We start from the raw sequence: 57319 nt of genomic DNA, 5'->3' as shown, positions 1-57319 counted from the left end.
CGGCCGGTATGCTCCGCGCCCGTGCCGGCCAGGGAGTGTGAGAGAGATGGCACAGCTGAAGATCACTCAGGTCAAGGGCACCATCGGTACCAAGAAGAACCAGCGTGACAGCCTGCGGACGCTGGGCCTCAGAGGCATCCGCAAGTCGGTCACCCGCGAGGACACCCCGATCAACCGCGGTCTGATCAACGTGGTTTCCCACCTCGTGACAGTCGAAGAGGTTAAGTCATGACCATCAAGCTCCACCATCTTCGCCCCGCTCCGGGCGCGAAGACCGAAAAGACCCGTGTGGGTCGCGGCGAGGGTTCCAAGGGTAAGACCGCTGGCCGCGGCACCAAGGGCACCAAAGCACGCAAGAACGTGCCCGCCGCCTTCGAGGGTGGCCAGATGCCGATCCACATGCGGCTGCCGAAGCTCAAGGGCTTCACCAACCGCAACCGGATCGAGTACCAGGTCGTCAACGTCGGAGACATCGCCCGTCTGTTCCCGCAGGGCGGCACCATCGGCGTCGACGAGCTCGTCGCCGCCGGAGCCGTCCGCAAGAACAAGCTCGTCAAGGTCCTCGGCGACGGTGAACTCGGTGTGGCGGTCAATGTGACCGCCGACAAATTCACCGCATCGGCCAAGGAGAAGATCGCCGCTGCCGGTGGCAGCGTGACCGAGCAGTAAGAAAGAATGCAGGTAGCCGAGGTCCGTAGCGGATGCGACACCGCGTCGCCGCCGCTGCGGACCTCGGCGTCGGGGCACCCGGCCGTCCACGACGTCTATTGTGGTGACCGGCGCCTGGGGGGATGACGTCCGAGCGTCGGCCGCCACCGGAATGCGGCGGCCGCAACGGCCGCGCCGGCCCGTGCCAGGTCACACCAGACGTTGGACGGCCGGGCGCGAGCGGCTGTTAGAGTTTCACCGTTGTTGCCCCGCAACCACTGATCAATGTCGATTGCCGAGCACGCGAGCCGGACATCCGGTGCGAGATGACGCGTGGTCGTTCTAGGAGGAATTAGTGCTCTCCCCCCTCATCGCGGCCTTCAGGACGCCCGATCTGAGGAAGAAGATCCTCTTCGTCATCGGCATCATCGTGCTGTATCGGCTGGGGGCGACGGTTCCCTCACCAGGCGTGAACTACGTCCAGGTGCACAAGTGCATCGACACCATTAACAGTGGTGGCGGTAATCAGGTCTATTCGCTGATCAACTTGTTCTCCGGCGGCGCACTGCTGCAGCTGTCGGTGTTCGCGATCGGCATCATGCCCTACATCACGGCCAGCATCATCGTGCAGTTGCTGACGGTGGTCATCCCGCGCTTCGAGCAGCTCCGCAAGGAGGGCCAGTCGGGTCAGGCCAAGATGACTCAGTACACCCGCTACCTGACGGTCGCGCTGGCGTTGCTGCAGTCCACCGGCATCGTCGCACTAGCCGTGCGCGGCAACCTGCTGCCCGCGAGTTGCGGCGACAACATCCTCAACGACAAGTCGATCCTGGGTCTGACGATCATCGTCCTGGTGATGACCGCGGGCGCGTGCCTGGTGATGTGGTTCGGTGAGCTGATCACCGAACGCGGCATCGGCAATGGCATGTCGCTGCTGATCTTCGCGGGCATCGCCGCCCGCATCCCGGCCGAGGGTCGCACGATTCTCACCAGCCGAGGTGGGCTGGTCTTCGGGCTCGTCGTGGTCGCGGTCCTCATCATCGTCGCCGGTGTGGTCTTCATCGAGCAGGGCCAGCGGCGCATCCCGGTGCAGTACGCCAAGCGCATGGTGGGCCGCAAGATGTATGGCGGGTCGTCGACCTATCTGCCGCTCAAAGTCAACCAGGCCGGCGTCATCCCGGTCATCTTCGCCTCGTCACTGCTGTATCTGCCGCAGCTCATCGTGCAGCTCACCCAAAGCTCGTCGGGCGCGCCGTCGGGTTGGCAGCGGTGGGTCAGCACATATCTCGCCGACCAGAGCAACTACGTCTACATCATCGTGTACTTCCTGATGATCATCTTCTTCACGTACTTTTACGTGGCGGTGACCTTCAATCCTGAGGAACGTGCCGATGACATGAAGAAGTACGGCGGCTTCATCCCGGGCATCCGCCCGGGGCAACCGACCGCGGACTACCTCGGTTATGTGCTCAGCCGCATCACCCTGCCGGGTTCGATCTACCTGGGTATCATCGCGGTACTGCCGAACCTGTTCCTGGAGATCGGGAACAGTGGTGGTGTTCAGAACCTGCCATTTGGGGGCACGGCCGTGCTGATCATGGTCGGCGTGGGATTGGACACGATGAAGCAGGTCAACAGTCAATTGATGCAACGTAAGTACGAAGGATTCCTGAAGTGAGACTTGTCATTCTCGGCCCCCCCGGAGCAGGCAAAGGTACCCAGGCGGAACTGTTGAGCGAATCACTCGGCATCCCGCATATCTCCACCGGTGATCTGTTCCGTGCCAACATTTCACAGGGCACTGCCGTGGGCGTCGAGGCCAAGCGGTATCTCGACGCCGGTGACCTCGTGCCGTCGGAGATCACCGTCGACATGGTGCGCGCCCGGGTCGGCGAGCCTGATGCGTCGAAGGGATTCATCCTCGACGGATTCCCCCGGTCGACCGAGCAGGCCGACGCTCTCGCCGAGATCCTCGACGGTCTCGGGTCCTCGCTGGATGCGGTGCTGTCGTTCGTGGTCGACCCCGACGTCGTCGTCGAACGCATGCTGGCCCGTGGCCGTGCCGATGACACCGAAGAGGTCATCCGTAACCGGATGTCGGTGTATCAGAATGAGACCGCGCCGCTGCTCGACTACTACGGCGATCAGGTGAAGACGATCGACGCGGTCGGCGACATTCAGGATGTGCACCAGCGGGTGCTGAGCGCGCTCGGTGCCGGCGTGTCCTGACGTCCACCGGCACAGGTATTTTCCGGCGCCGGGCCACACCGCACTATCGGTGTGGCCCGGCGCCTTGTCTTCCAGCCGAGATGATCGGATGAGGAGTGGTGATGGGATTCCGTAAACGCAAGCGCGTGCCGTTCCGCAGCGCCGGGGAACTCGACGCGATGGAAGCCGCCGGTGCCGTCGTGGGCGCCGCGCTCGTCGCCGTCCGCGCGGCGGCGGCACCCGGGGTGAGCACCCTCGAACTCGACGAGGTCGCCGAGACCGTGATCCGTCAGTCCGGGGCGGTGCCGTCGTTCAAGGGCTACCACGGATTCTCGGGATCGATCTGCTCGTCGGTCAACGACGTTGTGGTGCACGGAATCCCTTCGAGCACTGTCATTCTCGCCGAGGGTGATTTGGTCTCGATCGACTGCGGTGCCATTCTCGACGGCTGGCACGGGGATTCGGCCTGGACCTTCGGGATCGGTGCACTATCGAAGGCCGATGCCGAACTCTCCGAGGCGACTCGGCTGTCGATGGAGGCCGGGATTGCCGCCATGATCGACGGCGCACGCCTCACCGACATCTCGCACGCCATCGAGACCGGTACCCATGACGCCGAGCGAAAGTTCGATCGTGCCTTTGGGATCGTCGACGGCTATGGCGGTCACGGTATCGGCCGTGAGATGCACATGGAACCTTTCCTGGCCAACGAGGGTGCGCCCGGCTCGGGCCCGCTGCTCGTCGTCGGGTCGACCCTCGCGATCGAGCCGATGCTCACCCTGGGCACCACCGAGACCAGCGTTCTCGACGACGACTGGACGGTCGTCACCGACGACGGCTCGCGCGCCGCGCACTGGGAGCACACCGTGGCCGTCACCGCCGACGGCCCACGCATCCTCACCAACCGACCGTCCTGACCTTCCGGACGAGCTGACCGCAGTCGCACGCCGCATCCGATTCAGTCAGCGACACTTACCGGACACGTATCGCTCACCGGCGCTCAACGCCGCCGTTCGCATCCGGTCAGGTGTCGGCTGAATACTCGGCGCGTGCCATCGGCGAACGAACATGTGCTGCCCCACGCGGGCCGGCGTCGGCCGTGGAAGTCCTATGCCCTGTTCCTTGCCGTCGTGGGCCCCAATCTCGTGCTGCTGGCGGTGTTCACCTACCGGCCGCTGATCGAGAACATTCGGATGTCGTTCTACGACTGGAACATCTCCTCGCCTGGGTCGACGTTCATCGGCGCGGCCAACTATCGCGAGTGGTTCACCCGTGAGGACACCGCGACCATCGTCGTGAACACGGTTGTCTTCACTGTCGTCGCGGTCGCCGGCAGCATGGCCCTCGGTCTGGCGCTGGCGTTGCTCCTCGATCGGGCGCTCAAGGGCCGAAACCTGGTGCGGTCGGTGGTCTTTGCTCCATTCGTGCTGTCCGGCGCGGCGGTCGGCATCGCTTTCCAGTTCGTGTTCGACCCGAATTTCGGTCTGATCAACGACTTGATGCATAGGCTCGGCCTGGGGTCGGCGCCGGACTTCTATCAGCAACCACACTGGGCGCTGTTCATGATCACCGTGACCTACGTCTGGAAGAACCTGGGATACGCGTTCGTGATCTATCTCGCTGCGCTACAGGGTAAACGGGCAGATCTCGACGAGGCGGCCGCGGTCGACGGTGCCTCGGGGTGGACCCATTTCCGCAAGGTGCTCCTGCCGCAGCTGCGTCCGACGACCTTCTTTCTGTCGATTACTGTGTTGCTCAATTCATTACAGGTTTTCGACATCATCAACGTAATGACCCGCGGTGGTCCCCTCGGTAACGGCACGACGACAATGGTCTACCAGGTCTACGAGGAGACCTTCCGCAACTTCCGCGCCGGGTACGGTGCGACCGTTGCCACCATCATGTTCCTGATCCTGCTCGTGGTCACCGTCGCCCAGGTACGTCTGATGGATCGAGGCGGACGATGACCTCGACCACGAACACACCAGTCCCAGATGCGCACCGACGCGGTGAGGTGATCGTATCCGACGAGCGCGAACGGATCGCCGTGCGTGCGCGCAGGCGCCGGCGAACGGTGCAGGTACTTGGCTATCTCGCGATGCTCGTCGCGTTGGTCGTCGTGGTGGTGCCCCTGGCGTGGATCGTGTTGACTTCCTTCAAGGATCGATCCGAGATCTACGTCCAGCCGGCGGTGTGGTGGCCCTCGACGTGGCATCCCGAGAACTATCGGGAGGCCACCACGGCGGTGCCGTTCTGGCAGTTCCTGCGCAACTCACTGATCGTCACGCTGATCCTCGGTGTCATCAAGTTCGTGCTCGGCGTGCTCAGTGCCTACGGTCTGGTCTTCCTGCGATTCCCCGGCAAGAACCTCGTGTTCCTGGTGATCATCGCGGCGCTGATGGTGCCCAATCAGATCACCGTCATCACCAACTACTCGCTGGTCGCCCAACTCGGTTTCCGCAACACCTTCGCCGGGATCATCGTGCCGCTGGCCGGGGTCGCGTTCGGAACCTTCTTGATGCGCAACCACTTTCTGTCGATCCCACCGGAGATCATCGAGGCCGCCCGGATGGACGGCGCCGGGCACATCCGGTTGCTCGTGCGTGTGGTGTTGCCGTTGTCGATTCCGACGATGGTGGCGTTCGCCCTCATCACCCTCGTCAACGAATGGAATGAGTACCTGTGGCCGTTCTTGATGGCCGACGACTACAGCGTGGCGACACTGCCGGTGGGACTGACGCAGCTGCAGAACAACGACGGCGTCACCAACTGGGGGCCGGTGATGGCCGCGACGGTCCTGGCGATGCTGCCGATGCTGATCGTCTTTCTCGCACTCCAACGCCACATGATCAAGGGCCTGACCTCCGGTGCGGTCAAGGGGTGATCGCGCACGCCGTTGTAGCCCCACCTGTTTGACCATCCCGACCCAGTCTCATCACTCAGCACACATCCAGGAGAATGCGCATGACCGACCTGACCCGCCGTGGCTTCCTCGGTGCCGGACTGACTGTGGCCGCTGCGGCCGCCCTCGCTGCATGTGCCGGCTCGGGTGGCGGCTCGAGCAACAACGGTGATCCCAACAACCTGACCTTCTGGTCGAACCATCCCGGCAAGTCGACCGATGTCGAGAAGGAACTGATCAAGCGGTTCGAGGCGGCCAACCCGGGCATCAAGGTGCAGTTGATCGATGCGGGTAAGAACTACGAGGAGGCGGCGCAGAAGTTCAACGCCGCACTGTCGGGAGGCGCGCTGCCCGACATCATCATTCTCAGCGATGTGTGGTGGTTCAATTTCGCCCTGATCGGTGCGATCGCACCGCTCGACGACCTCTTCGGCAAGGCCGGCGTCGATCCGTCGGGGTACGTCGATTCCCTTGTCGGCGACTACAAGTGGAACAACAAGACGTGGGCCCTGCCGTACGCGCGGTCGACCCCGCTGTTCTACTACAACGCCGATGTGTGGAGCCAGGCCGGGCTGCCCGCCCGTGGTCCCGCGTCCTGGCAGGAGTTCGCCGAGTGGGGTCCGCGCATCCAGTCGGTGGTGGGCTCGGGCAAATCGGCGCACGGATGGGGCAACGCCGTGGACTACCTGGGCTGGACCTTCCAAGGACCGACCTGGACCTTCGGCGGCGCCTACTCCGACGACTGGACGATGACGTTCACCGACCCGAAAACCGTTGCTGCTGGCCAGTATCTGAGCGACACAATCAACAAGGGCCGCTACGCGAAGATCTCCAACGACATCGCCGGTGATTTCAGCGCGGGACTCCTCGCCTCCACGGTCGCCTCCACCGGTGACCTCTCGGGTATCACCTCGGATGCGAAATTCCGGTTCTCGACGGCGTTCCTACCGGCCCCGGACGGCACGATTGGTTGCCCGACCGGTGGTGCGGGACTGGCCATCCCGGCCCGCAATTCCGACGAGCGCAAGGTCAACGCGCTGAAGTTCATCGACTTCATCACCAACACCGACAACACCGCCTACTTCTCGCAGAACGTCGGTTACATGCCGGTGCGCAAGGCCGCGGTGACCGCGCCGTCGATGACCGCCTTCCTGGACAAGAACCCGAACTTCCGGACAGCGATCGAACAACTGCCGAAGACCAAGCCGCAGAACTACGCTCGGGTGTTCATTCCCGGTGGGGACAAGATCATCGGCACCGGTTTCGAGAAGATCGGTCTGCAGAACGCCGACGTCACCGCGACGATGGCCGATATGCAGAAGCAGATCGAGCAGATCTACACCACCCAGATCCAGCCGAAGCTGCCCAAGTAATGGCCTCAGTCACCTACGCCAAGGTCACCAAGCGATTCGGCGACGGCTCGCCGGCCGTCGATGCCCTCGACCTCGAGATCGCCGACGGCGAGTTCATGGTGCTCGTCGGTCCGTCGGGTTGTGGCAAGTCGACGAGTCTGCGGATGGTCGCCGGCCTCGAGTCTGTGGAATCGGGAACGATTCTCATCGACGACGTCGATGTCGTCGGTCTGCCGCCGAAGTCACGGGATGTGGCGATGGTGTTCCAGAATTACGCGCTGTACCCGAACATGACGGTCGCCGAGAATATGGGATTCGCGCTGCGCAACGCCGGGATGAGTAAGGCCGACGCCGCCGCCCGGGTCAACGGGGTGGCGGCGATGCTCGAACTCGACGAGCTGCTTGACCGAAAACCCGCGAAACTGTCTGGTGGGCAACGTCAACGGGTGGCAATGGGGCGGGCGATCGTTCGGGATCCCAAGGTGTTCTGCATGGACGAGCCGCTGTCGAATCTTGACGCGAAGCTGCGTGTGAGCACGCGTGCACAGATCGCTGCGCTGCAGCGCAGGCTGGAGACCACCACGCTCTACGTCACCCATGATCAGGTCGAGGCGATGACCATGGGCGATCGGGTGGCAGTCCTCGATCGCGGTGTGCTGCAACAGGTCGGAACGCCGCGGGAGATCTATCGGCACCCGGCCAACGTTTTCGTCGCCGGATTCATGGGCACTCCGCAGATGTGTCTGATCGACGTTGAGGTTTCCGACGGGCACGTCGATCTCGGTGGCGCCGACCTGCCGGCGCCGCGGGCGGTGCCGGGAAAGGCGGTGGCGGGGATGCGCGCCGAATCCTGGCAGTTGGTCATGGCCGGGGCGCCGGGGTCGGTGACTGCACGGGTCGAACTGGTCGAGGAACTCGGTGCCGAGCAATTCGTCTACAGTGCAACCGATCTGCCGGTGCGCGACGGACGAGTGGTGGTGCGTGCCGATCACCGGCAGATGTTCACCGTCGGAGACGAGATCGGTCTGATGCCCGTCGCCGACGAGGTCCAATGGTTCGACGGGCAGACGGGGAAGCGGGTGTGACAGCGGCGGTGGCGCAGGTGGAGTCGCCGATGGCTCACCGGGCCGGTGTGCCCAGGACTCGGTCGGGCCGGCTGTAGAGCACCAGGGAGTCGCCGCGCACGAAACCCGCCAGTGTCATCCCCTGCTGTTCGGCGAGATCCGCGGCAAGGGAGGATGGCGCGGACACCGCCGAGAGCATCGGAATGCCGGCCATCGCCGCCTTTTGCACCAGCTCGAAGCTGGCCCGCCCCGACACTTGGAGCACGGTGCAGCGCAGGGGAAGTCGATCCTGGGCCAGAGCCCAGCCCACGACCTTGTCGACGGCGTTGTGGCGGCCGACGTCTTCTCGGATCACCAGTGTCTCCCCGGTGGTGCCGTCGAACAGGCCTGCGGCGTGGATGCCGCCGGTCCGGTCGAAGGCCTTCTGCCCCTCACGAAGACGGTCGGGGAGTGCGAGAACGGTGCCGGCGTCGAGGGCCAGCGGGTCGTCGTTGACAAGGAAGCGCGACGCCGTGGTCACCGCGTCGATGCTGTCCTTGCCGCATACCCCGCAGGCACTGTTAATCGTGAACCGCCTGCCGGGCGCGGCTCCGGGCGCACCGATTCCGTCGGCCAGGGCGACGTCGAGAATGTTGTAGCTGTTGGGTTCGCCGGGGGCCCGCGCGCCCGCACAGTAGCGGGCCGAGATCACGTCCTCGGCGCGGGCGATCAGCCCCTCTGACACCAGGAAGCCGGTCGCGAGCTCGACGTCGTGGCCGGGCGTGCGCATGGTGACGACCAGTGCCCGCCCACCGATTCGGATCTCCAGTGGTTCCTCGACGGCCAGCACGTCGGCTCGGGCGGAGGATTCGCCATGCCGTACGCGGATCACCCGGCGACGTGCGGTGATACGTCCCATGACCTCGAAGCTACCGGTGTCAGGTCTCCAGAGCGATCGTGACCGGGCCGTCGTTGACCAGGCGCACGCTCATGTGCGCGCCGAACCGCCCGGTGGCCACCGTCGCCCCGGCCGCTCGCAGGGCCTCGATGACCGACTCGACGAGTGGTTCGGCGACCGCTTTGGGCGCCGCCGCGTTCCATGACGGGCGTCGGCCCTTGTCGGTGGTGGCGTACAGCGTGAACTGGCTGATCACCAGAATCGGTGCATCGATGTCGGCAGCCGACACCTCTGCCGGTGATCCACCGGTGGCCTCGCCGTCGAGGATCCGCAGACGCCAGATCTTGTCGGCCAACGTGGTGGCGTCGGCCTCGGTGTCGGCGTGGGTGACCCCGATCAGGGCCACCAGACCGTGGCCGCCGGGTGTGATGTCGAGTTCTCCCACGACGTCCCCGTCGACGACGACCGAGGCCTCGGTGACCCGCTGTATGACTGCACGCATGGGATCAGCCTGCCATCGCCGATGTTCCCCGGTTGACTGTTCCCCGGCCAACACCGCGCCACCAGAACCTGACGACGCCCACCGCTTGCCAGTACGCTGCCCGTGATGGGTAAGCGATCACGAGGCAAGAAGGATCCCAAGCGCAGGCATCTGCAGCCGGTGCGATCGGCGACGGGCGGCGGCGGTGGACCGAGGCCAGGGGCGGACGAGCAGCCGCTCATCCAGAGCATCCGGCTCGCGCTGCGGACCGGTGAACCGATCGACCTGTTGGTCACGATTGGCGGCCTGCTGGAGGCCACCGATCCCGAACCGCATCCGCTCGCCGATCACGAGAATCGGGCCACGCGCGAGTCACTGATCGAGTCGTTCGTGGAGACGTCCTTCGCCGAGACGACGGCCGCACTGACGATTTTCCGGGAACTACTTGCCGATGACCTCAAGGCCGACGAGCTCCTCGCGGCGCGCATCACTCGCACGCTGGCCGGTCGTCGCCAGCCCATGCCGGCGTGGCTCGACACATTCGGCGAGGCGCGAGTGGTCTCTGAGGTCCATGTCCTCGGCGACGAACTGAGTGACGGCGAATCGTACCTCTTCACGATCGGGTGGCCGCCGGCGCATGAGCTCTCATTCCTGGTGTACGTCGACCACAACCTGGGCTCGATTGTGAAGGATGCCTTTGTCGTTCCGGCGCCGGTGGAGGACTTACTCGCGCACTTCCGGGAGAGTGCATCCTCGTCGAGGACCACGGTGGTGTCCGATCGCGTCGACGCGAGTACCGCTCGCGCGACCATCGAGGCGGCGATGAAGATGGGCCGGATGACCTTTCCGCCGGTCGAATCCGACTCGTGGCCGATGTGCCGCCCGCTGGTCGAGTGGGCGCTGCGGCTCTTACCCGAGGCCGGTGCGGCGCCGTCACCGCGGGAGTGGACCGACGCCGAGTATTCCCAGCTTGCCGACGCGTTCTTCGCCTCGCCCCACGGTCGGCCACTCGACGATGCTGAGCACCGCAGCGCTCTCGAACCGTTGATGTGGATGGCTGCGCCCGATCCCATGCGGTGGAGTCCGGTGGTCGTCGAGATCATGTTGCTCGATCGGATTCCGCGCAAGATCATCGACGATGTCGAATCGCTTCAGCGGTACCCGGAGCTAATGCGCCGCTTCGTCCGTTACTGTCACGGTGAGCGTGGGATCAGCAGGGCCGCCACCGCCGACACCCTCGCCGCGATCGACGAATGGGAAGCAAAGTTCCGGGAGGAGATCCGGCGTGACCGTCCGTCCAACGCCGTACTGCTGGCGCAGCTCGCGCGGGCGACGGCGCTCGGGGAGGACGCCTCGATTCTCGACGGGTTGTCCGATTATCCGCCGGGTTTCGATTCTCGGGGGTCATCCCTCGAAGAGTTCATTCTGCGGGAGTTGGACCAACGGGTCGGCGGACGCCCGACGCTGCTGAGCCTCGACGCCGAGCCGCTGCCCGACGAACAGTTTGATGTCACGGGGATTGCCGAGGACATCCTGCCCGTGGTCGAGGTGATCCGGCAGCGCTGCGATGCGAGCGCAGAGGTCTTCTTCGACGTCGAACACCGCACGGCCATGCGGCGATTGCTGGCCCGGGCGGCGCGCCGCGATCCTGCGATCTTTCGTCGGAAAGCGTCGACCGATCGGGCAGCGGCCGCCATCGGTTGGATCGTCGGGCGCGCCAACGACACCCTGGGGGGGGGCCTCATGACGACGACCGTTGCCGAGTTTCTCGACTGGTTCGGCGTGAAAGGCAGTGTGTCGCAACGGGCCGAGCCGTTCCTCCGGGCCAACGGCGTGAATCCGCACGACAGCGGCCACATGATGGCACTGGGCACCCCGACGCTGCTGACCTCTCAGATGCGGGCGTCGATCATCAAGCGGCGCGACAACGCGCTCATCGGCACGTAGCAACTCCTCTGCCGGTGCGCAGATCTCGCCGAGGCACCACCCAGTCCACGATCTGCGATTCGATGAGCCGTTCGATTGACTCGACGCCGAGGAACGCGCCGGATATGTCGCAGCATGCGAGCGGATCGAACCGGGCTGGCCGCGGTCGTGTCATCGCACGCCGCAACGTTTCTGGCTGGTCGGTGGAGTCGAGGATCCGCAGCACGTCGCGCCGCTCGATCGTCGTCGGGTCGCGTCGTGGGGTCGGGTCGTCGGGTCGCTCTGTTGCGCCAGTTCTGCTGTGCCACTACCGGAGTCGGGCGCAATGACCAGTGGAAGAGTCGAGTCGTCTAAGAGCGCGGTGCGCAATGTGTCGTCGGGGGAGTCGCGCGGTGCACTCGTGCGGCGAGCCGTCTCGACGACCATCGCCTCCGGATCGATGGCCTGATCGACGCGCACCGCCGCACCGAACCACTGGTCCGGGCTCGTCTGCAGGGAACCCGGAAAACGGCTGGGTGCCTGGTATTCGCCGACGCGATGGCGTGCGATGGCGTGCGATGGCGTGCGATGTCGACGATGGGCTGATAGACCACTCGCGGTGCGCTGCATCCAGCTCGTCGACCGGTTCGCTCCTGGCAGGGTGGTGCATCCCACCACTCGCTTTCGGCGTCCGCTGGTCTGTCCGCGTCGCCCGATCACTCGGAGACGTCGGAGATCCACCGGTGGACCCGGTCGACGGTGACGGCCGGCAGGTGGTCGGCCACGTGCCTGGGCACGTCGTTTTCGTCTCTGCCGATGAACCGCGCATCGCAGTCGGCAATGACGGCCCCACACCAGAAGCTCTTCACCAGGGAACTCGTTTCTAATGAGTACGCGGATCGTAACTCGCCGCGGATGCCAGGCGCGGAAGCCGGAATAGGCACTCGCCGCTTCCTGTTGGCCAGGACATGACTGACTCGGCGAAGGCGGCACACATCCAGCGATTCGGACGGTACGGGGTGTGGGGGTGGTTCGGACGGTTCTCGCCCGAGGAGTCCCGGCAGATCGAGGAACTCGGGTACGGCACTATCTGGCTCGGTGGTTCGCCCCGCCATCTCGGTCCGATCCGCAAGGTTCTCGACGCGACCGAGAACATCACGGTGGCCACCGGCATCGTCAACATCTGGAACACCGACGCCGCCGCGATCGCCGACGAATTTCACGAACTCGACCAAGACTTCCCGGGCCGCTTCTATCTCGGTATTGGTGCCGGCCACCCGGAGGCGACAGCCGAATACACGAAGCCGTACGAGGCGGTCGGGCAGTATCTCGACGTCCTCGACGAGAAGGAGGTGCCCCGCGAGCGGCGTGTGCTGGCTGCCCTGGGGCCGAAGATGTTGCGCCTGTCCGCCGACCGCGCGCTGGGTGCGCACCCGTATCTGACGACTCCCGCGCACACCGCGATCGCCCGCGACACCCTGGGTGAGGGTGTGTTGCTGGCTCCGGAGCACAAGGTGGTTCTCGGCACCGATGCAGAGGCAGCGCGAGCCGTCGGACGCCCGCCGGTCGATCAGCCTTACCTGCACCTGCGCAACTACACGTCGAATCTGAAGCGACTCGGGTGGACCGACGACGACATTGCCAACGGCGGCTCCGACGCGTTGATCGACGCGCTGGTCGTCCACGGCGATGCCGCCTCGATCCGCGAGCGGGTCGAGGCGCACCGCACCGCCGGTGCCGACCACGTCGCCATCCAGGTGCTCGGCGATGGTTCGCCGATCGACCAGTTGGCGGCGATCATCTCTGCCGGGGTCTGACGTCGCTCAGGGGCGACCCTGAGAGGCAACTGCCACGCGATGCGTCACGCATCGGTAGTGCACCGAGGGTGACGGCCGACACAGCCCGCTGCTTCGATTCATCGAACGGGCTCCTTGAGCACCATTGAGATCAGCCAGCTCACCACCGAGATGACGAGTGCGCCGAATACCGCCGACCAGAAGAAGTGATTTACCTGCAGGCCCCACGTGGTGGCGTTGTGGGTGAACCATGAGGTGAGTTCGAGCATGAACGCGTTGATCACGATATGGATCAGGCCGAGGGTGAGGATGTAGAGCGGGATCGCAAAGATCTGCACGATCGGTTTGATGAACGCGTTGATCACACCGAAGACGAGCGCGACCAACACGACGATTCCCACTTTGACGGCGAAGCCCGCGTTGTCGGGGAACATGAAGTCCAGGCCGGGAACGATCAGTGTCGCCACCCACAGGGCCACGCCGCTCAGAGCGCTCTGGATCAAGAAGGCACGCATGGCAGATAGTGTGCCATCGTCGGCGAATGATGCCGGATGTCGTGCGGTCGTGGTGCCGGGTTTCTCGACGGTTTGGAGTGTTCTTGCAGTTCGCGTAGCATAGGACGGCGGTGCGCACAGCGTGCCGGCATTAGTGTGTCCACCGTCGGATCCCCGCAGGTGTGCGCGGGCCGGGGCGTGAGTATCGAGTTCCGGTCAGCACCGGAACGGGCACCTGGTGACGATGCTCCAGGGTGCCCACACAGTAACGGATCGGAACGAATTCAACCGGGTTACGCGCCTGATGAGGGTGCGCGACAGGATCGCGGAGGACATGGCGAAGAAGGACGGGGCCATCGAGGTCGAGGGTCGGGTGATCGAACCCCTGCCGAATGCGATGTTTCGCATCGAGCTGGAGAACGGTCACAAGGTGCTCGCCCACATCAGCGGCAAGATGCGGCAGCACTACATCCGCATCCTGCCCGAGGACCGGGTCGTCGTGGAACTTTCGCCCTACGACCTCGGTCGTGGGCGCATCGTCTACCGCTACAAGTAAGACCTCCCGGGCCGGTGCGGCCCGGGGTAACCACACCCGCCATCGGTGCGGCCATCGGCCGTGCCCGGCGGGCGAGTAACAGGAGAGACTGACGTGAAGGTTCAGCCGAGCGTCAAGCCGATCTGTGAGAAGTGCAAGGTGATCCGTCGTAACGGTCGGGTCATGGTGATCTGCGAGAACCTGCGTCACAAGCAGCGTCAGGGCTGATCATCACTCGCCACCCTCCGGGTCGCTTGAGAGATAACTGAATACACCAGAAGAGCTGAACAGATTTTTGTGAAGCCCTCTTGGCACCAGCGTTGACACATGGGTCGGCGCCCACCTCCGGTTCAGAGGCCGGAGCCCGGCAAGAGCCCGGGACGGACCAGGAGCAGACCTCTGAGAAGTGAAGGAATCCCGCCACATGGCACGTGTTGCTGGTGTGGATCTCCCCCGCGAGAAGCGGCTGGAGATCGCACTGACCTACATCTATGGAGTTGGGCGTACCACCTCCAAGGAGATCCTGGCCGGAACCGGGCTCAGCCCGGACCTGCGCGCCAAGGATCTCACCGACGCAGACGTCGCGAAGCTGCGTGAATACATCGAAGCCTCGGTGAAGGTCGAGGGTGACCTGCGCCGCGAGGTCCAGGCCGACATCCGTCGCAAGATCGAGATCGGCTGCTACCAGGGTCTGCGTCACCGTCGTGGCCTGCCCGTCCGTGGACAGCGCACCAAGACCAATGCCCGTACTCGCAAGGGCCCGAAGAAGACCATCGCCGGGAAGAAGAAGTAATGCCTCCTAAGTCACGAAGCGCAGGCCCGAAGAAGGGCGCACGCCGTCGCGATAAGAAGAACGTCCCGCACGGCAACGCACACATCAAGTCGACGTTCAACAACACCATCGTGTCGATCACCGATCCCAACGGCAACGTCATCAGCTGGGCGTCGTCGGGCCACGTCGGGTTCAAGGGCTCGCGCAAGAGCACTCCGTTCGCGGCTCAGCTCGCGGCCGAGAACGCCGCGCGCAAGGCCCAGGAGCACGGCGTCAAGAAGGTCGACGTGTTCGTCAAGGGACCGGGTTCGGGTCGCGAGACCGCGATCCGGTCGCTGCAGGCCGCCGGCCTCGAGGTCGGCACCATCTCCGATGTCACCCCGCAGCCGCACAACGGTTGCCGTCCGCCCAAGCGGCGTCGGGTCTAGCGGGAAAGGAAAGAATAGACAATGGCTCGTTATACCGGCCCCGCCACAAAGAAGTCCCGTCGTCTTCGCGTCGACCTCATCGGAGGCGACCAGGCGTTCGAGCGTCGTCCCTACCCGCCCGGCCAGCACGGCCGTTCGCGGATCAAGGAGAGCGAATATCTGCTGCAGCTGCAGGAGAAGCAGAAGGCTCGCTTCACCTACGGCGTGCTCGAGAAGCAGTTCCGTCGCTACTACGAGGAAGCCAACCGTCGCACCGGTAAGACCGGTGACGAGTTGCTCAAGCTCCTCGAGACTCGCCTGGACAACGTCGTCTACCGTGCCGGCATCGCCCGCACGCGTCGTCAGGCCCGGCAGATGGTCAGCCACGGCCACTTCACCGTCAACGGTGTGAAGGTCGACGTGCCCAGCTACCGCGTCAGCCAGTACGACATCATCGACGTCCGGCCGAAGTCGCTGCAGACCACTCCGTTCCAGATCGCCAAGGAGCTCGTCGGCGATCGTCCGGTCCCGGGTTGGCTGCAGGTGGTTCCCTCGACCCTGCGCATCCTCGTGCACAACGTGCCCGAGCGCGCCCAGATCGAGGTCCCGCTGCAGGAACAGCTCATCGTCGAGTTCTACAGCAAGTAGTTCGTCGAATCAGTAATTGCCAAGCAGCACAAGCTGTTCGGTTCGCTTCTAGGCCGTCATATAGCGGTCGGCCACAAGGGGAAATCTCAGAATGCTCATCTCACAGCGACCCACCCTGACCGAGGAGATCCTCGCCGACAACCGGTCGAAGTTCGTCATCGAACCGCTCGAGCCCGGCTTCGGCTACACCCTCGGCAACTCGCTGCGTCGTACCCTGCTCAGCTCGATCCCGGGTGCTGCGATCACCAGCATCCGCATCGACGGTGTGCTCCACGAGTTCACCACCGTTCCTGGGGTGAAGGAAGACGTCACCGACATCATCCTGAACCTCAAGGGTCTCGTGGTCAGCTCCGAAGAGGACGAGCCGGTCACCATGTACGTGCGTAAGCAGGGTCCGGGCACCGTCACCGGCGCCGACATCGTCCCCCCGGCCGGTGTCACCGTGCACAACCCCGATCTGCACATCGCCACCCTGAACGACAAGGGCAAGCTCGAGATCGAGCTCGTCGTCGAGCGGGGCCGCGGATACGTTCCGGCCGTGCAGAACAAGGCATCGGGCGCCGAGATCGGCCGGATCCCGGTCGACTCGATCTACTCGCCGGTGCTCAAGGTCACCTACAAGGTCGAGGCCACTCGTGTCGAGCAGCGCACCGACTTCGATCGGCTCGTGCTCGATGTGGAGACCAAGAACTCGATCAGCGCGCGTGATGCGTTGGCGTCGGCGGGTAAGACCCTGGTGGAGCTGTTCGGGCTCGCCCGGGAGCTCAACGTCGAGGCCGAGGGCATCGAGATCGGGCCGAGCCCGGCCGAGGCCGACCACATCGCGTCGTTCAGCCTGCCGATCGAGGATCTCGACCTGACCGTCCGGTCCTACAACTGCCTCAAGCGCGAGGGTGTGCACACCGTCGGCGAGCTGGTTGCACGGACCGAGTCGGATCTGCTCGACATCCGCAACTTCGGGCAGAAGTCGATCGACGAGGTGAAGGTGAAGCTGCACGCCCTGGGTCTGGCTCTCAAGGACAGCCCGGCGAGCTTCGATCCGTCGCAGGTGGCCGGTTACGACCCGGCGACCGGAACGTGGTCGGACGACGTGTCGTTCGACGGTGACTCCGGTGAGGATTTCGCAGAGACCGAGCAGCTGTAGCCGCTGCACGCCAACCCTGACTTCTCCCATTCAGCGATGGGGGAGTCCGTCTAGGAGAAGACAATGCCCAAGCCCACCAAGGGTGCCCGCCTCGGCGGGTCGGCGAGCCACCAGAAGGCGATCCTGGCGAACCTCGCCACCTCGCTCTTCGAGCACGGCCGCATCACCACCACCGAGGCCAAGGCCAAGCGCCTGCGGCCGTACGCGGAGAAGCTGATCACCCACGCCAAGGCCGGCAAGCTGGCCAACCGGCGTGAGGTGCTCAAGGTGATCCGCGACAAGGACATCGTGCATGTCCTGTTCGACGAGATCGGCCCGAGCTTTGCCGATCGCAACGGCGGCTACACCCGCATCATCAAGACGCTGCCGCGCAAGGGGGACAACGCCCCGATGGCCGTGATCGAACTCGTCACCGAATCGACCGCGTCCAGCGAGGCCGACCGCGCCACCCGCGTCGCCGCGTCCCGTAAGGCCGCCGAGGCCAAGCTCGACGAGGCCGAGACCGAGACCGAGGCCGCGGTAGCCGAGCCTGCAGGCGACAACGTCGTCGAGGCCGACGCGCAGGGCGCCGACGTCGAAGGTTCGGCCGAGAAGAAGTCGGACGACTGAGCAAGCCAGTGCCGCACGAACCCGCCGCCACCGATTCCGGGGACGGCGGGTTCGTCCGTCTGCGCTTCGACATCGGTTACGACGGAACCGATTTCGCCGGCTGGGCGCGTCAGGTCGAGCAGCGCAGCGTGTGTGGGCTACTCGAGGACACCCTCGCCACGGTTCTGCGCGTACCGATCCGCCTGACCGTCGCCGGACGCACTGACGCGGGCGTGCACGCGATCGGTCAGGTCTGTCACGCCGACATCCCGGCCTCGGCGCTGCGCACGCGCAGTCTTGCCGGCGGGACTGGGTTGCTCGTCGGTCGGCTGGCCAGAATGCTGCCCGACGATGTGCGCGTCAAGGCCGTCACCCCGGTGAGCGAACACTTCGATGCCCGATTCTCGGCCCTGCGTCGCCACTACCGGTATCGGCTCACCGATGCGGCCTTCGGTGCCGAACCGACTCAGGCCCGGGCCACCGCGACATGGCGCCGAACCCTCGACGTCGAGGCGATGAACGCAGCGTCCTCGACGTTGCTGGGGCTCAACGACTTCGCGGCCTTCTGCCGTCGCCGGGAAGGCGCCACCACGGTCCGCGATCTTCAACGCTTCGCCTGGCGCCGTGACGACGAGGGCGTACTGATCGGCGAGGTGAGTGCTGATGCGTTCTGCTGGTCGATGGTGCGCTCGCTCGTCGGTGCGGTTGCCTGTGTCGGCGACGGCCGTCGCGACGTCGAGTGGTGCCGTGGCCTGTTGGCGCTGCGCGCGCGCAGCAGTCAGGTCCCGGTCGCCCAGGCGCGTGGTCTCTGTCTGGTGGGTGTCGACTACCCGGCAACCGACGAGTTGTCCGCACGCAACGCTGTCACCCGTGATGTCCGTGATGCGGTGGGGTCGCCTACCGGCGGGTGCTGCGGGGATTGAGTCGGTTCAGTCCAGGGTGGACGTGTCGGTGAGATAGGCGACGATCATGTTGCCGATCATGCGTCGTTGATGGATGCGCTGGTCGGTAGCGGCGAGATCGCGGTCGAAGAGGGTCTTCCACGAGAACCGGTTGGCCACCCGAAAGAAGCAGAAGCTGCTGATCGCGAGATGGACGTCGAGGGCATCGACGTCGGTGCGGAACACCCCCTTCTCACGACCGGACTCGAGGATCCGCGACAGCACATCGAGCGCCGGATTACCCAGCCGCCCAACGCCTGCGGCATGTTTGAGATGCGACGCCCGCAGGATGTTCTCACCCGCGACGATGCGGATGAAGTCGGGGTTGCGGTCGTGATGGTCGAAGGTGATCTCGGCGACGTGGCGCAACGCGGCAACCGGATCGTCGGCGATGTGGGTGACCTTCTGCTCGAGGCGCCGGATACGTCCGTAGGACGCCTCGAGAACGGCCTGGTACAGACCGTCCTTGTCGCCGTAGTAGTAGTAGATCATCCGCTTGGTGGTGTGCGTCTTGGCCGCGATCTCATCGACCCGCGCACCCGCAAAACCCTTGTCGGCGAACTCCTTCGTCGCCACCTTCACGATGTCGGCCTTGGTCCGTTCGCTGTCGCGGCGTCGGGGTGCGGTTTCGGTCACGTCATGAACTCTATCGTTCGTTCACAGAACGCCGACGGCGCTCGCCAGAACCCCGACAGCGCTCGCCACTGCGCCGACGGCGCGCTCCCCGGCGCTGTCGGTGAATTGGCGGGCGCTGTCGGCGGGGTGAGGGGCGCCCTCAGGCGGTCCGGCGCTCGGCTCGGTCCTCCGCGGCAATGAGTTCGGCGATGTGCGCGGCCATCCGGTCGGCGTCCGGCTCGATGCCGGTGAACAGCCGCAGCGAGTCGACGGCCTGCCCGACAGCCATCCCGTCGCCCGGCAGGGTGCGTGCGCCGACCGCGCGGGCCGCCGCGATCAGCTCGGTGACGGCCGGGCGATAGACGACGTCGGCGACCCAGAGGTCGGCGCGCAGCAACGCCGGGTCCACCGCGATACCGGGGTGATGGGCCATCCCGATCGGGGTGGCGTGCACCAGGCCATCCGCGTCGACCAGCACGGCAGCAACGGAATCGACTCCACCGGAGGTGATCTCGGCGTCGAACATGGCGCGCAGGGTGGCGGCGAGTCCGGCGGCACGGGTGGTGTCGGTGTCGACGAGGTGAAAGTGCGTGACCCCGGTGGTGAGTACGGCATAGGCGACGGCAGCACCTGCTCCGCCGGCGCCGATCTGCACCACCGACTCCCGAGGTGCGGCCGCTGCGCCGAGACCCGCGCCGAGGCCTCGGTCGAAGCTGCGCGCGAATCCCGACCAGTCGGTGTTGTGTCCGATCGCGCGAGCGCCGTCGAAGACGACGGTGTTGACCGCCCCGAGACGGGCCGCGTCGGGCGAGAGATCGTCGAGATGGGCCAGTATCCGTTGCTTGAACGGATGGGTGACGTTGAGCCCGACGAGCCCGGCGTCGGCGGCACGGACCAGCAGCGCCCCGAGGTCGACGGTGGCGGTGACCGACGCCGGGACGTCGAGGGTCAGATAGGTGTAGTCCAGCCCGTGGTGGGCGGCCTCGCGCTCATGCATGGCAGGTGTGAGGGACCGGGTGATCCCCTGCCCGATCAGGGCGGCGACCACGGCGCCGCCGGATGCGCGGCGGGCTGCGGTGGCGAATTCGATGTCGAACATGGGTGTGTCCTTTGATGATCGGGCCGGGAATCGCCCCGGTGCCAGGTGTGGGCGAAGGTGTCAGGCCATCGACGTCGAGGCCGGTGCCGACGCGGTCACGGTGTTGGCTCCTTTGGCAGGATTCTCGCCGAGTTGCATTGTGTCGGTCTTGTGTGTCTCGACCGCAGTGGCGGCAGCGAGTGCGGCAACCACGGCGAAGGCGGCAACGACCGCAGCGACCGGGACCCAACCCATTCGGCCCTCACCGAGGATTGCGGCGGCGATCAAGGGCAGGAAACCGCTGGCCATGAAGCCGATCTGGGTGCCGATAGCCACGCCCGAGTACCGGACCTGGGCCGGGAACATCTCGGAGTAGAACGACGGCCAGACCGCGTTGGCGGCCGCGTAGACGACGGTCTGGATGATCAGGGTGGCCACCAGAATCGCCCAGAAGGAGCCAGTGGTGATGATCAGCAGGTACGGGAATGCCAGCACTGCGCAGCCCAGCGCTCCGCCGATAAAGATCGGCTTGCGCCCGATGCGGTCGGCGGCCATGCCCCACAGCGGCTGGCTGAGCAGCATGACAAGGTTGGCGATGACGCTGACGAGCAACATCGAACTTTTCGAGACGGCGAAGTCGTTGGTCGCGTATTTGAGCGCGAAGGTCGAGAACAGGGTGCTCATGACCGAGATCGTCGCGCAGGCGATCACCCGGACCAGGGCCCGCCAGTGGAAGCGCAGCAGCACCAGTAGCGGGACGTCGGAGACGCCCTCGGTCGAGTCTTTGATCTTCTCGAAGACGGGGGTCTCGGGCATCGTGCGGCGGATCAGGTATGCGACGAACATGACTACGGCGCTGAACCAGAACGGGACACGCCAGCCCCAGCTGAGCAGGGTGTCCTCGGGGAGCGCGGCGACCGGAATGAAGGCGAGGGTGCCGACGAGCAGTCCGGCCTGGGTGCCGTTGAGCGTCCAGCTGGCGTAGAAGGCGCGCTTACCTTGGTCGGCGTGTTCGACCGTGAGCGAACTCGCGCCCGACTGCTCACCTGCCGCCGAAAGTCCTTGCAGCAGGCGAAGAACGACGAGGGTAATAGGTGCGGCCATGCCGATCGAGTGGTAGTCGGGTACGCATCCGATCGCGAAGGTGGCCAGGCCCATCAGGATGAGGGTGAATACCAGGACCCGCTGACGGCCGACGCGATCGCCGAAGTGGCCGAGGACCACCGCGCCGATCGGGCGGGCAATGTAGGCGACGCCGAATGTGGCGAAGCTGGCCAGGGTACCTGCCGTGGGGCTGACGTCGGGGAAGAAGATCTTGTTGAACACCAGCGCTGATGCGGTGCCGAAGATGAAGAAGTCGTAGTACTCCACCAGGCTGCCCATGAAGCTGGCCAACGCGGCCTTGCGCGGCTGGGCTGCCGGCGGAGTGGAAGTGGGTGCGGTCATCGGGTCCTCCAGGGTGTGCTAGCCAACACATCGTGTCGAGCGTGTGACTGACGATACAAAGGACCGCTGTCCCGGTCAAGACAACTAACCAGATCGTTCATAAAGATGCCAATATACGCTGGTGAAAGTGTTGCAGGACTTTCCTCAGGGGAGCATATACAGGCGCTCTAATGAACTTTCTGGTACATTCTGCACCTAGTGTCCCGGATCACAGGAGGCCCTCTCATGTCGCTGACCCGCACCACGCAGATCACTGTGGGCGCCGGTGGGTCGGCGCTGCCGCTCGGCGCCCGAACGTCAATTGCGACGGTATGTCTGTCGGGAACTCTCGGTGACAAGCTCGACGCCATCGCCTACGCCGGCTTCGACGGGGTGGAGATCTTCGAACCCGATCTGATAGCCGCCCCCGGTCGGCCCGCCGAGCTGGCGCGCGCCACGGCCGATCGCGGACTGAGCATCGACCTCTACCAGCCGTTCCGTGATCTCGACTCCCAGGATCCGGACCGATTCCGGCGCAACCTCATTCGACTCGAGCGCAAGTTCAGTGTGATGGATGACTTGGGGTGCGACCTACTGCTGGTGTGCTCATCGCCGCTGGCGTCGGCAGCGTGCGATGACGGACTGCTCACCGAACAACTCGCGACCGCGGCGCAGCTCGCTGCGGCGCGTGGCAAGCGACTGGCCTATGAGGCGCTCGCCTGGGGGCATCACGTCAACGACTATCGTCACGCAGCCGCCATCGTTGCCGCTGTGGATAATCCGGCACTCGGTACCTGCCTGGACAGTTTCCACATCCTCTCGCGGGGCGCTGACCCGTCCGGTATCGCCGACCTGCCCGGCGACTCGATCTTCTTCCTGCAGCTTGCCGATGCCCCACGGATGGCGATGGACCTGCTGCAGTGGAGTCGCCATCATCGATGCCTGCCGGGGCAGGGCAACTTCGATCTCGTATCATTCACCGACCACGTACTTGCGGCGGGCTACCGGGGTCCGTGGTCGTTGGAGGTGTTCAGCGACGTCTTCCGCCATGCGGATCCGGTGCGCACCGCAAGCGATGCGCACCGCTCGCTACGATATCTCGCCGAACTCGTCGGCGCCGGCCATCCCGAATCATCCGAAACCGCTGTGTCCCAAGGGGTTGGGGCGAGCGGCGAGGAACGGCGGCCCGTCACCGGCGGTGTCGTATCGATCCGGGTCGCAGCCGGCCCGACCTCGGCGCCCCAACTCGGCGAGGTCCTCGGCCCCCTCGGCTTCGATCTGAGCGGCGTCGACAGTTCCACCGGCCTGCAGCTCTACCGTGATGCCGAGTTGGCCGTCGTCGTCGATCCGACCGTCGGTACCGTCTGGACGTCGCCGGGAGCGCCGACCGACATGCCGACCATCGCGCAAATCGGTTTGCGCAGTGCGGAGCCGGGGGCGTGGGCGGCGCGTGCCGCGAAGTTCGACGTGCCGGTTGCATCGATCGCGGCACCGGGGCCCTCGTCGAGGCCCGAGGCGGCGGTGGAGGTCGTGCGACTCGACGTCACCGACTCCCTCGCCATCGACCTGCGTCCCGCCTTGTCGGCGGGGAGCTGGCAGCGCCATTTCGATCTGGTGCCGCGCGAGCCCGCCGCGGTCGCCTCGCTCTACACCGGGGTCGACCACATCGGCATCGGTATGGGCCCCGCCGACTGGGAGGCGGCAATGTTGTTGCTGCGCTCGGTATTCGGCATGTCGGTCGAGGAGGGACTTGATGTGCCCGACGCGGTCGGAACGATGCGCTCGCAGGCGCTGACATCGGCAACCGAGAGCGGTGAGCCGATCCGACTCGTCGCGTCCCTGGTGCCGTCGCGACTCGACGGTCACGGCCCGCTGCGCCGGCGCGGCGGACTGACTCATGCGGCTTTTGCCTGCGACGACATCGTCGCCACCGCCCGCGCATGCCGCTCCCGAGGGCTGATCACACTGCCGATCCCGGAGAACTACTACGACGACCTGCGGGCGCGCTTCGACCTCGGTGCCGATCGGATCGATGCGCTACGTCGCTACGACATCCTCTACGACGCCGACGAGATCGGCGGAGAGTTTTTCCACTTCTTCACCCCGACCATCGCCGACGACCTGTTCTTCGAGGTGGTCTGCCGTCGCGGGGGATACCGGGGGTACGGGGAGGTCAACTCGCCGGTGCGGGTGGCCGCGGCGCTCGCCTTCGACGCCTGACCCGGCCAGTGGCGGGTGTGTGCTCGCTGCTCAGCTGCGGAGCTTGCGTCCCTGCGGGTCGCGGACACTACCGGCGAGCATCATGATGGCGTCAACGAGAACCCAGATGCCGAAGCCGAGGATCACCAGCGAGCCGACGAGCAGCATGATCCCGCCGAATGCCGCTCCGCCGCTGGAATTGCTGTTGGCCCCGGCGGCAACGACGATGAAACCCACGATCACCAGGAGCCAGCCGGCGAGGTGGCCGCCCAACTGGATCACAGCCAACTTCATGTCGCCGATGTAGAAACGACCGGCGGCGAAGCCCCCGAGGAACAGCTGCAGAAGGCCCGCAGCCAACTTGCTCTTGTCTGACAACGGTTCACCGGTCACCGGGTCGACGTTGAAGTCGCCGTATCCGGGTACCCCACCATAGCCGAGGTACGGGGACTGGCCGGGTGGAACGCCGTACGGCTGCGAACCATAGCCTGGCTGGCCTGCGCCGTATGACTGACCCTGACCGCTGTGACCCGGATACTGCTGATAGCTCATGACGACCATGCTCTCATGGGCGTCGGCGCCAGGGGAGTCGAGCGTAGGTCACCCGGTCGACACAATCGTCCCCCGCGCGCAGGTCAGGTTGCGCTGCGCTCGTTCTCGATGGCATCGAGCACGGCCTCGACGGTGTCCTCGTCGCCGACGAACTCCTCCGGCCGAGCACCGCCGGTGGACATCAGATGTCGCCAGTTCTGCGGATCGAAGTCCACCGGCTGTGTGCGTTCGAGGAAGTTGGTGATCACCTGCACAAAGCGCTCGGGGTCGTCGTGGAAAGGGAAATGACCGGCGCGGGAAAATGTGGCCAATTCCGAATGCGGTATCGCCGAATGCCCGATCAGTGCATGCTCGTAGGGGATGACGGTGTCGAGTTCGCCCCAGACGAACAGCACCGGAAGGCGTTCGGTCAGGTAGCAGCGGTCGAGCATCGTCACCGCCTGACCACGCCAGTCGACCACCGCGCGTAGGGTGCGCAGGAACGCCGCCTGCGCGTGGGGATCGGCGAGATCGCCGAGTACGCGCAAGAGATCCTCGTGGTCGTTGAGGGCCCGGCGCGGTGAGAACTCCTGCGGTACACCGGGAAGGTGGGGCAGGCTGACCAGGGCCTTGGCCGCGCCCTGCAGCGCGGGCATCACCCCGGGTATCCGCAGGAGCGTCAGGACCTCGTTGACCACCGGAAGTGTGACCAGTCGCAACGCCGGATTGACCTCGCGGGTCACGCCGCCGGCGGCCACCAACACCAGGCGCTCGACGAACCGGGGGAACTGGTAGCAGAACTGCATCGCGACGCCGCCACCGAGGGAATGGCCAACGACGGTCACCCTCGTGACGCCGAGGACTACGAGTAGATCGCGCATCCCGTTGGCGAACGCCGGTACCGAATAATCCGCGCGGGGTTTGTCTGAGCGGCCGTGGCCGAGGAGATCGGGAGCGATGACGGTGTAGTGCTGGGCGAGCATCGGGATGACCTCGTCCCAGGTCGCGGAGTTGTCCCCGATGCCGTGGATCAGCAGAAGCGCCGGACCGCTTCCGGCGATGCGATACGCGCGGCGATAGCCGTGGATCGTGTGGTAAGAGATCCGGACCTCGGTGTCGGAGACGGGCCGCAGATTCGGCGTGGACGAACCCGCTGTCTTCATCCGGCCGGAGGTCGGGGGAGGCTGGGTGCTGGACACGGTCGGCTCCTTGAGATCACGTCGTCGTGAGGGTCGGCGGGCTGGGGTGGTGCGCGGTGGATGCGCGCGGCATGTTTACGACCGAGTAAACCCCACGAGGGCACACTCTGCCCAGCATGTTGCATCGAGTTAACGTGGGCATCGGCACCCCGGCGAGCCTGGGCCGGTGTTGCTCGCAGCACCTAGGGTGGACTGTGATGAACCCCTTCGATGTCGACTCGTTCCTCGCCACCGGCGGCGTGATCGGCCTGTGCGTCCTCATGTTCGTCGAAACCGGTATTCTGATCGGGTTTCTCTTCCCCGGCGATTCGGTATTGTTCACTGCGGGAGTGCTTGCTGCGCAGCCGAATCCGTTCGCGAAGCTGTGGTGGCTATGCCTTGTGGTGCCGCTGGCGGCGGCAGCCGGTGATCAATGTGGCTACGTCCTCGGTCGGCGTCTGGGCCGGTCGGTGGTCGAGGGTCGGATGATGCGAGCGGTGGGACCCGAGTACGTCGAGCGCACCCATCGCTATTTTCAGCGCTACGGCCCGCTGACCGTGTTCTTCGGCCGATTCATCGGAGTGGTTCGGACGCTGACGCCGTTGGTCGCCGGATTCAGCGGCATGCCGCACCGGGTCTTCACGCTGTTCTCACTTCTCGGTAGCGTTGTGTGGGCGTCCGGACTGATCCTGCTGGGCTACTTCCTCGGGCAGGTGCCGTGGATTCGCGACCACCTCGAGGTGTTCATCATCGCCTCGATGATCACCGTCGTAATCCCGATGACCGTCGGTTTCACTCGACGCTGGCTGGCGCTTCGCCGCGAGCGGACAGAGGCGCTCGCCGCCGGTGACCCCGACACCGACTGACCGCCGCAGTCCTCGTGGGCCGACCCTGTTCAGTCGTAGAACGGTTCCTCGCGGTGAACCGCGGGCGTGAACTCGTCGGCGATGGTCGCGGCGAGCTCGACGAACGCCAATCGGGTGGGTTTGCCGACGAGCTCGAGATCGACATCGGCGCCCTCGGCGAGATGGTCGTCGAACGGAATCGTCTGCACCGCGCGGCATCGCGTCAGGAAATGCTGCGCCAATTGATCGGTGTCGATGGTCGATGACCCCGGGCGGGACGAGCTGAGGACGACGACCGCGCGCGACACCAGGTGACCGTACCCATGAGCTTCGAGCCAATCGAGTGTGGCCGACGCGCTCCGGGCGCCGTCCAGCGCAGGCGACGAGACCAAGATGATGGCGTTCGCCAGGTCGAGCACGCCGTTCATCGCCGAGTGGCTCAAGCCGGTTCCACAGTCGGTGATGATGATGTTGTAGAAGCGTTGGAGGATGGTCACAACGCCGCGGTACTCGTCCTCGCTGAATGCTTCAGCCATCGCCGGGTCCCGTTCGGAAGCAAGTACTTCCAGACGCGACGGTGCTTGTGAGGTATGGGCGCGCACATCGCTGTAGCGGTAGACGTTGTCGTCGGAGAGCAGATTACGCACGGTTGACGCCGTTTGCTGCGGGACTCGCTGAGCCAGTGTTCCCAGGTCGGGGTTGGCGTCGACGGCGATCACGCGGTCGCCGCGCAGGGAGGCGAAGGTCGAGCCCAAACCGACTGTCGTGGTGGTCTTTCCGACGCCGCCCTTCAGGGAGAGCACCGCGATGCGGTAATCACCGCGAACCGGTCGGCGTAACCGCTCGAGAAGTTGCTGGTACCGAATCTCGGAGGCGGAGTCGCCGGGATTGATGGTGCCGGCCGAGATCGTGTGCACCGCCCGCCGCCACCCGCGGGCGGGGGCTCGACGAGCCTTGCGCAGCAGGGCGACCTCGTCGAGAGCCGGTCCCTGTTGCGGCGACGTCGACCCGAATCCCATCGGCTGGGCGTAGCCGTTGTCCGGTGGTGGTCCATAGCCGGCGGGAGTGGGCGGCATGTGCGGGGGCGGCATGTGAGGGGGAGTCGGCGCGCCGGGGGTCGGACCCGAGGGCACGGGTCCGGGAGGGGTGGGTCCGGTTGGCATGGGGCCGGGTGCGTACCCATGCACCGACGGGTCGAACCCGTTGGGCGCGTAAGGGTATCCCGGTGCGGGTTGGTTGTGCTGAGGGGGCTGATGTGCCTCGTACAGGGGAGTCTGGTGGTATCGGTTTGCCGGAGGAAACGGTGCCTGGTGCGGCGGTGGTGGCGCCGCCGGAGTGGAGAAGTGCGACGGTGCCGGGTGCTCCGGTGCCGCATCGGTGGGGGCCGGCCCGGGAGGTGACGCGCTGGTAGGCGCTCCGTCGGTCGGTGTGCCCGGCGCCGCGGATTCGGTCGGCGACGAGGGAATCGGCTGTCGGTCGGCGCCGAAGCCGGCACGGGCCTCGCCCGGTGCTTCGGTTCCATGTGCAGGTTCGGACGGTGCATTATCGGGCGGCGTTGCGTCCTCGGGAGGTGCGAACTGCAACCATGGTGGGGTTTCAGGCATCATCGCCGCCGGGTATCCGTTGTTCTCGTGCGTCATCAATTCCCCCTGCAAGGTGATTCCGGTGACCTGAGTCCGCCAGCTCCGCGGGACGGACGTCACCACGCTGGGCAGTGTACCTATGGGTGTCGGATCGTGAATGGTGAGCGTCACACCGAGCAGCGATGCGGGGTCGGGGTCGGAGACGACGGGAGCGACGGACGAGGCCCGCCACGGCGAGAGGACTGCCGAGGACTCCGGGGTTATCCCCAGACATCTCGCGCAAACCGGACACGGCATGTGATTTGTGGCATTATCTCAACACCGTCAGCGGAGGTCATCGGCAACGGCCAACATTGATCCGATCGAGTGGAACCCGAACCAGTCCCGCTGCGTCCAATCAGGACATCGCATTTCAGCGGCGGAGCGAATGCCGCTGCGGTACAGGAAGTAACTGACGTGGGGGAGGGCCAATGATCGGCGAGGATCTCAGTGATGGAGTCGAGGAAACATCCTCGGCGCGATCGCGGGACGGGGCGATCTCGGTGATCACGACACCGGCGGGCCTGCCGCTTGCGGTGCGTATCGACGACACCCAGTTGCGCAAACACCCTCAGGCTGTGGCCGCCGACGTCCTTCGATTGTGTCAGCAGTCGGCGATGGCGTCGGCGATCCGGCTGCGCGCCAGGCTACTCGATGCCGGGACGCCGACGGAGGTGGTCGAGTCGCTCGGTCTGCCCAGGCCCGACGATTTGGCCGGCGCCGAACTGCGCGACGACGACGAGGCCGACGCACCCGCGTCCTGGCTCAGATCGGTGTGAGTGCGATGAACTGGGCAATGGACGAACTCCAATCCCGCGCAACGACCCAATTGGGCCGTCTACACGACTTCTCGGACGAGCTGGCGCGGATCCGGGTCCGGGAGAGCTCCGCAGACGATCTGATCACCGTGGAGGTCGATGGATCCGGGGCGATGACCGGGCTGTGGCTCGCCGATGGGGCGGGCGAACTCGGTGGTGCCCGACTCGGCTCCGCAATCGTGGCGACGGCCATGCTCGCCGCCCAGCGAGCATTCGCCCGCCGAGCCGCGATGACCGAGGACTTCACCGCATCATTCGCGGAGTTGGTGCAATCGCGGCCGGACGGGTCGCGATGACCGACGCGCGGGTGACATCGACGAGCGCGACGGCAGTAGATGACATGGCAGTAGATGACATGGCAAGGGGGAGAGCATGAATCATGTGACGGTAACGCCGGAGGTACTCGAGGGCTTCGCGGCGACCAATGCCGCGATCGGTACCGCGGTGGCCGCGGCCGGGTCGGTCAATGCCGCCGCGAACACGGCGGTCATGATCCCCGTGTTCGGACTGATCGGGCAAGAATTCCTCGCGGCATTCATTGCCGCACAAAGCAATCACCTGGTCGCGGTGGGCAATTTGGCCGCCGTCCACGCGGCGACTGCGGCGAGCGCACTCGGTGGGCTCGCCGAGTTCGAGGCCGTCGATGACGCCTCCGCTGCCACTCTGCGGTCGGTGCTGTGAGTCAACAGTCCACCTCCGGGCAGCCCACCTCCGGGCCGCACGCGTTCCCGGCGCTCACCGAGATGTCGGTCAACGACATGATCGCGGCGACACCGCTCGGACCGATCCTCGACCGGCCGGTAGGCGACGTGCTGGCAGGGTTGGGACTCCCGCCACTACCCGAGTTCCCGCCGCTGCCACCGCTTCCGGGACTGCCGCCGCTACCGGCCATCGACGTCGGTCTGCTCGTCAAACCGATCACCGATCTGCTCGGCAGCTTCGGGACCGGCGATCTATCGGCGGCCGACTTCGATCCAACGGTCATCTTCCAGGGGCTGTCCACGATGCTCGAGTCGTCGATGTCGATGGCGCAGGCCGCCATGAAGATCGCCGACGAGGTGTGGGGTGGTCAGAGCGCGGTGTCGGCGGCTGCGAAAACCGGGGAGGCGAGCGTCAACAGTGGGCAGCTCGCAGCGCAGGGCAGCGGCATGTCGTTCGACATCGAGGCCGCCGCAGGCATCGTCGCCGCCGGTATCGCAACCCTTCAGGCCATCCTGGCCGCGACCATCGCCAAGATCACCGCGGCCGTCTCGTTGACCGGGCCGGCGGCCCTGCCACTCGCAGTGAGCCTGGCCGGCCTAGGCCTCTCCGAAGCAACCGCCGCCGTCGCTGCCACGCGGGCCCAATTGCTGGCTCCCACAACCCACATGGCCGTGAACGGAGCGCCAGTGCCGGTCACCAACGCGCCCACCAGAGCCGGCGGCGCTACGCAGTCACCGTTCGCGCTGGCCGGCGCGATCCTCGACGCGGTGTCCCCGGTCGTCTCCACGGCCACCGAGATCCCCTCCTTGCTCACCGCACCACTGCAGCAGGCGCTGGCCGCCGACGATACTGCGGTCCGGCCGGCGGCATATGTCGCGCCGGAAGACGGCGCCGGTGGGCCTGCCGGGCCCGGCGGTCGCCTGGCCGGTCTTGGCGCGATGCCGATGGGCGCCGGCGGTGCCGGCCGCGGCGGTAGTGGGGCCGGTGGTACGGCGATCACCGCGCCGCTGGGAGCGGCCCGCTCCGGGATGACTGTCGTCGGCGCCACCGAACCGGCGAGCTACGCCCCGGCCTCCCCGGCGCGTGTGGCGACCGGGACCGCTACACCGATGCCGGCATCGATGGCCCCGATGGCTGCCGCCGGTGCCGCTCGCGGTGCCGGGGCGTCCGACGACACCCACGAGGTCCCCGACTATCTGGTGACCGAGAACAACGGAAAGCAGATGGTCGGCGGGGTCGCGGACGTCGCTCCCGCAGTGCTCGGCGCCGACGCCGACCCAGAGACAGCGCCCGACATCGAATTACGACTCGGTCCGGCCGGGCCGGTCTCAGCCCGATGAGTCCACTGCTCGTCACCATCAGAAAGGTCAGCCTGTGACACCGCCACCAACCACCGACGGTCTCGACGTCGATCCGCATGAGTTGTCCAGGGCCTGCGCCGATCTCGAACGTCTGGCGTTGTCCTTGGAAGCAGCGGTCGGACGACTCACTCCGGAGGCCGCGGTCGCCGCGCCCGGTCGAGACGAGGTATCGGTGACCACGGCTGCCTCGGCCACCGCAGTGGCCGATCGCTTCGCCGAGGACGCGACCTCCGGCATCCAACAGCTGCGCGATATCGCGGCGATGCTGCAGTCGCACGCCGGTGGCCTCGCTGACGCCGACGATCACGCCGCGACCGGACTGCGGGCCTGACGGCCGCCTCAGGGCCCGACAACCGCATGACCTCCGGACATCCCCGTCCGTAGACAGTCATCCCGACCGACCCACCGACAAGCCGAGAGGAGTGGGCATGACCGGATTCACCGGAGTCCTCTGGGACGCGCGTTCCAGCCGCCGACTCGCGAGCGACCTCGTCGAGGGGCCAGGAGCTTCGGCGTTTGCCGACGCCGCAATCGCGTGGGGCGCACTCGCCGGTGAGTTCACCGGTGCAGCAGCCGAATACGGGGCTGTCCTCGCGCGACTGCGGGCCGACTGGGAGTCCGGCCCAGCCGCCGACGTCCTCGACCGTCTCGCCGGTCTCCTCGGATGGCTGACCGACATGGCAGTGCAAGCCGCCGAGGCTGCGGCGCTGACCGAGGCGCAGTCACTCGCCGTGTCGGTAGCGCGACTGGCGATGCCGAGCGTCGCAGAGGTTGATCTGGCCGCCACGCTTGCGCACGGTGCGGCAGTCGTCGCGTTCCTCGCGCCGATCGCCACCGGGGCGTCCGCGCACGCCGAGCGCGCGGTCCACGAGCAACGGATGCGCGCGGCGCGGGTGATGGAGGCCTACGAATCGGCCGCCGAGCCGCTGGCACAGCCGTGGCGAGCTGCCCACGCCGCACCACAACTGGTGCCCGGCACCCCGCCGGCGACCACGCCCGGCCGATCACCGCAGACGCCGGTTGTCTCCGACCACTCGGGTCAGGGGTCCGGCTCGCCCACGGGAATCGTTGCGCCGATGATCCTCTCGGCGCCGCCTCCTCGGGGCGCGTACACACCGACGATGGTGGCCTCAGCGCCCGCAGCATCACCCACGCCGACCACCGGCGCGGGCGCAGCTGCGGCAGGGTCGGAGACACCCGGAGCGTCGCCCGCGGTACCGCCGCCCATGGCGTCGACGACTTCGACGGCATCGATGAGCGATCGCGTCGTCCGCGTCGACACCCGAGCACAGGCCGAGATCGGGCAGGCCGAGGCATCCCCCCGCCCTCCGGAAACCTGGGCCGAGGTCGCCGCACAGGCGAGCGTGGCGCTCGACCCCCGATACGTCGAGCAGACCCTCACCCTGGACACGGGGAGGGCACAGTGATCGTGACGTCGACCGATTCCCGCCGCATCGAGATCGCGGCATTGCGCCGACTCGGACAACGATGTGGGGTGACCACCTGGCCGGTGGTGCTCGACCTCTGGACGCCGGCGGCCGACGGTGCGCTCGGCGAGACAGACGGTGCGCTCGGCGAGGCAAGAGCCGACGCCCGCGACCGTGCCGATCACGACGATGCCACTTTGGACCGTGCCATCACGGAGGCAGGACTGTCCGACAGCAGCGGCCCCACGCTCTGGGCCGAGCTGGTGGTCGGGGTGCTCGCCCACCCCGACCGGGAACTCGAGATTCGGGGTTTCGCCGCCGAGTCGACGGTCCGCGCCTGCGTGGCCCGTCGCGGTCACGACCACGTTCTCGCGGTGCGGCGAGGTGATCACATCGACCTCGCCCTCATCCCCGTGCCTGACATCAACGCCTTGGCCGGCGCCGTTCGCGCGACGTGTGGCCCGCACGACGCACTGGACTTCGCCGAGACCAGCGTCCCCACCCGCGAACTGACCGAAAGGTTCGGTCACTGTGCCGACACCCTCGATGTTGGTGCGGCACTGCGCGCATGGGGCGCCGCGGACGCCCATGCGATCCGCGTGGCTGACGCGTTGCTGTCCTGCGATGTGCGGTGGGAGATCGTGGCCACCACACGTGCCGACGGCGTCTTGACCCAGACTTCTGGGGCCATCGGGATCATCGACTCGCGTGCGGGTCGAATTCTGATGGGCCTCAGCAGATCACCCGACGACAGATTGTGGACCACCATCACCCCGGGGACGGGTCATCGGATCGGTGCGGCCGTGGACCGGCTGATCGACACCCTGCCCGGACGACGGTGGTTCCCATGAGTCGACGGGACTTCCCCATCGAGATCTTCGCCGGGGGACATCAGCGCCTGTCCGCACGGACAGCGCTTCGGGGGCATCGCGACGACGGTGCCGACATCTATGAGGAGAAGCACCATGAATCTCGATGGAGCAGTTGACGTCGACGTCGAATCAGGCTTGGCCACAGCGCAATCGGTCTCGCAGATCGTCGACGATATGCAGGCGGTGATCCGCCAGATCGCCACTGCGGCCTCGACGGGCGTGTCCAGCTGGAACGGCCGCGCGTCCAACGCATTCGACAACACCCACACCGACTGGAACTCGTCGGCGACGGCGCTCAATGCCGCCCTCGACGATATCCGAAACCAGCTGACCGCTGGTTTCAGCGGCTACGACGACCAGGATTCGCAGGCCGCGGGCGGCTTTGGCGCCGAGGGGCCGCTGCGTCTGTAAGCCCTCGCGCAGGCGCACCTACCATCGACCACCACCGCGGCCGACCACTACCGGGCCCGACCACCACCGCGGCCGACCACTACCGGGACCGACCACGACCGGGCCCGGCACATCTGATCACGACCACATCTGACCGAAAGGACTTCCCATGTCCGGAAGAATCAAGTACGACTTCGCCGCCCTCGGCGACCTCGAAGGGGGGCTGAACGCCCAGTTCGGCCGCCTCGAAGACCTGGCGTCGCAGCTGAAATCGCAAGTCGCCGCACTCGACGGCAATTGGCGCTCACCCGGCGCGAAGCAGGCTTACGACGCCGCCCAGCAGAACTGGGACCGCGTGTTCATGCAGGCCCGCGAGCAGTTGCTCGGCATCCAGCGCGGCGTGACCAATGCGCGGACGGTGATGAACGAGACCGATACCTCGATCGCACGCGGCTTCGGCGGGCTCGTCTAGACCCGCCGCAGCACCGGGCCCGGCCCACACCTTTGCTGCCGCCGGGGCTCCGGCACCAAAGGCGTGGGCATCGGCTCGGCGCCCGATCCGCCGGCTAGGGCTCGGCGACGGTGGTCGCCGGCGGTTCGGGTGGTGGTGTCGCGATGAGCGGTGATGGCCTAGAGTTCGCGATGTTGCGCTGTCATGCCGGGTTCCCGGCGAATGGGAGGATCAGCTCGTGTCCGCCGAAGGCTCCAAGAAGGCGATCGTCGCCGCCCTGACCGCCAATGCCGGTATCGCGATTGCCAAGTTCGTCGGGTTCGCTGTCACCGGCTCGTCGTCGATGCTTGCCGAGGGCGTGCACTCGGTCGCCGATACTGCCAACCAGGGTCTATTGCTGCTCGGGCAACAACGCGCGGCCCGCCGCGCCGATCGGCTGCATCCTTTTGGGTATGGGCGTGCCCGGTATTTCTACTCGTTCATCGTCGCACTCGTGATCTTCGCTCTCGGTTCGCTTTTCGCGATCTACGAGGGCGTCGAGAAGATCATGCACGCCCACGACCACGGGCTTGAGTCGCCGCTCGTCGCGGTCGTCATCCTGCTCGTCGCGATCTGCCTGGAGAGCTACAGCTTCGTCACCGCATTCCGTGAGTCGCGGCCGTTGAAGGGGTCGGCGAGCTGGTGGCGGTTCATCCGCAACTCGCGCAACCCCGAACTGCCCGTCGTCCTGCTCGAGGACAGCGGAGCCCTCATCGGTCTCGTCCTCGCCCTCGGCGGTGTGGGCTTGACGATGGCGACCGGCGATGCGATCTGGGACGGCATCGGTACGGTCTGCATCGGAGTGTTGCTGGGGGTCATCGCGATCGTGCTGATCGTGGAGATGAAGAGCCTATTGATCGGTGAGGGCGCGACCGAGACCGAGGAGGCCGCGATCATGACAGCGCTCGCCAGCGACGGCGTCGACCGCGTCATCCACATCAAGACCCAGTATCTCGGCCCCGAGGAGATGCTGGTGGCCGCGAAGATCGCGCTGCCACCGAACGTCGACCTGCAGACCGTGGCCCGAACCATCGACGCCGCCGAGTCCAGGGTGCGTGCGGCGGTGCCGCAGGCCCGCATCATCTACCTCGAACCCGACATCGACCGCAGCGATCCGTCCGCTCTGCACCGAAATCCGGGTAAGTCGTGATCGCGTCGATTAGCGTCTAGCCCACGGCAACCAGTCGGCGCTGTGGTGGGCGTTCTGGCTGATCGGCTGGAACCGCACATGGCTGTACCAACGAGAGAGGTCGAGGCGAATGGCCAACCCGCTGACCCGGGTCAAGTCCGTCGAGCAATCGATGGCCGACACCGATGAGCCCGGACACCAACTTCGTAAGAACCTGACCTCGTGGGATCTGATGGTCTTCGGGGTGTCGGTGGTCATCGGCGCAGGCATTTTCACCATCACCGTGACCACCGCGGGTAACAAGGCCGGTCCGGCCATCTCACTGTCGTTCATGATGGCCGCGATCGCCTGTGCCCTGGCCGCGCTGTGTTACGCCGAATTCGCCTCGACCGTGCCGGTCGCGGGATCGGCGTACACCTTTGGTTACGCAACCTTTGGCGAGTTCCTCGCGTGGATCCTCGGGTGGGATCTGATCCTGGAGTTCGCTGTGGGCGCCTCGGTGGTGTCCAAGGGGTGGTCGTCTTATCTCGGCAGTGTGTTCGGATTCTCTGGCGGCACAGTCGATGTGGGATCGGTGACGATCGACTGGGGGGCGATGGTCATCGTTGCCGTGGTGACCACACTGCTGGTTTTCGGCACCAAACTCTCCTCGCGGGTCAGTGCCGTCATCACGGCCATCAAGGTGGCCGTGGTGCTGCTGGTGATCGTCGTCGGGTTCTTCTACGTCAAGTCCGCCAACTTCAGGCCCTTCATCCCGCCCTCAGAAAGTGGCGCCGGCGCCGAGAAGTCGGTCGACTCGTCGCTGTTCTCGTTGATCACCGGCGGCGGCGAGAGCTCCTATGGCTGGTATGGGGTATTGGCGGCGGCGTCGATTGTCTTCTTCGCGTTCATAGGGTTCGACGTGGTCGCCACCACCGCGGAGGAAACCCGTAACCCCCGCCGCGACGTTCCCCGCGGAATCCTCGGATCGCTGGCGATCGTCACCGTCCTTTACATTTTGGTGACCATCGTGGTGACCGGAATGGTCAGCTACACCCAGCTCGCCACCAGTGCCGGTGACGGCAAACCCAAGAACCTGGCGACGGCGTTCGCGCTGAACGGGGTCACCTGGGCGGAGAAGACCATTGCCATCGGTGCCCTCGCCGGTCTGACGACCGTCGTGATGGTCCTGATGCTCGGCCAGTCGCGGGTGCTGTTCGCGATGTGCCGCGACGGGCTGCTGCCACGAGGTCTGGCCAAGACGCATCCGCGTTTCGGTACTCCGGCCCGCCTCACTGTGCTGATCGGGGTCGTGGTGTTCATCGTCGCGGGCTTCTTCCCGATCGACAAGCTGGAAGAGATGGTCAACGTCGGTACGCTTTTCGCGTTCGTCGTCGTCGCTGCGGGTGTGATGATCCTGCGCCGCACCCGACCGGATCTCGACCGCGGCTTCACCGTTCCCGGCGGACCGATCATCCCGGTCCTGGCCATCCTGGCTTGCATCTGGCTGATGCTCAATCTGTCGGCGCTGACCTGGATTCGCTTCGTCATCTGGATGGTGATCGGTGTCGCCGTCTACTTCCTCTATGGCATGCGCCACTCGATGGTCGGCAGGCGTGAGCGAGGGGAGATCGAGGGCGTCGACACCGTCGGCCGGGGTGCCGCTGCATCCGGAGGGCCCGGCGCGTCCAAGAAGTGAGCCGCCCGCCGACGAGGCGCCCGGTGGCATGACTCTCCGCGCCCACGCCCGGCATCCCGCTGACAGCGTCGGATAGCCTGGTCCTCAGATCTGTTCGTCGTGTCCCCGGGGGTCGCATCCGCGCACACCCAGGACACGCGACGAGCCACACCGACTCCGAAGGGGACCAGATGACCATGGTGCAGAACGACGCACCGCAGGCAGACTCCATCAACGGCATCGACTTCAAGGTTGCCGATCTCTCGCTGGCCGACTTCGGCCGCAAGGAGATCGAACTCGCCGAACACGAGATGCCCGGCCTGATGTCGCTGCGGCGCGAGTACGCCGAGGTCGCCCCACTCAAGGGCGCACGGATCTCTGGTTCGCTGCACATGACCATCCAGACCGCGGTGCTCATCGAGACACTCGTGTCGCTCGGTGCGCAGGTCCGATGGGCCTCGTGCAACATCTTTTCCACCCAGGATCACGCCGCCGCCGCCATCGTGGTCGGCCCGCACGGCACGCCCGACGACCCCAAGGGCATCCCGGTGTTCGCGTGGAAGGGCGAAACGCTCGAGGAGTACTGGTGGGCCGCCGAGCAGATGCTCACCTGGCCCAACCCCGACGAGCCCGCCAACATGATCCTCGACGACGGCGGCGATGCCACCATGCTGGTGCTGCGCGGCGCCGAGTTCGAGAAGGCCGGAGTCGTTCCGCCCGCCGACGAGAACGACTCCGCCGAGTACAGGGTCTTCCTGGACCTGCTGCGGTCGAGCTTTGAGGCGGACAAGACCAAGTGGTCAAAGGTCGCCGACTCGGTCAAGGGCGTCACCGAGGAGACGACCACCGGTGTGCTGCGGCTCTATCAGTTCGCCGCCGCCGGCGACCTGGCATTCCCCGCCATCAACGTCAACGATTCCGTCACCAAGTCCAAGTTCGACAACAAATACGGCACCCGCCACTCGCTCATCGACGGCATCAACCGCGGCACCGACGTCCTCATCGGCGGCAAGAAGGTCCTGATCTGTGGATACGGTGACGTTGGCAAGGGCTGTGCGGAATCGCTGGCCGGTCAGGGCGCACGTGTGCAGGTCACCGAGATCGATCCGATCAACGCCCTGCAGGCTCTGATGGACGGATTCGATGTGGTCACCGTCGAGGATGCGATCTCCGGGGCCGACATCGTCATCACCTCGACCGGTAACAAGGACATCATCCTGCTCGAGCACATGAAGCAGATGAAGAACCAGGCGATCCTGGGCAACATCGGGCACTTCGACAACGAGATCGACATGGCGGGCCTCGAGCGTTCCGGCGCCAAGCGGATCAACGTCAAGCCGCAGGTCGATCAGTGGATCTTCGACGACGGTCACTCGATCATCGTGCTCAGCGAGGGCCGGCTGCTCAATCTCGGCAATGCGACCGGTCATCCGTCGTTCGTGATGAGCAACAGCTTCTCCAACCAGGTCATCGCGCAGATCGAACTGTGGACCAAGAACGACGAGTACGACAACGAGGTCTACCGGCTGCCCAAGCATCTCGATGAGAAGGTCGCCAAGATCCACGTCGAGGCGCTCGGCGGCTCCCTGACCAAGCTGACCAAGGAGCAGGCTGAGTACATCAACGTCGACGTCGAGGGGCCCTACAAGCCCGAGCACTACCGCTACTGAGGCGCATCCATCCGACGAAACGCTGCCCCGCTCGACACATCGAGCCGGGCAGCGTTTCGGGTTTGTCAGTGCCGGGTTCTCGGTGCCCCTCAGGCAGTGATGGCGGGCTCGGCGCCCGGGCAGTAATACCAGGTTGAGTTCTCGCGTTCGAAACTCGCCGAGGCCTGCTGACTGCTGCTGCGTTGCGATCCGACCTCGACGTGGGTCTGGATCGTCGACTGTGCCGTGTCACCATCGACCGAGTTGACCCGGAGTTGCTCGAGCACCAGATTGCCCTGCTGTGTCGGCGCCTGCACCGACGATCGCGCCGCGCTGCAGACCGCGGCCTGCATCCCGGCGACGTCGCGGGCGTTGGCCGCGACGATGTAGCGCTGCATCGCATCGGCGATGGCATACGCGGTCGTCGGATCGACCGCGGACGTGCCGTCGGTGTCCGGGGCCGTCTGGGTTGGGGTGTCGGTGTCGGGCGCGGTGCTCGCGCCCCCACCGCCGGGTGTGGACGGAGCGGTCGACGGCGCGCCGGTGGCAACCGTGGTGTCGGTGCTGCCGCCGGTGTTGACCGCGATCAACGTCACCGCGAGTGCCACGATCACGACGACCGTGAGCACGCCGGCGCCGATGGCGACGAGCGCGCCGGTGTTTCGCGGGCCCCCCGGTGGACGGTATCGGTCTCCGGGCATTCCTCCACCGGGCACACCCGGCCCGAATCCACCACCCGGCGTGCCGCCCCCAGGGAATCCACGAGCCACCTGCGGATCGAACGACCGGGGTGCAGGCGGCTGGTACGGGGGCGGAACGGACGATGAAAAGGGTTGCGCGGCAGCGGGTTGCGCTACCTGTGCCGGTGGTGGTACGGCGGCAGTGCCGGGCGCCGGAGGCTGCTGCAGGGGCACCTGCGGTGGCGGAGCCTGTCCGCCGGTACTCCAGGTCGTCATCGTGCGGGTCGGCATCTGCGCGGGCGTCGGGGTCGGTCCCGCACCGGGGGGCGCCGTGCCGGCAACCTCCTCGGGTGTGGGTGCCGGCTGTGCGGGCTCCCGCGGTGCATCGCCACCGTGGGGCGGCGGATAGGTCATAAGTCTTCCTCGCGACGTGGGTCCAGCCAGGCTATCGGACCGCGTGCGGCGGCGTCAGCGCGCGTCATTCGGGTCGTCGACCCCAGCGCCGAGCAGGTCGATCAGTGTCTCCGGGGTCGCGTCGGCCACCTCCGTCCACGGTGAGGCCCACCCGGACCGTGCCAGCTCGCGATACGTCGCGTCGACACGGCGTTGTAGATCCGCGTCGCGCTCGTAGTGATCGCGGGGTCGTGTGGGGTCCCCGGCCGATCGCGCCTGCGCGCGACTCATCGCGACCTCCGCTGCCACGGCGAGGAACAGGGTGTGATCGGGACGGGGGAGATCCAGCCGCCCGAATTCCAGGTCGTGCACCCATCGGACGACCTCTCCGTCGGCGGGTTGCGCGAGACGCGCGGCACTGTAGGCGGCGTTCGACGCGACATAACGGTCGGCGACGACGACGTCGTTGCTCTTGAGCGCGGTCCGGATCTCCGGGGCCGCCGCCGATCGGTCGAGCGCGAACAACAGGGCCATCGCATACACGCTCTCGCGCAGATCCCCGTGCTCGCCATGAAGTGACTCGGCCGCGATGTCGGCGAACAGTGACTGGCGATAGCGAGGGAAAGTGACCGTCGCCACGGCCGCACCTCGCTCGCGCCATCGCTGAACCAGGCCGTTGACCAGCGTGTTCTTACCGGCGCCGTCGAGTCCCTCGACGGCGATGAGTCGACCCACCATATGCTCCTGTGTCCTTGCCCGGTTGCCTGCGCAGTGTGTCCGCGTGACCACTCTGCCCGGCGGGCGGCGGCCACCGGCGTCCGGGCGTCACGAATGCGCGGCGCGTCAATCACGGCCGGATGATCACAACAGTGTCACCATTGTCAGCATGAAGCCACGGATCCTCGTCGTCGATGACGATGCCGCGCTCGCCGAGATGCTCACGATTGTGCTGCGCGGCGAGGGGTTTGAGCCGTTCGTGGTGGGTGATGGGACCCAGGCACTGACCGCTGTCCGCGAGATCCGCCCCGATCTGGTGTTGCTCGATCTGATGCTGCCGGGAATGAACGGTATCGACGTCTGCCGCGTGCTGCGAGCCGACTCCGGGGTGCCGATCGTGATGCTGACCGCCAAGTCCGATACCGTCGATGTGGTACTCGGCCTGGAGTCAGGTGCCGACGACTACATGGTCAAACCGTTCAAGCCCAAGGAGCTCGTCGCCCGGGTCCGCGCACGGCTGCGCCGCACCGACGAGGAGCCGGCGGAACTGCTGTCGATAGGGCCGGTGGAGATCGACGTTCCCGCGCACAAGGTGACTCGCGACGGCGTCCCGATCTCCCTGACGCCGCTCGAATTCGACCTGCTCGTCGCGTTGGCCCGTAAGCCCCGCCAGGTGTTCACCCGCGACGTCCTGCTCGAACAGGTATGGGGCTATCGGCATCCGGCCGACACTAGACTCGTCAACGTGCACGTTCAGCGGTTACGCGCGAAGGTCGAGACCGACCCGGAGAATCCGGAGGTCGTTCTGACGGTGAGGGGGGTCGGCTACAAGGCCGGCCCGCCGTGATCGGTCGCAACAGACGGCGCGTCAACAGCACCTTCGGACGGCTCACCCGCACGGCGAGCGCGATCGCCTCGGTCTTCGGCCGGATCTGGCGACGCTCACTGCAGTTGCGGGTCATCTTCTCGACGTTGGTGCTGTCTTTTGTCGTTCTGCTGATCCTCGGGTTTGTCCTGATGAGTCAGATCACCGACCGGTTGCTCGACGTCAAACTCACTGCGGCGACCGAGGAGATCGAGCGCGCGCGGGTGTCGGTGGAACGCGATCTCGCCAGCGGTGACGGCAACATGTCGGTGCAGAACAGGCTGCGCCAAACCCGGTCGTTGCTCACCGACCGGGACATCGACAGCGGACAGTCGTCGGGCAACGTCGGCACGTTCGACACGGTGCTACTGGTACCCGGTACCGGGGCCGACGGCAGTGCCACCGGCGTCGGACCGGTGTCGGAGATCCCACGGAACCTGCGCGACATGGTGCAGGGCGGACAGATCGCCTACCAATATTCCTCGGTGGTCAACTCGGCCGGCGGTCAAGAACCCGGACTTATCATCGGCTCTCCCACCAACGCCTCGGTGCCTGGGCTGGAGTTGTATCTCGTCTTCCCGTTGACCACCGAGAACAGCACCGTCGACCTCGTCCGGGGCACGCTGCTGACCGGAGGTGTGGTGTTGCTCGGTCTCCTGGCGGCAATCGCCTGGCTGGTGTCGAGGCAAGTGGTCATCCCGGTGCGGTCGGCATCGAGGATCGCCGTCCGATTTGCCGACGGCAGACTCAAGGAACGCATGCCGGTCCGCGGTGAGGACGACATGGCACGGTTGGCCATGTCATTCAACGACATGGCCGAGAGCCTGTCCAAGCAGATCACCCATCTCGAGGAGTTCGGTGGGCTGCAACGGCAATTCACCTCCGACGTCAGTCACGAGTTGCGGACACCGCTGACCACCGTCCGCATGGCCAGCGATGTGCTCTACGACGGCCGCGACGAGCTCGACCCGGTGCGCCGCCGATCCGTGGAATTGTTGGACAAGGAACTCGACCGGTTCGAGACGCTGCTCAACGAGCTGCTGGAGATTTCCCGACACGATGCGGGTATGGCTGAGCTGGCGGCCGAACGGATGGACATGGCGATCCCGATTGACGCTGCGCTCTCGACGGTGTCCCGCCTGGCCGAGGAGACCGGTACCGAATTGATTCTCGATCTCCCGGCCGAACCGGTCCTTGCCGAGATCGACCCGCGCCGGGTCGAGCGAATCCTGCGCAACCTGCTGGCCAATGCGATCGACCACGGTGAACGCAAACCGGTGACGTTGTCGATGCGCTCCGACGGCGATGCCGTGGCGATCACCGTCCGCGATCAGGGCATCGGCCTTCGTCCGGGAGAGGAGAAGCTGGTGTTCAACCGCTTCTGGCGCTCCGATCCGTCGAGGTTCCGCAGATCCGGCGGCACCGGGCTGGGCCTGGCGATCAGTATCGAGGACGCCCGGTTGCACCAGGGCCGTCTGGAGGCGTGGGGCGAACCCGGACACGGTGCCTGCTTCCGGCTGACCCTGCCCCTGGTCCGCGGACACAAGGTACTCGGCTCTCCGCTACCGCTCAAACCGGTCGGCGCGAGCAAGGTCAAGAGCGTCACCACACCCGCCCGCGTCGAGGGAGCTGTCGGTGGCGAGTGATCTTCGGCCGGTCGCGACGAGGTCGATCGGGGCGAGATGGCGCCTGCTGGTGCCACTGTTGTGTGTCCTCGCGGTGATGGTCGCGGCCTGCGGCGGTATTCCCGACGATTCGCTGCCGCAACCGATCAGCTCCTTCGCCCGTAAGGGCCCGACGAATGCGGTGCCGGCGCCACAGCCGGATATGGACCCCGAGGCGCTGGTCCGTGCGTACCTCAAGGCCACCGCAGCACCCACCGACGCGCACGCCGCGGCCCGCAAGTTCCTCGCCCCGGTCACCGCGGCGCAATGGGACGAACGTGGTGACGCGATCATCCTCGACGACATCAACACCTACGTGGATCAACGCAGCCCGACCGCCGTTCGGATGCGTCTCGTCGGCAACAACGTGGGCGTCCTCAAACCCGACGGTCAGCTGCTGCCGGCGACCGGACAGGTAGAGACCACCCTGACGTTGGCGCGGGTCGGCAATCAGTGGCGCATCGACGGAACCCTGCCCGATCGCACGATGATCGACCGCAACCAGTTCGAGGTCAGCTACCGGTCGGTCTTGGTGTACTTCACCGACCGGACGCGCTCGCACCTCGTGCCGGACCCGCGGTGGCTCTACGGTGGAATGGATTCGGACCCGACAACGCTGGTGAACACGGTGATCGACGGACCAGCCGACGATCTGGCCACCGCGGTCGATTCCGCATTTCCGACTGGGGCCGCGTTGCGGGGTCCGGTCACGCCGGTGGCCGGCGGCGGGGTGCGGGTCGAATTGACCGGAATCGGTAGCCTCTCGACCCGGGATCGCACACTGCTCGCCGCGCAGGTCAGCTGGACGCTCAGTGGAGCCGACATCGGAGGTCCGTACGTCATCAACGCCGACGGTGCGCCGCTGGTCGGCGACCGGGCCGCGGGCTGGCAGACGACCGACGTGCGGGCCTTCGACCCGAATGTGCCGCCGACATCGGCCGTGGGGCTCAACATCATTCGCAATGGAGCAATGGCCAAGGTCATCGACAACGGCACCGCGCCGGTATCGGGTTCGCTCGGCGCTCCGACCTCGCTACGCTCGGCGTCGATCTCTCCGGACGGATCGCGGGTGGCCGCCGTTCTCGCCGCCAGTGGCCCCGACCCCCGGCTGAACCTGGCTGTCGGCGACTACGGCGGGTCGCCGACGACGATCACCTCCGGTATGTCGATCACCCGCCCGTCCTTCGGCCCCGAGAACGAGCTGGTCTGGGCCGTCGTCGACGGCCGGCCCGTCGAGTGGATCGGCAACGACCCCGGCGGTGCCCGCGTCGCCGAGATCGATGCCGGAGCGGTCGCCGCGCTGGTGCGCGGTCCGATCACCGAGTTGCAGGTCGCCCCCGACGGCGTGCGGGTCGCGATGATCGTGTCCGGCCAGGTGGTGTTCGCGGTGCTCGCGACCAACGCGGACGGGCAACTCACGCTCGCACGGCCGCTGATCGCCGCCTACAACATCGGCAACCGCGCGGTGTCGCTGGACTGGGCGTCTCCGACCACCGTGATGGTCGCCCGTGATGCCACCGACTCGCCGGTGGTGCAGGTCTCGATCAGCGGCACCCCGGCCGTCGGCCTGCTCAGTGGCAACGTCTCGCCCCCGGTCACCGCGGTCGTCGCCAACCCGACCGCCGTCTACATCTCCGACCAGCGTGGTGTGTTGCGTCTCGGCAGCACCAACGGTCAGGCCGACGAGTACTGGACCGAGGTCGAACCGGCGATGACACCGGGGACCATCCCGGTCATCCCTTGACGAGATCCCGGTGTGGCGCCGGGCAATTCAGGCCCCAGCGAGGACGACGACCGCACCGATCCCGATGCCGTGCCTGCGGCATACCTGGACCGATTCGGCAGCTGTCGCGCCGGTGGTGAGTACGTCGTCGACGAGGATCGCCGCACCCGGAGGACAGCGTGCGCCGGCTCGGATACGGACGCTGCCACGCAGGTTCGCGCGCCGTTCGCGCGCGTCGAGACCCGACGAGTCGCGGGTGGTCATGGCCGTGGTCAACAGGGGCCGCACCCGGGCCCGTGTACCCAGTCGTCCGGCCGCGACGCCGGCGATTGCCGTCACCGGGTCGCCGCCACGACGCCGGGCCGCGAGCGGGCGGGTCGGCGCCGGGATCAGATGCAGCCGCGCGGCATCGGGCATCTCGCCCCAGCGGGCCAGCGTGATCAGCGAGTCGGCCAGCGCCCGTCCGAGAGGGGTGACGAGGTCCCGTCTTCCCTGTTCCTTCATCGCGATGATCGAGGCGCGCAACGGTCCCCGATAGCGTCCCACCGACCACACCGGTATACCGATCGCCACCCGAGGATGCAGTTCGATGGGTGCGTCGGCGATCCTCGCCGCACAGTCGGGACACCAGTCGCACCCAGGGCGACCGCATCCACCGCATGTGCGGGGCAGGACGAGGTCGGCGCCCTCGACGCCGACCCGTCTCATCCCCACGGCGAGGACCGACATGACAGAGCCAAAGCAGCGCGGCGAGGATGAGGTCACCCGACGAGCGTGACAGCAGACGCCGGCGATATCCGGCCGCGCAAGCGTGCGGGCGTCACTGCCGTGGACCGGTCCGGGTCTGTGCATCGCCGGTTGTTGCGCTGACATGGTGGGCCATCGGTCCCGACGTCGGTGACCACGACGTGACGCACTGATCAGAAACGTGGCCGCGCTGCGAACATCCGACTACGGTCAGAGGTACAAGAGGTTGAGTGGTCATCGCGGAGGAGCACACACCGCTCCGCGCCGGGAGGTGAGGCCAGTGCATATGGGTGCCGACCGTCGGTCGGTACTGACTCGGTTCCTGCTCTGCGACTCTTGAGTCGACATCGAAGGATCCACCCGAAATCATTGAGCGCCAACGTATTCGACAGTCCTCTTGGGCGCGTGTGATTGGTGGACCCGTGCTCGGCACCTCGAGGTCGAATAGCACTTTCCAGGAGGTAGTTCCATGTCATCTGTCATCCACCGTAAGGGCCAGCGCGAATCCAAGGTCGCCGCGGTCGACGACATCGACAACCAGTCCGCGTTCGTCATCCCACCGGGAACGGTGGAGTCCGACGAACCCGCCGAGCCCACCGCGAAGGTGGCGTTCAGTGGCCGCAACGTCGAAATACCCGAGCATTACCGGATCTTCGTCGGCGACAAGCTCGCCCGACTCGAACGCTACGATCCGACCATTTTCCGCTTCGACGTCGAGCTGAACCACGAACGCAACCGCCGCCAGTCCAAGGTCTGTCAGCAGGTGGAACTCACCGCGATGGGCAAGGGCCCGGTGGTTCGCGCACAGGCGAGTGGCGAGAACTTCTACTCGGCACTCGAGTCGGCACTGGACAAGATCGAGTCGCGACTTCGTCGGGTCAAGGACCGCCGCAAGGTGCACTACGGCAACCGCCGACCGCTGTCGGTGGCGCAGGCCACCGAGGTCGGGGCGCCGCGCCTGCGTGACAACCAGCTCTCGGTTGATGCCGGCCCGTCGCCCGAGGGTGCCGAACACTTGGCCGAACAGCGGTGGGATGACGGTGTCGCCGAACATATGCCCGGTCAGGTGGTCCGCGTCAAGGAGCACCCCGCGGTGCCGATGACCGTTGACGACGCGCTCTATGAGATGGAACTCGTCGGGCATGACTTCTTCCTGTTCCACGACAAGGAGACCGACAAGCCGTCGGTGGTCTACCGGCGACACGCCTTTGACTACGGGCTGATCCGACTCGCCTGATCGGAGAACCGGTCGCGCATGTCGGCGGGGCGGTGTGGACATGGCGTCCGTACCGCCCCGCCGCGCATCGGTAGGCGCATCGATCCCCGGACCCCCGACGCGGCCGATCAGTTCTTCTTCAGGCGGCCTCGGTACGATGGGCGGCGGCCTGTGCGCGCTGCATGGGTCGTGGCGGGATGTCGACATGAGTAAGGGACTCGATCAACGGTGCTGAACAAGCTGCTGCGCATCGGCGAAGGCCGGATGGTCAAGCGACTCGATGCCATCGCATCGCACGTCGAGACATTGTCCGACGAGTTCGAGGCGCTCGGCGACGACGATCTGCGGGCCAAGACCGACGAGTTCAAGGAGCGCTTCGCCGAGGGCGAGACGCTCGAAGAACTGCTGCCCGAGGCGTTCGCGGTGGCCCGCGAGGCCGCCTGGCGCGTGCTCGACCAGAAACACTTCCACGTCCAGATCATGGGCGGCGCGGCGCTGCATTACGGCAACATCGCCGAGATGAAGACCGGTGAGGGCAAGACCCTTACTTGTGTTCTGCCGGCCTACCTCAATGCGATCTCCGGTGACGGCGTCCACGTCGTCACCGTCAACGACTACCTCGCCAAGCGCGACGCCGAGTGGATGGGCCGGGTGCACCGGTTCCTCGGCCTCGAGACCGCGGTCATCCTGACCGGGATGTCGCCGGATCAGCGCCGCGAAGCCTACGCCGCCGACATCACCTACGGCACCAACAACGAGTTCGGCTTCGACTATCTGCGCGACAACATGGCGCACTCCCTCGAGGAGTTGGTGCAGCGTGGCCACAACTTCGCGATCGTCGACGAAGTCGACTCGATCCTCATCGACGAGGCGCGAACCCCCCTGATCATCTCCGGCCCGACCGAGGGATCGAGTAAGTGGTACGTCGAATTCGCCCGCATCGCACCGCTTCTCGAGCGTGACGAGCACTACGAGGTCGACATCAAGAAGAAGACCATCGGCGTGCATGAGGCCGGCGTGGAGTTCGTCGAGAACCAGCTCGGGATCGACAATCTCTACGAGGCCGCCAACTCGCCGTTGGTGAGTTACCTCAACAACGCCATCAAGGTCAAAGAACTGTTCCACCGCGACAAGGACTACATCGTCCGCAATGGTGAGGTCCTCATCGTCGACGAGTTCACCGGTCGCGTGCTCGACGGACGCCGGTTCAACGAGGGGCTGCACCAGGCGATCGAGGCCAAGGAAGGCGTCGAGATCAAGGCCGAGAACCAGACGCTGGCCACGATCACGCTACAGAACTACTTCCGCATGTACGACAAGCTCGCCGGCATGACGGGTACCGCTGAGACCGAGGCCGCCGAGTTCGACCAGATCTACAAGCTGGGTGTGCTGCCGATCCCGACCAACAAGCCGATGATCCGCAAGGACCAAGGCGACCTGATCTACAAGACTGAGGAGGCCAAGTTCTCCGCGGTGGTCGACGACATCACCGAACGCCACGAGATCGGCCAGCCGGTGTTGATCGGTACCACCAGCGTCGAGCGCTCGGAGTACCTCTCGCGCCAACTCGCCAAACGCGACATCCCGCACACCGTGCTGAACGCGAAGTTCCATGAGCAGGAAGCCCAGATCGTCGCCGAGGCCGGACGTATCGGCGCGGTCACCGTTGCCACGAACATGGCCGGGCGTGGCACCGACGTCGTACTCGGCGGCAACCCTGACATCATCGCCGACACGCGACTGCGCAAGGCGGGCCTCGACCCAGTGTCGACTCCCGACGAGTACGAGGCCGCGTGGGAAGAGGCGATCGAGAGCGCACGGGCGGCAGCGGCTGCGGAGGCCGAGCAGGTCCGCGAGGCCGGCGGTCTGTACGTGCTCGGCACCGAGCGCCACGAGTCGCGTCGTATCGACAACCAGCTGCGCGGCCGTTCCGGTCGCCAGGGCGATCCGGGCGAGTCCCGGTTCTATCTCTCGCTCGGCGATGAGCTGATGCGCCGATTCAACGGCGCCGCGCTCGAGTCGATCATGAACCGGGTGAACCTGCCCGACGACGTGCCGATCGAGGCGAAGATGGTCACCAAGGCCATCCGCAGCGCGCAGACACAGGTCGAGCAGCAGAACTTCGAGGTCCGCAAGAATGTCCTCAAGTACGACGAGGTGATGAACGAGCAGCGCAAGGTCATTTACGCCGAGCGCCGTACCATTCTCGAGGGCTCCGACCATCGGGAACAGATCCTGGAGATGGTTGCCGAGGTCGTGGGCGCATATGTCGAGGGAGCGACCTCTGAGGGTTATGCCGAAGACTGGGACCTCGACGAACTGTGGTCGGCGTGCCGTGCGCTTTACCCGATCGAGCTCGATCCCAAGGAAGTCGTCGGCGAGAACGAGTACGGCGAGCGTGACGACATTTCCGCCGAGGAGCTCAAGGAGATCCTCATCGCCGACGCGCAGGCCGCCTACGAAAAGCGCGAGGCGCAGATCACCGAGGTAGCTGGCGAGGGCGCGATGCGTCAGCTTGAGCGGACGATCCTGTTGTCGGTGCTCGACCGCAAGTGGCGCGACCACCTCTACGAGATGGACTATCTGCGTGAGGGCATTCACCTGCGGTCGATGGCCCAGCGTGACCCTGTCGTGGAGTACCAGCGCGAGGGCTTCGACATGTTCAGCGGCATGCTCGAGGGCCTGAAGGAAGAGACTCTGCAGTTCCTGTTCAACGTGCAGGTCCAGACCGAGTCCCCGCCGGTTCCCGCGCCCGCCGCGGCCTCACTGCGACAGCCGGCACCCGCGTTGGCCGGTGCCGCGGCCGGTGGGTCGAGTCAGGCGCCGCCCGCACTGCGGGCGGTCGGTGACCGCACCCCCGACGGTGGTCCGGATGCCTCGGAGATGACGTTCTCCGGCCCCGACGAAGGCGGTGGCGAGGTCAGCCACAGCGAGGCCGAGGAGCTTGAGGATCCGGCGGTGACGTCGGCGTCCCGGCGTGAACGCCGCGCCGCGGCGCGCGCACAGACCAAGACCTCCCGACCGCCGAAGGCCAAGAAGAAGCGTCGGTAGGCGGTCGGGCGAAAAACTTCGGACAAAGTGGAACCGGAGCGCCCTGCGGTGCGTCCGATTTCCATGACCACAACCCTCACCGTCACTGTTCCCGCCGATGCTCCCGTTCGTGCTGGGGCTGATGCCCCCGTTCGTGCAGTGGCTGATGCCCCCGTCGATCATGTGCGCGTCGTTGCCGCACCCGTGTACGAGCCGGTCGGAGAGCCGAGCCGGGCAACCGACGGGCCGCTGGTGACCGCGCCGCTCGGCACGCGGCCGGTGCGGCGACCCGAGCCGGTGGCGGTACCGGTGGGGACGGTCGAGGCACGACGCGTTGCCGCGCGGACCATCGCTGCAGTGCTCGAGGTCCTCGATCGGCGGCGTCCGGCGGTACACCTGGAAACCGCGGTCGCCCCACAGCTCTACGAACACATCGTCACCGTGCTGCGCCCCGACATCGCCAGGCCCGAGAACCGGGCCGTGGGCGTGAGCGCCCGCATCCGACGAATCCACATCCAGATGTGTGATCCGTCGACGGCGGAGATCTTCGGCAGTGTCGAGCGGGGTCGCCGGGTTCGCGCGTTCGCCGGACGCATCGAACGCGTCCCGGTCCGGGTACGCCAGGCCGGGCGGGTCCGATCGAGCCTTCCGGTTCGGGTCGAATACCGGTGGCGGCTGGCGACGTTGGAGATGAACTGAGTCGGGGCTCCGCTCATTCCCGCACCGGACGCTGCCACCAGGATCGTCACCGCGGTGTCGTTGTGGCGCACCAACGTGTCGAAGCGTCCGTCGAGAAGCTGGGCGAGTCCGATGCGCCCGGTGATGGAGGGGATGAGATCGACCCTGCCCTCCTCGAGGAGCCGAATGGTCGCCGGATGACTGTTGACGGAGGCGATGGTGTCGCGCATCGCGATCTTCTTAGCACCAGCTTCTGCACGCCGAGCATTTTGGGATAACCCCAGATCGACACCATCGCAAGGACTTCCGTCGGCGTGAGTGCCTCGGAGAGGGTGTCGCGGGCAGGCTGCACCGAGGTGCATTCGACGCCGACGTCGGCACCGCGACCGGCGGTGAGGTCACAGTCGGCCGGTGTCCCGTCCTGCGCCGACGATGTGGTCGACGCCGGTGTCGCTGGCCTTCGCCCGACGCAGTCGACGCGGTTCGCTGACGATCGTTGGTGGCGCCCTCGGCCTTGCACACCGCCGCGGTGAGCAGACCGATCGGGCCGGCTCCGGTGATCTACGTGACGTCCCCCGGCACCTGCGTCACTGCGTTGCGCCGCCTCGAAACCTGCCGACACGGGGATCACTGCCGCCTGGTCGAGAGGAATTCCCCTGGACACCTTGTGGACTCAGTCTCGCTCGACGGCGATCTTCTCGCCGAGCGCACCGCCGAGATCATCGAGCCCGATGACATTTCATATCGGCCAGGAGGTAATCGTTGTTGTGGCTGTCCGGGGTCGACGCCGTCGGCGTTGATGTAGCGCCCCACGACGACGTGATCGCCCGGTGCGAGGTCCTCGACACCGTCGCCGACCGCCGACCGCCGACCCCAGATCGCCGACCGCCGACCCCCGACCCCAGATCGCCGACACCGCGCTCGGCACCACGTGTCCCCGCGTGATCGCCGCGCTCTCTGCGCTGATCGGCTGCGCAAGCCCCGGCATCGGGATCAGGGTGGGTCCGTCGGCGTACTCGTGCAGATCGGTGCCGCAGATCCCACACCACGCCACCTCGATGACAACCGTTGCGGGTTCGACGGTGAACTCGTCGATGTCCGCGCTCCGGATGTCCCCGCTGTCGTCATAGACGTGCTGTGCGCACCATCATCAACTCCGTTCTTCTGCGGTGTCGGCGGACCGTTGTGGTCGTCGGCTCCTCGCCGGGCACTCTGGCATCGAGTGACGAACCGGGCGCCCGGGTCGGGCAACAGTTGCCGAGGGGTTGCAGCCGAGGCCTTACGATCGTCGATGTGGCCAATCGGTTGTCCCCGCGCGAGGCGATGTACTACTTCCTGGATCCGTCGGGCGCGACCAGCCATCTAGGGGCGCTACTGATCTTCGACGATGCCGGGGTCGCAACCGACGGGGTCGCAACAGACGGGGCCAAGCGCGTTCTCGACTACCCCTCGCTGGTGTCGTTGGTGGAGAACCGGTTACAGCTCGCGCCGCGCTACCGGCAGCTCGTCCTGCCGGTGACGATGGGTCTGGCGCGGCCGGTGTGGGTCGACGATCACGACTTCGACATCAACTTCCACATCCGCCGCTCCGGGTTGGCCCGCCCGGGCACCCTGGCCGAGCTCGGCGATCTGATCGCCCGCGTGATGTCGCGCCCGCTGGACCGGTCCCGGCCGCTGTGGGAGATGTATCTGATCGAAGGACTTGAAGGTAACGGGTGTGCGGTGCTCACCAAGAGCCATCGGTGTCTGGTCGACGACTTCGCCGGACCCGAGATCAGTCAGGTGATCACCGACGAGACCACTGACATCGTCCAGTACGAGCCCGACCTGTGGATGCCGGGGCACCCGCCCGGTGCGACGTCGCTGGCGATCGGTGCACTCGCCGAGGCGGTGTCGCGGCCGGGGGAGTTCATCGACTCGGTCGTCACGGGCAACGGCGTCGTCGGTGGTGTTCGCACGGTCGTCGACTCCACGGTACGTCGCATCGGCGATCTGATCGGGGAGATGACCGACTCGGCGCCGCAGAGTCCGCTGAATTCGCCGGGCAGTTCCTCGCAGATGTTCGCGGTGTCCTCGGTGCCCCGTCGTGACTGCGCCAAGATCGCCGAGCACCACCGCTGCACCGTCAACGATGTGGTGCTCGCGATCGTCAGCGGCGTGATGCGCCGATGGCTTTTGTCCTTCGACGTCGCCGCACCCATCACCGATACCGTCCGCGTCGAGATCCCGCTGTCGACCCGGGATCCGGGAGTGACAGCGGCCGCCGGGCGCGATGCCACGTGGATCGATGTGGGAACCCCGGGCTTTGTGACGGATCTGCCGGTGGGAGAAGACAATCCGAAGGTGCGGCTCTCGCAGGTCGCCGCGCTCGCCGATCGGTACGCCCAATCGTCGCGGCGGGTCACGCTCGGTCCTCGCCCGCTGCTTCCCGATCTCGGGGTGGTTCCGTTCCCGGAATTCAGCTCGTGGGCCTTCCGGTCGTTGGGTACCCGGAGCTACAACATCCCCGTGTCCATCACCAGCTCGCCGGTGCCGGGTCGATATGTCCTGGGGCACAGGGTGAGCGCCCTGCATGCGGTGCCGGGCCTGATTGCCGGACATGCGTTGTCGATCGGGGTCGTGGAATATCTCGACCGGTTGAACTTCGCGTTCACCGCCGACCGTGGCGTGATCGGTGAACTGCCCGCGCTCGCGGGTTATGTCGCCGAGTCGTTCGAGGAGTTGCTGGGGACCTGATGAGTGGGACGCGATCGTGTGGTAACGCCACCGCCGCCGGCCAGTAAGGTGAGCGCGTGCAGAAGCGAGGGACTCATCAATGAGGGTGTACTTTCCGGCGACATTGACGATGTTGATGGAACTCGACGAGTCGGGTGAGTTCCGGCCGGTCGGCGGAACTGGATTCGCGCTGACCCCGGCCCTGCGCGAAGCGTACCTGTCCGGCGACGACGAGGAACTCGCCGAGGTTGCGATGCGTGAGGCCGCGCGGGCGTCGTTGCGACTGCTCGCCGGCGAGGCGCCTGCCCCCGGCGACGCCAACGCCGATGCCGAACTCGCCGCCGACGCGGTGGGTAGCAAGCCTGGAGTCACCCCGAAGCTGCCACCACGTCGGGCGGTCGTCGCAGCAGACGTCGAGAACCCCACTCTGCATCCCGAACTCGACGACGCCGTGGTCCGAGTCGCCGGTCCGATCCCGCGCTCGGCCGTCGCGTCGGTGCTCGTCGACGGGGCCGATGCCGAAGCGGCGGTGCGCAACGCCGTCGTCGTCATCGACGCCGCCGATCTCGGTGACGAGGACGCCGAACTCGCTGTTGGCGACGTCGAGGATCACTATCTGGGGTGGTATGCCACCCAGGAGCTGCCGTTCCTCCTCGAACTGCTCTGAGACGACGTGCCGCACTGGTGACGACTGCCGACGGCGGATCGCCGACGCGCTAACCTACGCTTCCGTAGGTTACGGTGGTTCGGTGAGCGGATCGACGAGTTCGAGGATGGACGCCATGAAGATCAGGGTTGGGGGAATCAGCATTCGGGACGTCCGGGAGCGCTTCGAGGAGCCGGTGTCGGGGATCGCCGCCCGAACCAAGGGTGGGCAGTGGATTCGGGCTGCGGTTGCCCGGGTGACCACTCCGCTGCTTCCCGACGACTATTTGCATCTGGCCAATCCGCTGTGGTCGGCGCGCGAACTGCGCGGCAAGATCATATCGGTGACCGCCGAGACCGAGGACTCGGCGACTATTCGTATCCGCCCGGGATGGGGATTCTCCTTCGACTACGTGCCCGGTCAGTACGTCGGCATCGGCGTGCTCATCGACGGTCGGTGGACCTGGCGCTCCTACTCGCTGACGTCGGTTCCCGACGCGACGCGTGATGAGGGGACCATCGCCATCACCGTCAAGGCGATGCCGGAGGGCTTTCTGTCCTCGCATCTGGTCAACGGGCTGACGCCGGGCACCGTCGTGCGGTTGGCCGCCCCGCAAGGTGAATTCGTGCTCCCACAGCCACTTCCGGACAAGATCCTGTTCGTCACGGCCGGCAGTGGCGTCACGCCGATCATCTCGATGCTGCGCACCATGGCTCACCGCGGCCAGCGCACCGACATCCGGTTGATCCATTCCACCCCGACGCCCAACGATCTGCTCTTCGGTGACGAGCTGGCCCGTTTGCACGCCGACGGCGTTATCGATCTGCACATCCAATACACCCGGATCGACGGAAAGGTGACCCCGGACTCGCTGTCCGCGCTGTGCCCGGATTGGTCGCAGCGGCAGACGTGGGCGTGCGGACCAGGCGCCTTCCTCGACATGGTCTCCGGTGTGTTCGCCGACGGCCATGCCGATCTGCTGCACATCGAGCGGTTCGCCCTCGAGCGAGGCGTGGTGGGCGCGGTCGGCGGGACGGTGACGTTCGGTCGGTCCGGGCGTACGGAGGATGTCGATGGCGCCACCACACTGCTCGAGGCGGGGGAGTCGGCGGGTGTCCTCATGCCATTCGGGTGCCGCATGGGTATCTGTCAGAGCTGTGTGGTGATGCTCGACCGCGGATGCGTTCGCGACCTGCGGTCGGGCGTCGAACACGTCGCGGGTGAACGCATCCAGACCTGTGTCAGCGCGGCGGCCGGGGACTGCACCCTCGACGTCTGACACCGCGCCTGCGACGCCCCGCCGCCGCTCCGGGCCGGATCGACCGGGCGTGGACATCGCCCCGTCGCCGCAGACCCGTTAGGCTCGATTACGGCTGCTGTCGACCACGGAGGAGATCCGCGTGCGAGCCGAAGGGTCCCGACTATCCGGAACGACCGAGGTTCCGGTCTGCTCCGACGGGGTGGTCACCCTGCGGGCACACCGGAGCGACGACATCGATCGTGTGGTCGGCTATGCCACCGACCCGCTGACCAAGCGCTGGACGAGCATGCCCTCGCCCTACGGGCGCTCCGACGCCGAGCGATTCATTGACGGTGCCCTGCGGGGGTGGGTTGACGGTGACGCCATGACCTGGGCGATCGAGCACGAGGGTCGGTGTGTCGGGAGCGTCGAACTGCGGGGGCCGGGGCGGATTGTCGAGGCCGGATTCGGCCTACACCCCGACGCCCGGGGAGCGGGTCTCGCGCGTCGGGCCGTGGTGCTCGCGATGACTTACGCGGCCGCCGAGCGAGACGTGGAGGTCGTGCGGTTCCATGCCGCTGAAGGCAATCTGGCGAGCCTTCGGGTCGCCCACGCAGCCGGCTTCACCCTGCTCGCGCGTCTACCGGGCTGGCTCGAGATGAACAGCCGCGTCGTTGACGCGTGGTGTGGCCGGTGGCATGCCGGCGACGACTTCGCACCGACATCGCGGTGGCATGCCACCACCTTCGACACCGAGCGATTCCGGTTGCGTCCTCTGGCGGAGAAGGACGACGAGCGGATCCGCGAGACGCTCGACGACCCGATCTCGCGCAAATACCTCTTCGAGCGACCCGATCCGCTGTCGGTCGAAGACGCAGCACGCGAACGCACCCGCAAGTGGTGGACCGCTGCGTGCGGCACCACCTGCACCTGGGCGGTCGCCGATCAGGCCACCGACGACTACATGGGCGATATCTCGATCTTCGCGATCGACGACGTGACCGGCGCCGAGATCGGCTTCTACACCCATCCGGCGTCGCGCGGTAAAGGTGTTCTGGGAGAAGCTTTCCCGGCGGCGGTACGCCACATCTTCGACGTCCTCGACATCCGTCGGCTGACCATGTTCGCCGCCGCCTCCAACGCGGGCAGCCGGGCGCTCGCCCGTAACGCCGGTTTCGCCGAGTTTGGCACCCAGCCCTTGGCCGCGAGTTCCGACGGCCATATCGAGGACCTCGTCGGGTACGAGCTCCTGCGGGAGAACTGCACACTCTGAGCGGTCCCGACTCGCGTCGCGCCGAGGTCTATGCCACCCACGCTGGACACCCCGCACCCCGTAACCTACGCTATCGTAAGTTACGGAGACGTAGCCGTGGGCCGGAGCGGATCGTCCCGACCGCGGCGTGAGGTGAGAGGAACTCATGGCGATCACCGACATTCCCGAATACGCCCACCTGTCGGAGTCCGACGTCGAGGCTCTCGGCGCCGAACTCGATGCCATCCGGGCCGACATCGAGGCGGCCCGCGGTGAGCGTGACGCCCGCTACATCCGCAACACGATCCGCTTCCAACGCGGACTCGAGCTTGCCGGTCGGACGATGATCGCCGGCTCGCGCAATCGTGGGTTGTGGTGGGCTGGAGCGGCCACCCTTGGCGTTGCCAAGATCGTGGAGAACATGGAGCTCGGGCACAACGTGATGCACGGGCAGTGGGATTGGATGAACGATCCCGAGGTGCACTCGACGACGTGGGAGTGGGACAACACCGACCCTTCGACGCATTGGAAGCACACCCACAACTACATCCATCACAAGTACACCAACGTGCTCGGCATGGACGACGACGTGGGTTACGGGTTGCTGCGCGTGACGCGCGATCAGCGGTGGCGGCCGTTCTACCTGGGCAACCTGGTGTACAACACCTTGCTGGCGCTGTTGTTCGAATTCGGCGTCGCCGCACAGCATCTCGAGCTCGGCAAGAAACGCCGTACCCCCGAGGCCAAGGAACAGTTCCGCCGGGATCTGGCGGACGTGGGCCGCAAGGTGGGTAGACAGCTCGCCAAGGACTACGCCGTGCAGCCGGCCCTGGTTGCAGCGGCGGCGGTGGCGTTGGGTGGCGACAAGTCGGATGCCGCAATGGCTTTCCGCAAGGCGGCGACCGCCGACGCGATGGCCAACGTCATCCGCAACCTGTGGACCAACGCGGTCATCTTCTGCGGACACTTCCCCGACGGCGCCGAGAAGTTCACCAAGCAGGAC

59 protein-coding genes (2 of these 59 only partly in view) are annotated in these 57319 nt (G+C 66.3%); 46 read left to right on the top strand and 13 right to left on the bottom strand.

Features of this window, described 5'->3' with window-relative positions; all coding sequences use genetic code 11:
* From rpsE to EF294_RS10915, 10 genes are all read left to right on the top strand, one after another.
* A protein-coding gene (gene rpsE, locus EF294_RS10960; RefSeq protein ID WP_123929486.1) for a 30S ribosomal protein S5 crosses the window boundary here: on the top strand, window positions 1–41 show its final stretch. It extends 604 nt beyond the left edge of the window; only the last 41 of its 645 coding nucleotides appear in the window; its start codon lies off the left edge, out of view; its stop codon occupies window positions 39–41.
* A 5-nt stretch (window positions 42–46) separates the two neighbouring features.
* Entirely contained in the window at window positions 47–232 is a 186-nt protein-coding gene (gene rpmD, locus EF294_RS10955) for a 50S ribosomal protein L30 (RefSeq protein ID WP_123929483.1), read from the top strand.
* The gene (gene rplO, locus EF294_RS10950) at window positions 229–669 is read left to right on the top strand and encodes a 50S ribosomal protein L15 (protein WP_123929480.1); all 441 of its coding nucleotides are present in this window, start codon (window positions 229–231) and stop codon (window positions 667–669) included. The genes rpmD and rplO overlap by 4 nt, the downstream gene beginning before the upstream one ends.
* Window positions 670–1003: 334 nt before the next feature.
* Complete coding sequence (secY, locus tag EF294_RS10945) at window positions 1004–2326, top strand: preprotein translocase subunit SecY (protein WP_123929477.1); 1323 nt, start codon at window positions 1004–1006, stop codon at window positions 2324–2326.
* Window positions 2323–2877: an adenylate kinase gene (locus tag EF294_RS10940; RefSeq protein ID WP_123929474.1), complete on the top strand. Its 555-nt coding sequence runs from the start codon at window positions 2323–2325 to the stop codon at window positions 2875–2877. Before secY ends, EF294_RS10940 begins: the two co-directional genes overlap by 4 nt.
* Window positions 2878–2978: 101 nt before the next feature.
* Window positions 2979–3773: a type I methionyl aminopeptidase gene (gene map / locus EF294_RS10935; RefSeq protein ID WP_123929471.1), complete on the top strand. Its 795-nt coding sequence runs from the start codon at window positions 2979–2981 to the stop codon at window positions 3771–3773.
* Between the two features lie 132 nt (window positions 3774–3905).
* Window positions 3906–4823, top strand: coding sequence for a carbohydrate ABC transporter permease (locus EF294_RS10930; RefSeq protein ID WP_185091032.1), 918 nt, complete (start codon window positions 3906–3908; stop codon window positions 4821–4823).
* Window positions 4820–5740 (top strand): carbohydrate ABC transporter permease, encoded by a 921-nt coding sequence (locus EF294_RS10925; protein ID WP_123929468.1) that lies wholly within the window; start codon window positions 4820–4822, stop codon window positions 5738–5740. Before EF294_RS10930 ends, EF294_RS10925 begins: the two co-directional genes overlap by 4 nt.
* 80 nt (window positions 5741–5820) lie before the next feature.
* Window positions 5821–7131 carry an ABC transporter substrate-binding protein gene (locus EF294_RS10920; RefSeq protein WP_123929465.1) on the top strand — a complete coding sequence of 437 codons (1311 nt, stop codon included), beginning with the start codon at window positions 5821–5823 and terminating at the stop codon, window positions 7129–7131.
* Complete coding sequence (locus EF294_RS10915; RefSeq protein WP_123929462.1) at window positions 7131–8195, top strand: ABC transporter ATP-binding protein; 1065 nt, start codon at window positions 7131–7133, stop codon at window positions 8193–8195. Before EF294_RS10920 ends, EF294_RS10915 begins: the two co-directional genes overlap by 1 nt.
* A gap of 34 nt (window positions 8196–8229) precedes the next feature.
* On the opposite strand, the gene fdhD is transcribed toward EF294_RS10915, so the two are convergent.
* Both fdhD and dtd read right to left on the bottom strand, forming a co-directional pair.
* Window positions 8230–9072 carry a formate dehydrogenase accessory sulfurtransferase FdhD gene (gene fdhD, locus EF294_RS10910; protein ID WP_123929460.1) on the bottom strand — a complete coding sequence of 281 codons (843 nt, stop codon included), beginning with the start codon at window positions 9070–9072 and terminating at the stop codon, window positions 8230–8232.
* 19 nt (window positions 9073–9091) lie between these two features.
* Window positions 9092–9553, bottom strand: a complete 462-nt coding sequence (gene dtd, locus EF294_RS10905; RefSeq protein ID WP_123929456.1) for a D-aminoacyl-tRNA deacylase — start codon at window positions 9551–9553, stop codon at window positions 9092–9094.
* 105 nt (window positions 9554–9658) lie between these two features.
* On the opposite strand from dtd, the gene EF294_RS10900 reads away from it, so the two are divergent.
* On the top strand, window positions 9659–11479 hold the full coding sequence (locus EF294_RS10900; RefSeq protein ID WP_123929453.1) for a hypothetical protein: 1821 nt from the start codon (window positions 9659–9661) through the stop codon (window positions 11477–11479).
* A gap of 674 nt (window positions 11480–12153) precedes the next feature.
* On the opposite strand, the gene EF294_RS10890 is transcribed toward EF294_RS10900, so the two are convergent.
* Window positions 12154–12306, bottom strand: a complete 153-nt coding sequence (locus EF294_RS10890) for a DUF1059 domain-containing protein (protein WP_123929450.1) — start codon at window positions 12304–12306, stop codon at window positions 12154–12156.
* A gap of 99 nt (window positions 12307–12405) precedes the next feature.
* Here EF294_RS10890 and EF294_RS10885 point away from each other — a divergent pair, with 99 nt between their 5' ends.
* The gene (locus EF294_RS10885; RefSeq protein WP_123929447.1) at window positions 12406–13254 is read left to right on the top strand and encodes an LLM class F420-dependent oxidoreductase; all 849 of its coding nucleotides are present in this window, start codon (window positions 12406–12408) and stop codon (window positions 13252–13254) included.
* 98 nt (window positions 13255–13352) lie between these two features.
* Here the strand turns inward: EF294_RS10885 and EF294_RS10880 are convergent, their stop codons facing one another.
* Window positions 13353–13748: a phage holin family protein gene (locus tag EF294_RS10880; protein ID WP_123929444.1), complete on the bottom strand. Its 396-nt coding sequence runs from the start codon at window positions 13746–13748 to the stop codon at window positions 13353–13355.
* A gap of 313 nt (window positions 13749–14061) precedes the next feature.
* On the opposite strand from EF294_RS10880, the gene infA reads away from it, so the two are divergent.
* The 8 genes from infA (at window position 14062) to truA (ending at window position 18744) form a co-directional block, all read left to right on the top strand.
* A complete protein-coding gene (gene infA, locus EF294_RS10875; protein ID WP_005170487.1) occupies window positions 14062–14283 on the top strand; it encodes a translation initiation factor IF-1 in 222 nt (73 codons plus the stop codon).
* Window positions 14284–14376: 93 nt separating this feature from the next.
* Window positions 14377–14490 (top strand): 50S ribosomal protein L36, encoded by a 114-nt coding sequence (gene rpmJ, locus EF294_RS10870; RefSeq protein ID WP_005207978.1) that lies wholly within the window; start codon window positions 14377–14379, stop codon window positions 14488–14490.
* A 196-nt stretch (window positions 14491–14686) separates the two neighbouring features.
* Window positions 14687–15055 carry a 30S ribosomal protein S13 gene (rpsM, locus tag EF294_RS10865; protein ID WP_005170495.1) on the top strand — a complete coding sequence of 123 codons (369 nt, stop codon included), beginning with the start codon at window positions 14687–14689 and terminating at the stop codon, window positions 15053–15055.
* On the top strand, window positions 15055–15462 hold the full coding sequence (gene rpsK, locus EF294_RS10860; protein WP_005207980.1) for a 30S ribosomal protein S11: 408 nt from the start codon (window positions 15055–15057) through the stop codon (window positions 15460–15462). Before rpsM ends, rpsK begins: the two co-directional genes overlap by 1 nt.
* Window positions 15463–15483: 21 nt before the next feature.
* Window positions 15484–16089, top strand: coding sequence for a 30S ribosomal protein S4 (gene rpsD, locus EF294_RS10855; RefSeq protein ID WP_006370388.1), 606 nt, complete (start codon window positions 15484–15486; stop codon window positions 16087–16089).
* 91 nt (window positions 16090–16180) lie between these two features.
* Window positions 16181–17233 carry a DNA-directed RNA polymerase subunit alpha gene (locus EF294_RS10850; RefSeq protein ID WP_006370387.1) on the top strand — a complete coding sequence of 351 codons (1053 nt, stop codon included), beginning with the start codon at window positions 16181–16183 and terminating at the stop codon, window positions 17231–17233.
* 63 nt (window positions 17234–17296) lie between these two features.
* Window positions 17297–17842 (top strand): 50S ribosomal protein L17, encoded by a 546-nt coding sequence (gene rplQ / locus EF294_RS10845; protein ID WP_123929441.1) that lies wholly within the window; start codon window positions 17297–17299, stop codon window positions 17840–17842.
* Between the two features lie 8 nt (window positions 17843–17850).
* Window positions 17851–18744, top strand: coding sequence for a tRNA pseudouridine(38-40) synthase TruA (gene truA, locus EF294_RS10840; RefSeq protein WP_123929438.1), 894 nt, complete (start codon window positions 17851–17853; stop codon window positions 18742–18744).
* 6 nt (window positions 18745–18750) lie between these two features.
* On the opposite strand, the gene EF294_RS10835 is transcribed toward truA, so the two are convergent.
* The 3 genes from EF294_RS10835 to EF294_RS10825 all read right to left on the bottom strand — a co-directional run bounded on the left by EF294_RS10835 (window position 18751) and on the right by EF294_RS10825 (window position 21901).
* Entirely contained in the window at window positions 18751–19398 is a 648-nt protein-coding gene (locus tag EF294_RS10835; RefSeq protein WP_123929435.1) for a TetR/AcrR family transcriptional regulator, read from the bottom strand.
* 139 nt (window positions 19399–19537) lie between these two features.
* A complete protein-coding gene (locus EF294_RS10830; protein ID WP_123929432.1) occupies window positions 19538–20476 on the bottom strand; it encodes a shikimate dehydrogenase in 939 nt (312 codons plus the stop codon).
* A 60-nt stretch (window positions 20477–20536) separates the two neighbouring features.
* A complete protein-coding gene (locus EF294_RS10825) occupies window positions 20537–21901 on the bottom strand; it encodes an MFS transporter (protein ID WP_123929429.1) in 1365 nt (454 codons plus the stop codon).
* Between the two features lie 225 nt (window positions 21902–22126).
* Here EF294_RS10825 and EF294_RS10820 point away from each other — a divergent pair, with 225 nt between their 5' ends.
* Entirely contained in the window at window positions 22127–24100 is a 1974-nt protein-coding gene (locus EF294_RS10820; RefSeq protein ID WP_123929426.1) for a sugar phosphate isomerase/epimerase and 4-hydroxyphenylpyruvate domain-containing protein, read from the top strand.
* 30 nt (window positions 24101–24130) lie between these two features.
* On the opposite strand, the gene EF294_RS10815 is transcribed toward EF294_RS10820, so the two are convergent.
* Together EF294_RS10815 and EF294_RS10810 are read right to left on the bottom strand one after the other, a co-directional pair.
* On the bottom strand, window positions 24131–24631 hold the full coding sequence (locus EF294_RS10815; protein ID WP_246007805.1) for an NINE protein: 501 nt from the start codon (window positions 24629–24631) through the stop codon (window positions 24131–24133).
* Window positions 24632–24714: 83 nt separating this feature from the next.
* Window positions 24715–25773, bottom strand: a complete 1059-nt coding sequence (locus tag EF294_RS10810) for an alpha/beta fold hydrolase (protein ID WP_185091040.1) — start codon at window positions 25771–25773, stop codon at window positions 24715–24717.
* Between the two features lie 233 nt (window positions 25774–26006).
* On the opposite strand from EF294_RS10810, the gene EF294_RS10805 reads away from it, so the two are divergent.
* Complete coding sequence (locus EF294_RS10805; RefSeq protein WP_123929417.1) at window positions 26007–26654, top strand: DedA family protein; 648 nt, start codon at window positions 26007–26009, stop codon at window positions 26652–26654.
* 29 nt (window positions 26655–26683) lie between these two features.
* Here the strand turns inward: EF294_RS10805 and EF294_RS10800 are convergent, their stop codons facing one another.
* Window positions 26684–28240 carry a MinD/ParA family ATP-binding protein gene (locus EF294_RS10800; protein WP_425459419.1) on the bottom strand — a complete coding sequence of 519 codons (1557 nt, stop codon included), beginning with the start codon at window positions 28238–28240 and terminating at the stop codon, window positions 26684–26686.
* 446 nt (window positions 28241–28686) lie between these two features.
* Between EF294_RS10800 and EF294_RS10795 the strand changes: the two genes are divergently transcribed.
* The 13 genes from EF294_RS10795 (at window position 28687) to ahcY (ending at window position 38771) form a co-directional block, all read left to right on the top strand.
* Entirely contained in the window at window positions 28687–29034 is a 348-nt protein-coding gene (locus EF294_RS10795) for a hypothetical protein (protein ID WP_123929415.1), read from the top strand.
* A 5-nt stretch (window positions 29035–29039) separates the two neighbouring features.
* Entirely contained in the window at window positions 29040–29369 is a 330-nt protein-coding gene (locus tag EF294_RS10790) for a YbaB/EbfC family DNA-binding protein (RefSeq protein WP_123929412.1), read from the top strand.
* Between the two features lie 76 nt (window positions 29370–29445).
* Window positions 29446–29754 carry a type VII secretion target gene (locus tag EF294_RS10785; protein ID WP_123929409.1) on the top strand — a complete coding sequence of 103 codons (309 nt, stop codon included), beginning with the start codon at window positions 29446–29448 and terminating at the stop codon, window positions 29752–29754.
* Complete coding sequence (locus EF294_RS10780; RefSeq protein ID WP_123929406.1) at window positions 29751–31115, top strand: hypothetical protein; 1365 nt, start codon at window positions 29751–29753, stop codon at window positions 31113–31115. Before EF294_RS10785 ends, EF294_RS10780 begins: the two co-directional genes overlap by 4 nt.
* Window positions 31116–31149: 34 nt before the next feature.
* Complete coding sequence (locus tag EF294_RS10775; RefSeq protein ID WP_123929404.1) at window positions 31150–31467, top strand: PE family protein; 318 nt, start codon at window positions 31150–31152, stop codon at window positions 31465–31467.
* A 97-nt stretch (window positions 31468–31564) separates the two neighbouring features.
* Window positions 31565–32563 (top strand): PPE domain-containing protein, encoded by a 999-nt coding sequence (locus EF294_RS10770; protein ID WP_123929401.1) that lies wholly within the window; start codon window positions 31565–31567, stop codon window positions 32561–32563.
* A 2-nt stretch (window positions 32564–32565) separates the two neighbouring features.
* Entirely contained in the window at window positions 32566–33414 is an 849-nt protein-coding gene (locus EF294_RS10765; protein ID WP_246007804.1) for an ESX secretion-associated protein EspG, read from the top strand.
* The gene (locus tag EF294_RS21415; protein WP_185091031.1) at window positions 33411–33551 is read left to right on the top strand and encodes a hypothetical protein; all 141 of its coding nucleotides are present in this window, start codon (window positions 33411–33413) and stop codon (window positions 33549–33551) included. The genes EF294_RS10765 and EF294_RS21415 overlap by 4 nt, the downstream gene beginning before the upstream one ends.
* Window positions 33529–33846: a WXG100 family type VII secretion target gene (locus EF294_RS10760; protein ID WP_006370369.1), complete on the top strand. Its 318-nt coding sequence runs from the start codon at window positions 33529–33531 to the stop codon at window positions 33844–33846. The genes EF294_RS21415 and EF294_RS10760 overlap by 23 nt, the downstream gene beginning before the upstream one ends.
* Before the next feature lie 148 nt (window positions 33847–33994).
* Window positions 33995–34297 (top strand): WXG100 family type VII secretion target, encoded by a 303-nt coding sequence (locus EF294_RS10755; protein WP_006370368.1) that lies wholly within the window; start codon window positions 33995–33997, stop codon window positions 34295–34297.
* A gap of 217 nt (window positions 34298–34514) precedes the next feature.
* Window positions 34515–35465 carry a cation diffusion facilitator family transporter gene (locus EF294_RS10750; RefSeq protein ID WP_123929395.1) on the top strand — a complete coding sequence of 317 codons (951 nt, stop codon included), beginning with the start codon at window positions 34515–34517 and terminating at the stop codon, window positions 35463–35465.
* 109 nt (window positions 35466–35574) lie between these two features.
* Window positions 35575–37122 carry an APC family permease gene (locus tag EF294_RS10745; protein WP_123929392.1) on the top strand — a complete coding sequence of 516 codons (1548 nt, stop codon included), beginning with the start codon at window positions 35575–35577 and terminating at the stop codon, window positions 37120–37122.
* 170 nt (window positions 37123–37292) lie between these two features.
* The gene (gene ahcY, locus EF294_RS10740) at window positions 37293–38771 is read left to right on the top strand and encodes an adenosylhomocysteinase (protein ID WP_123929389.1); all 1479 of its coding nucleotides are present in this window, start codon (window positions 37293–37295) and stop codon (window positions 38769–38771) included.
* A gap of 89 nt (window positions 38772–38860) precedes the next feature.
* Here ahcY and EF294_RS10735 read toward each other — a convergent pair whose 3' ends face one another.
* Both EF294_RS10735 and EF294_RS10730 read right to left on the bottom strand, forming a co-directional pair.
* On the bottom strand, window positions 38861–39844 hold the full coding sequence (locus EF294_RS10735) for a hypothetical protein (RefSeq protein ID WP_123929386.1): 984 nt from the start codon (window positions 39842–39844) through the stop codon (window positions 38861–38863).
* A 54-nt stretch (window positions 39845–39898) separates the two neighbouring features.
* Complete coding sequence (locus EF294_RS10730) at window positions 39899–40558, bottom strand: dTMP kinase (RefSeq protein WP_123929383.1); 660 nt, start codon at window positions 40556–40558, stop codon at window positions 39899–39901.
* A 151-nt stretch (window positions 40559–40709) separates the two neighbouring features.
* Here EF294_RS10730 and mtrA point away from each other — a divergent pair, with 151 nt between their 5' ends.
* From mtrA to lpqB, 3 genes are read left to right on the top strand one after another with little or no spacing between them, the layout of a single operon-like run.
* The gene (gene mtrA / locus EF294_RS10725) at window positions 40710–41387 is read left to right on the top strand and encodes an MtrAB system response regulator MtrA (RefSeq protein WP_004023513.1); all 678 of its coding nucleotides are present in this window, start codon (window positions 40710–40712) and stop codon (window positions 41385–41387) included.
* Window positions 41384–43051, top strand: a complete 1668-nt coding sequence (gene mtrB, locus EF294_RS10720) for an MtrAB system histidine kinase MtrB (RefSeq protein WP_123929380.1) — start codon at window positions 41384–41386, stop codon at window positions 43049–43051. The genes mtrA and mtrB overlap by 4 nt, the downstream gene beginning before the upstream one ends.
* Window positions 43041–44813, top strand: a complete 1773-nt coding sequence (lpqB, locus tag EF294_RS10715; protein WP_123929377.1) for an MtrAB system accessory lipoprotein LpqB — start codon at window positions 43041–43043, stop codon at window positions 44811–44813. Before mtrB ends, lpqB begins: the two co-directional genes overlap by 11 nt.
* Window positions 44814–44840: 27 nt before the next feature.
* On the opposite strand, the gene EF294_RS10710 is transcribed toward lpqB, so the two are convergent.
* Window positions 44841–45521, bottom strand: a complete 681-nt coding sequence (locus EF294_RS10710) for a ComF family protein (RefSeq protein WP_123929629.1) — start codon at window positions 45519–45521, stop codon at window positions 44841–44843.
* A 487-nt stretch (window positions 45522–46008) separates the two neighbouring features.
* Here EF294_RS10710 and hpf point away from each other — a divergent pair, with 487 nt between their 5' ends.
* The 8 genes from hpf to EF294_RS10665 form a co-directional block, all read left to right on the top strand.
* On the top strand, window positions 46009–46776 hold the full coding sequence (gene hpf, locus EF294_RS10705) for a ribosome hibernation-promoting factor, HPF/YfiA family (RefSeq protein ID WP_123929374.1): 768 nt from the start codon (window positions 46009–46011) through the stop codon (window positions 46774–46776).
* 207 nt (window positions 46777–46983) lie between these two features.
* Window positions 46984–49806, top strand: a complete 2823-nt coding sequence (gene secA / locus EF294_RS10700) for a preprotein translocase subunit SecA (protein ID WP_123929371.1) — start codon at window positions 46984–46986, stop codon at window positions 49804–49806.
* 63 nt (window positions 49807–49869) lie between these two features.
* Window positions 49870–50484 carry an Rv3235 family protein gene (locus EF294_RS10695; protein WP_123929368.1) on the top strand — a complete coding sequence of 205 codons (615 nt, stop codon included), beginning with the start codon at window positions 49870–49872 and terminating at the stop codon, window positions 50482–50484.
* Between the two features lie 1272 nt (window positions 50485–51756).
* Entirely contained in the window at window positions 51757–53199 is a 1443-nt protein-coding gene (locus EF294_RS10685) for a wax ester/triacylglycerol synthase domain-containing protein (RefSeq protein ID WP_123929364.1), read from the top strand.
* 79 nt (window positions 53200–53278) lie between these two features.
* Complete coding sequence (locus EF294_RS10680) at window positions 53279–53845, top strand: DUF6912 family protein (RefSeq protein ID WP_123929361.1); 567 nt, start codon at window positions 53279–53281, stop codon at window positions 53843–53845.
* A gap of 115 nt (window positions 53846–53960) precedes the next feature.
* Window positions 53961–55103: a ferredoxin reductase gene (locus tag EF294_RS10675; RefSeq protein ID WP_123929358.1), complete on the top strand. Its 1143-nt coding sequence runs from the start codon at window positions 53961–53963 to the stop codon at window positions 55101–55103.
* Between the two features lie 121 nt (window positions 55104–55224).
* Entirely contained in the window at window positions 55225–56337 is a 1113-nt protein-coding gene (locus EF294_RS10670) for a GNAT family N-acetyltransferase (RefSeq protein ID WP_123929355.1), read from the top strand.
* A gap of 145 nt (window positions 56338–56482) precedes the next feature.
* Window positions 56483–57319 carry the 5' portion of a fatty acid desaturase family protein gene (locus EF294_RS10665; RefSeq protein ID WP_123929352.1) on the top strand. The gene runs 486 nt beyond the window's last position, so only the first 837 of its 1323 coding nucleotides appear in the window; it begins with the start codon at window positions 56483–56485; its stop codon lies off the right edge, out of view.

It is taken from the genome of Gordonia oryzae (assembly GCF_003797185.1).
GTDB lineage: Bacteria > Actinomycetota > Actinomycetes > Mycobacteriales > Mycobacteriaceae > Gordonia > Gordonia oryzae.
This window is presented reverse-complemented; position numbering and strand designations above follow the sequence as displayed.

Bases quoted from the DNA above. Each gene is read 5' to 3' on its own strand.
- rpmD (WP_123929483.1), top strand. From the start codon at position 47: ATGGCACAGCTGAAGATCACTCAGGTCAAGGGCACCATCGGTACCAAG.
- hpf (WP_123929374.1), top strand. From the start codon at position 46,009: ATGTCATCTGTCATCCACCGTAAGGGCCAGCGCGAATCCAAGGTCGCC.
- EF294_RS10785 (WP_123929409.1), top strand. From the start codon at position 29,446: ATGAATCATGTGACGGTAACGCCGGAGGTACTCGAGGGCTTCGCGGCG.
- EF294_RS21415 (WP_185091031.1), top strand. From the start codon at position 33,411: ATGAGTCGACGGGACTTCCCCATCGAGATCTTCGCCGGGGGACATCAG.
- mtrA (WP_004023513.1), top strand. From the start codon at position 40,710: ATGAAGCCACGGATCCTCGTCGTCGATGACGATGCCGCGCTCGCCGAG.
- EF294_RS10815 (WP_246007805.1), bottom strand. From the start codon at position 24,631: ATGAGCTATCAGCAGTATCCGGGTCACAGCGGTCAGGGTCAGTCATAC.
- fdhD (WP_123929460.1), bottom strand. From the start codon at position 9,072: ATGGGACGTATCACCGCACGTCGCCGGGTGATCCGCGTACGGCATGGC.
- EF294_RS10885 (WP_123929447.1), top strand. From the start codon at position 12,406: ATGACTGACTCGGCGAAGGCGGCACACATCCAGCGATTCGGACGGTAC.
- EF294_RS10880 (WP_123929444.1), bottom strand. From the start codon at position 13,748: ATGCGTGCCTTCTTGATCCAGAGCGCTCTGAGCGGCGTGGCCCTGTGG.
- EF294_RS10770 (WP_123929401.1), top strand. From the start codon at position 31,565: ATGACCGGATTCACCGGAGTCCTCTGGGACGCGCGTTCCAGCCGCCGA.
- EF294_RS10675 (WP_123929358.1), top strand. From the start codon at position 53,961: ATGAAGATCAGGGTTGGGGGAATCAGCATTCGGGACGTCCGGGAGCGC.
- EF294_RS10755 (WP_006370368.1), top strand. From the start codon at position 33,995: ATGTCCGGAAGAATCAAGTACGACTTCGCCGCCCTCGGCGACCTCGAA.
- rplO (WP_123929480.1), top strand. From the start codon at position 229: ATGACCATCAAGCTCCACCATCTTCGCCCCGCTCCGGGCGCGAAGACC.
- EF294_RS10805 (WP_123929417.1), top strand. From the start codon at position 26,007: ATGAACCCCTTCGATGTCGACTCGTTCCTCGCCACCGGCGGCGTGATC.
- rpsM (WP_005170495.1), top strand. From the start codon at position 14,687: ATGGCACGTGTTGCTGGTGTGGATCTCCCCCGCGAGAAGCGGCTGGAG.
- EF294_RS10920 (WP_123929465.1), top strand. From the start codon at position 5,821: ATGACCGACCTGACCCGCCGTGGCTTCCTCGGTGCCGGACTGACTGTG.
- EF294_RS10795 (WP_123929415.1), top strand. From the start codon at position 28,687: ATGATCGGCGAGGATCTCAGTGATGGAGTCGAGGAAACATCCTCGGCG.
- EF294_RS10850 (WP_006370387.1), top strand. From the start codon at position 16,181: ATGCTCATCTCACAGCGACCCACCCTGACCGAGGAGATCCTCGCCGAC.
- EF294_RS10900 (WP_123929453.1), top strand. From the start codon at position 9,659: ATGGGTAAGCGATCACGAGGCAAGAAGGATCCCAAGCGCAGGCATCTG.
- EF294_RS10820 (WP_123929426.1), top strand. From the start codon at position 22,127: ATGTCGCTGACCCGCACCACGCAGATCACTGTGGGCGCCGGTGGGTCG.
- EF294_RS10810 (WP_185091040.1), bottom strand. From the start codon at position 25,773: ATGAAGACAGCGGGTTCGTCCACGCCGAATCTGCGGCCCGTCTCCGAC.
- EF294_RS10925 (WP_123929468.1), top strand. From the start codon at position 4,820: ATGACCTCGACCACGAACACACCAGTCCCAGATGCGCACCGACGCGGT.
- EF294_RS10745 (WP_123929392.1), top strand. From the start codon at position 35,575: ATGGCCAACCCGCTGACCCGGGTCAAGTCCGTCGAGCAATCGATGGCC.
- EF294_RS10830 (WP_123929432.1), bottom strand. From the start codon at position 20,476: ATGTTCGACATCGAATTCGCCACCGCAGCCCGCCGCGCATCCGGCGGC.
- EF294_RS10825 (WP_123929429.1), bottom strand. From the start codon at position 21,901: ATGACCGCACCCACTTCCACTCCGCCGGCAGCCCAGCCGCGCAAGGCC.
- EF294_RS10915 (WP_123929462.1), top strand. From the start codon at position 7,131: ATGGCCTCAGTCACCTACGCCAAGGTCACCAAGCGATTCGGCGACGGC.
- rplQ (WP_123929441.1), top strand. From the start codon at position 17,297: ATGCCCAAGCCCACCAAGGGTGCCCGCCTCGGCGGGTCGGCGAGCCAC.
- ahcY (WP_123929389.1), top strand. From the start codon at position 37,293: ATGACCATGGTGCAGAACGACGCACCGCAGGCAGACTCCATCAACGGC.
- infA (WP_005170487.1), top strand. From the start codon at position 14,062: ATGGCGAAGAAGGACGGGGCCATCGAGGTCGAGGGTCGGGTGATCGAA.
- rpsK (WP_005207980.1), top strand. From the start codon at position 15,055: ATGCCTCCTAAGTCACGAAGCGCAGGCCCGAAGAAGGGCGCACGCCGT.
- map (WP_123929471.1), top strand. From the start codon at position 2,979: ATGGGATTCCGTAAACGCAAGCGCGTGCCGTTCCGCAGCGCCGGGGAA.
- EF294_RS10800 (WP_425459419.1), bottom strand. From the start codon at position 28,240: ATGATGCCTGAAACCCCACCATGGTTGCAGTTCGCACCTCCCGAGGAC.
- EF294_RS10695 (WP_123929368.1), top strand. From the start codon at position 49,870: ATGACCACAACCCTCACCGTCACTGTTCCCGCCGATGCTCCCGTTCGT.
- dtd (WP_123929456.1), bottom strand. From the start codon at position 9,553: ATGCGTGCAGTCATACAGCGGGTCACCGAGGCCTCGGTCGTCGTCGAC.
- EF294_RS10680 (WP_123929361.1), top strand. From the start codon at position 53,279: ATGAGGGTGTACTTTCCGGCGACATTGACGATGTTGATGGAACTCGAC.
- EF294_RS10735 (WP_123929386.1), bottom strand. From the start codon at position 39,844: ATGACCTATCCGCCGCCCCACGGTGGCGATGCACCGCGGGAGCCCGCA.
- EF294_RS10710 (WP_123929629.1), bottom strand. From the start codon at position 45,521: ATGTCGGTCCTCGCCGTGGGGATGAGACGGGTCGGCGTCGAGGGCGCC.
- EF294_RS10760 (WP_006370369.1), top strand. From the start codon at position 33,529: ATGAATCTCGATGGAGCAGTTGACGTCGACGTCGAATCAGGCTTGGCC.
- EF294_RS10790 (WP_123929412.1), top strand. From the start codon at position 29,040: ATGAACTGGGCAATGGACGAACTCCAATCCCGCGCAACGACCCAATTG.
- rpsD (WP_006370388.1), top strand. From the start codon at position 15,484: ATGGCTCGTTATACCGGCCCCGCCACAAAGAAGTCCCGTCGTCTTCGC.